The sequence below is a fragment of the Geodermatophilus sp. SYSU D01045 genome, assembly GCF_054050295.1.
Genome location: NZ_JBJGZB010000011.1, coordinates 56,285 through 110,389, shown reverse-complemented (window position 1 = coordinate 110,389; position 54,105 = coordinate 56,285). Strand labels below are relative to the sequence as shown.

The 54,105-nt window shown below is 75.4% G+C and carries 64 protein-coding genes and 1 pseudogene (2 of these 65 only partly in view); 13 read left to right on the top strand and 52 right to left on the bottom strand.

Features of this window, described 5'->3' with window-relative positions; genetic code table 11:
• The 3 genes in view from guaA to guaB are tightly spaced (at most 2 nt apart) and all read right to left on the bottom strand, a layout consistent with a single transcriptional unit that may run on beyond the window.
• Window positions 1-870: the 5' portion of a glutamine-hydrolyzing GMP synthase gene (guaA, locus tag ACI798_RS11090; protein ID WP_456940029.1), read on the bottom strand. Its footprint begins 693 nt before the window's first position; the window shows 870 of its 1,563 coding nt (coding positions 1-870); its start codon is at window positions 868-870; its stop codon lies off the left edge, out of view.
• Window positions 870-2,006 (bottom strand): GuaB3 family IMP dehydrogenase-related protein, encoded by a 1,137-nt coding sequence (locus tag ACI798_RS11085; protein WP_456940030.1) that lies wholly within the window; start codon window positions 2,004-2,006, stop codon window positions 870-872. The genes guaA and ACI798_RS11085 overlap by 1 nt, the downstream gene beginning before the upstream one ends.
• 2 nt (window positions 2,007-2,008) lie before the next feature.
• Complete coding sequence (gene guaB / locus ACI798_RS11080; RefSeq protein WP_456940031.1) at window positions 2,009-3,541, bottom strand: IMP dehydrogenase; 1,533 nt, start codon at window positions 3,539-3,541, stop codon at window positions 2,009-2,011.
• Window positions 3,542-3,750: 209 nt separating this feature from the next.
• Here guaB and ACI798_RS11075 point away from each other — a divergent pair, with 209 nt between their 5' ends.
• A complete protein-coding gene (locus tag ACI798_RS11075) occupies window positions 3,751-4,143 on the top strand; it encodes a DUF5319 family protein (RefSeq protein ID WP_456940032.1) in 393 nt (130 codons plus the stop codon).
• A 102-nt stretch (window positions 4,144-4,245) separates the two neighbouring features.
• Here the strand turns inward: ACI798_RS11075 and ACI798_RS11070 are convergent, their stop codons facing one another.
• Window positions 4,246-5,622: a S1 family peptidase gene (locus tag ACI798_RS11070; RefSeq protein WP_457047930.1), complete on the bottom strand. Its 1,377-nt coding sequence runs from the start codon at window positions 5,620-5,622 to the stop codon at window positions 4,246-4,248.
• A 172-nt stretch (window positions 5,623-5,794) separates the two neighbouring features.
• On the opposite strand from ACI798_RS11070, the gene ACI798_RS11065 reads away from it, so the two are divergent.
• Complete coding sequence (locus ACI798_RS11065; RefSeq protein ID WP_457047929.1) at window positions 5,795-6,421, top strand: FHA domain-containing protein; 627 nt, start codon at window positions 5,795-5,797, stop codon at window positions 6,419-6,421.
• 27 nt (window positions 6,422-6,448) lie between these two features.
• Here the strand turns inward: ACI798_RS11065 and ACI798_RS11060 are convergent, their stop codons facing one another.
• The 4 genes from ACI798_RS11060 to ACI798_RS11045 form a co-directional block, all read right to left on the bottom strand.
• Window positions 6,449-8,749 (bottom strand): ATP-binding cassette domain-containing protein, encoded by a 2,301-nt coding sequence (locus ACI798_RS11060; protein ID WP_457047928.1) that lies wholly within the window; start codon window positions 8,747-8,749, stop codon window positions 6,449-6,451.
• A 14-nt stretch (window positions 8,750-8,763) separates the two neighbouring features.
• The gene (locus tag ACI798_RS11055; RefSeq protein ID WP_457047927.1) at window positions 8,764-10,404 is read right to left on the bottom strand and encodes a serine/threonine-protein kinase; all 1,641 of its coding nucleotides are present in this window, start codon (window positions 10,402-10,404) and stop codon (window positions 8,764-8,766) included.
• Window position 10,405: 1 nt separating this feature from the next.
• Window positions 10,406-11,986: a zinc ribbon domain-containing protein gene (locus tag ACI798_RS11050; RefSeq protein ID WP_457047926.1), complete on the bottom strand. Its 1,581-nt coding sequence runs from the start codon at window positions 11,984-11,986 to the stop codon at window positions 10,406-10,408.
• 332 nt (window positions 11,987-12,318) lie between these two features.
• A complete protein-coding gene (locus tag ACI798_RS11045) occupies window positions 12,319-13,053 on the bottom strand; it encodes a response regulator transcription factor (RefSeq protein WP_456901378.1) in 735 nt (244 codons plus the stop codon).
• Between the two features lie 244 nt (window positions 13,054-13,297).
• Here ACI798_RS11045 and ACI798_RS11040 point away from each other — a divergent pair, with 244 nt between their 5' ends.
• On the top strand, window positions 13,298-13,597 hold the full coding sequence (locus ACI798_RS11040; protein WP_387987654.1) for a WhiB family transcriptional regulator: 300 nt from the start codon (window positions 13,298-13,300) through the stop codon (window positions 13,595-13,597).
• 125 nt (window positions 13,598-13,722) lie between these two features.
• Here the strand turns inward: ACI798_RS11040 and ACI798_RS11035 are convergent, their stop codons facing one another.
• The 3 genes from ACI798_RS11035 to groES form a co-directional block, all read right to left on the bottom strand.
• Window positions 13,723-14,232 carry a hypothetical protein gene (locus tag ACI798_RS11035; protein WP_456940039.1) on the bottom strand — a complete coding sequence of 170 codons (510 nt, stop codon included), beginning with the start codon at window positions 14,230-14,232 and terminating at the stop codon, window positions 13,723-13,725.
• Window positions 14,233-14,389: 157 nt separating this feature from the next.
• A complete protein-coding gene (groL, locus tag ACI798_RS11030) occupies window positions 14,390-16,033 on the bottom strand; it encodes a chaperonin GroEL (protein WP_457047925.1) in 1,644 nt (547 codons plus the stop codon).
• A 152-nt stretch (window positions 16,034-16,185) separates the two neighbouring features.
• Entirely contained in the window at window positions 16,186-16,494 is a 309-nt protein-coding gene (gene groES / locus ACI798_RS11025) for a co-chaperone GroES (RefSeq protein ID WP_110005357.1), read from the bottom strand.
• A gap of 183 nt (window positions 16,495-16,677) precedes the next feature.
• Here groES and ACI798_RS11020 point away from each other — a divergent pair, with 183 nt between their 5' ends.
• From ACI798_RS11020 to ACI798_RS11010, 3 genes are read left to right on the top strand one after another with little or no spacing between them, the layout of a single operon-like run.
• Complete coding sequence (locus tag ACI798_RS11020; protein WP_457047924.1) at window positions 16,678-17,895, top strand: THUMP-like domain-containing protein; 1,218 nt, start codon at window positions 16,678-16,680, stop codon at window positions 17,893-17,895.
• 32 nt (window positions 17,896-17,927) lie between these two features.
• Window positions 17,928-18,170, top strand: coding sequence for an RNA polymerase subunit sigma-70 (locus ACI798_RS11015; protein WP_456937858.1), 243 nt, complete (start codon window positions 17,928-17,930; stop codon window positions 18,168-18,170).
• A complete protein-coding gene (locus ACI798_RS11010; protein WP_457047923.1) occupies window positions 18,170-18,652 on the top strand; it encodes a Clp protease N-terminal domain-containing protein in 483 nt (160 codons plus the stop codon). The genes ACI798_RS11015 and ACI798_RS11010 overlap by 1 nt, the downstream gene beginning before the upstream one ends.
• Window positions 18,653-18,680: 28 nt before the next feature.
• Here the strand turns inward: ACI798_RS11010 and tsaD are convergent, their stop codons facing one another.
• The 6 genes and pseudogenes from tsaD to ACI798_RS10980 all read right to left on the bottom strand — a co-directional run bounded on the left by tsaD (window position 18,681) and on the right by ACI798_RS10980 (window position 22,380).
• Window positions 18,681-19,718: a tRNA (adenosine(37)-N6)-threonylcarbamoyltransferase complex transferase subunit TsaD gene (gene tsaD / locus ACI798_RS11005; RefSeq protein ID WP_456940044.1), complete on the bottom strand. Its 1,038-nt coding sequence runs from the start codon at window positions 19,716-19,718 to the stop codon at window positions 18,681-18,683.
• Window positions 19,711-20,163 (bottom strand): ribosomal protein S18-alanine N-acetyltransferase, encoded by a 453-nt coding sequence (gene rimI / locus ACI798_RS11000; protein ID WP_456940045.1) that lies wholly within the window; start codon window positions 20,161-20,163, stop codon window positions 19,711-19,713. The genes tsaD and rimI overlap by 8 nt, the downstream gene beginning before the upstream one ends.
• 73 nt (window positions 20,164-20,236) lie before the next feature.
• Window positions 20,237-20,872 (bottom strand): tRNA (adenosine(37)-N6)-threonylcarbamoyltransferase complex dimerization subunit type 1 TsaB, encoded by a 636-nt coding sequence (gene tsaB, locus ACI798_RS10995; protein ID WP_456940046.1) that lies wholly within the window; start codon window positions 20,870-20,872, stop codon window positions 20,237-20,239.
• A gap of 11 nt (window positions 20,873-20,883) precedes the next feature.
• Window positions 20,884-21,210 (bottom strand): annotated as a pseudogene (locus ACI798_RS10990) (GNAT family N-acetyltransferase); the annotation flags it as partial.
• Window positions 21,211-21,301: 91 nt separating this feature from the next.
• Window positions 21,302-21,751, bottom strand: a complete 450-nt coding sequence (gene tsaE / locus ACI798_RS10985) for a tRNA (adenosine(37)-N6)-threonylcarbamoyltransferase complex ATPase subunit type 1 TsaE (RefSeq protein ID WP_456940047.1) — start codon at window positions 21,749-21,751, stop codon at window positions 21,302-21,304.
• On the bottom strand, window positions 21,748-22,380 hold the full coding sequence (locus ACI798_RS10980; protein ID WP_457047922.1) for a uracil-DNA glycosylase: 633 nt from the start codon (window positions 22,378-22,380) through the stop codon (window positions 21,748-21,750). Before ACI798_RS10980 ends, tsaE begins: the two co-directional genes overlap by 4 nt.
• A 102-nt stretch (window positions 22,381-22,482) precedes the next feature.
• Between ACI798_RS10980 and ACI798_RS10975 the strand changes: the two genes are divergently transcribed.
• Entirely contained in the window at window positions 22,483-23,034 is a 552-nt protein-coding gene (locus ACI798_RS10975) for a TIGR04222 domain-containing membrane protein (RefSeq protein WP_456940049.1), read from the top strand.
• A gap of 4 nt (window positions 23,035-23,038) precedes the next feature.
• Here the strand turns inward: ACI798_RS10975 and ACI798_RS10970 are convergent, their stop codons facing one another.
• From ACI798_RS10970 to ACI798_RS10910, 13 genes are all read right to left on the bottom strand, one after another.
• Window positions 23,039-24,259 (bottom strand): alpha/beta fold hydrolase, encoded by a 1,221-nt coding sequence (locus ACI798_RS10970; RefSeq protein WP_457047921.1) that lies wholly within the window; start codon window positions 24,257-24,259, stop codon window positions 23,039-23,041.
• Window positions 24,259-25,389, bottom strand: a complete 1,131-nt coding sequence (gene alr / locus ACI798_RS10965; RefSeq protein WP_457047920.1) for an alanine racemase — start codon at window positions 25,387-25,389, stop codon at window positions 24,259-24,261. The genes ACI798_RS10970 and alr overlap by 1 nt, the downstream gene beginning before the upstream one ends.
• Window positions 25,386-26,840 carry an NAD(P)H-hydrate dehydratase gene (locus ACI798_RS10960; RefSeq protein WP_457047919.1) on the bottom strand — a complete coding sequence of 485 codons (1,455 nt, stop codon included), beginning with the start codon at window positions 26,838-26,840 and terminating at the stop codon, window positions 25,386-25,388. Before ACI798_RS10960 ends, alr begins: the two co-directional genes overlap by 4 nt.
• Window positions 26,837-27,229: a holo-ACP synthase gene (locus ACI798_RS10955; protein WP_456940053.1), complete on the bottom strand. Its 393-nt coding sequence runs from the start codon at window positions 27,227-27,229 to the stop codon at window positions 26,837-26,839. The genes ACI798_RS10960 and ACI798_RS10955 overlap by 4 nt, the downstream gene beginning before the upstream one ends.
• A gap of 114 nt (window positions 27,230-27,343) precedes the next feature.
• On the bottom strand, window positions 27,344-29,218 hold the full coding sequence (gene glmS, locus ACI798_RS10950; RefSeq protein WP_457047918.1) for a glutamine--fructose-6-phosphate transaminase (isomerizing): 1,875 nt from the start codon (window positions 29,216-29,218) through the stop codon (window positions 27,344-27,346).
• An 88-nt stretch (window positions 29,219-29,306) separates the two neighbouring features.
• On the bottom strand, window positions 29,307-30,152 hold the full coding sequence (locus ACI798_RS10945) for a DUF427 domain-containing protein (RefSeq protein WP_456940055.1): 846 nt from the start codon (window positions 30,150-30,152) through the stop codon (window positions 29,307-29,309).
• 70 nt (window positions 30,153-30,222) lie between these two features.
• Window positions 30,223-31,572 carry a phosphoglucosamine mutase gene (gene glmM, locus ACI798_RS10940; RefSeq protein ID WP_456940056.1) on the bottom strand — a complete coding sequence of 450 codons (1,350 nt, stop codon included), beginning with the start codon at window positions 31,570-31,572 and terminating at the stop codon, window positions 30,223-30,225.
• Window positions 31,573-31,583: 11 nt separating this feature from the next.
• Window positions 31,584-32,003 carry a 30S ribosomal protein S9 gene (gene rpsI, locus ACI798_RS10935; protein ID WP_456940057.1) on the bottom strand — a complete coding sequence of 140 codons (420 nt, stop codon included), beginning with the start codon at window positions 32,001-32,003 and terminating at the stop codon, window positions 31,584-31,586.
• Complete coding sequence (rplM, locus tag ACI798_RS10930) at window positions 32,000-32,443, bottom strand: 50S ribosomal protein L13 (protein WP_456940058.1); 444 nt, start codon at window positions 32,441-32,443, stop codon at window positions 32,000-32,002. The genes rpsI and rplM overlap by 4 nt, the downstream gene beginning before the upstream one ends.
• 213 nt (window positions 32,444-32,656) lie before the next feature.
• On the bottom strand, window positions 32,657-33,865 hold the full coding sequence (locus tag ACI798_RS10925; RefSeq protein ID WP_457047917.1) for a DUF7373 family lipoprotein: 1,209 nt from the start codon (window positions 33,863-33,865) through the stop codon (window positions 32,657-32,659).
• Window positions 33,866-33,954: 89 nt separating this feature from the next.
• On the bottom strand, window positions 33,955-35,553 hold the full coding sequence (locus ACI798_RS10920) for a S8 family peptidase (protein WP_457047916.1): 1,599 nt from the start codon (window positions 35,551-35,553) through the stop codon (window positions 33,955-33,957).
• A gap of 163 nt (window positions 35,554-35,716) precedes the next feature.
• Window positions 35,717-36,202, bottom strand: a complete 486-nt coding sequence (locus ACI798_RS10915) for a beta-class carbonic anhydrase (protein ID WP_456940061.1) — start codon at window positions 36,200-36,202, stop codon at window positions 35,717-35,719.
• Window positions 36,203-36,278: 76 nt separating this feature from the next.
• Complete coding sequence (locus ACI798_RS10910) at window positions 36,279-37,091, bottom strand: PfkB family carbohydrate kinase (RefSeq protein ID WP_457047915.1); 813 nt, start codon at window positions 37,089-37,091, stop codon at window positions 36,279-36,281.
• Between the two features lie 69 nt (window positions 37,092-37,160).
• Here ACI798_RS10910 and moeA point away from each other — a divergent pair, with 69 nt between their 5' ends.
• From moeA to ACI798_RS10890, 4 genes are read left to right on the top strand one after another with little or no spacing between them, the layout of a single operon-like run.
• On the top strand, window positions 37,161-38,354 hold the full coding sequence (gene moeA, locus ACI798_RS10905) for a molybdopterin molybdotransferase MoeA (RefSeq protein WP_456940063.1): 1,194 nt from the start codon (window positions 37,161-37,163) through the stop codon (window positions 38,352-38,354).
• The gene (gene moaC / locus ACI798_RS10900; protein ID WP_387987701.1) at window positions 38,351-38,818 is read left to right on the top strand and encodes a cyclic pyranopterin monophosphate synthase MoaC; all 468 of its coding nucleotides are present in this window, start codon (window positions 38,351-38,353) and stop codon (window positions 38,816-38,818) included. Before moeA ends, moaC begins: the two co-directional genes overlap by 4 nt.
• Window positions 38,815-39,303 (top strand): MogA/MoaB family molybdenum cofactor biosynthesis protein, encoded by a 489-nt coding sequence (locus ACI798_RS10895; RefSeq protein WP_457047914.1) that lies wholly within the window; start codon window positions 38,815-38,817, stop codon window positions 39,301-39,303. The genes moaC and ACI798_RS10895 overlap by 4 nt, the downstream gene beginning before the upstream one ends.
• A gap of 20 nt (window positions 39,304-39,323) precedes the next feature.
• Entirely contained in the window at window positions 39,324-39,806 is a 483-nt protein-coding gene (locus ACI798_RS10890; protein WP_457047913.1) for a DUF6578 domain-containing protein, read from the top strand.
• On the opposite strand, the gene fdhD is transcribed toward ACI798_RS10890, so the two are convergent.
• Complete coding sequence (gene fdhD, locus ACI798_RS10885; protein ID WP_457047912.1) at window positions 39,803-40,636, bottom strand: formate dehydrogenase accessory sulfurtransferase FdhD; 834 nt, start codon at window positions 40,634-40,636, stop codon at window positions 39,803-39,805. The two genes, ACI798_RS10890 and fdhD, sit on opposite strands and share 4 nt — an antisense overlap.
• A 41-nt stretch (window positions 40,637-40,677) precedes the next feature.
• On the opposite strand from fdhD, the gene mobA reads away from it, so the two are divergent.
• Both mobA and ACI798_RS10875 read left to right on the top strand, forming a co-directional pair.
• Entirely contained in the window at window positions 40,678-41,268 is a 591-nt protein-coding gene (gene mobA / locus ACI798_RS10880) for a molybdenum cofactor guanylyltransferase (protein ID WP_456940068.1), read from the top strand.
• A gap of 32 nt (window positions 41,269-41,300) precedes the next feature.
• Window positions 41,301-41,963: an NAD(P)H-binding protein gene (locus ACI798_RS10875; protein WP_456940069.1), complete on the top strand. Its 663-nt coding sequence runs from the start codon at window positions 41,301-41,303 to the stop codon at window positions 41,961-41,963.
• On the opposite strand, the gene truA is transcribed toward ACI798_RS10875, so the two are convergent.
• From truA to rplX, 21 genes are all read right to left on the bottom strand, one after another.
• Entirely contained in the window at window positions 41,960-42,742 is a 783-nt protein-coding gene (truA, locus tag ACI798_RS10870; RefSeq protein ID WP_457047952.1) for a tRNA pseudouridine(38-40) synthase TruA, read from the bottom strand. The genes ACI798_RS10875 and truA overlap by 4 nt on opposite strands.
• A 73-nt stretch (window positions 42,743-42,815) precedes the next feature.
• Window positions 42,816-43,193 (bottom strand): hypothetical protein, encoded by a 378-nt coding sequence (locus tag ACI798_RS10865; protein WP_456940070.1) that lies wholly within the window; start codon window positions 43,191-43,193, stop codon window positions 42,816-42,818.
• The gene (rplQ, locus tag ACI798_RS10860) at window positions 43,190-43,864 is read right to left on the bottom strand and encodes a 50S ribosomal protein L17 (protein WP_457047911.1); all 675 of its coding nucleotides are present in this window, start codon (window positions 43,862-43,864) and stop codon (window positions 43,190-43,192) included. The genes ACI798_RS10865 and rplQ overlap by 4 nt, the downstream gene beginning before the upstream one ends.
• Window positions 43,865-44,013: 149 nt before the next feature.
• Window positions 44,014-45,090, bottom strand: a complete 1,077-nt coding sequence (locus ACI798_RS10855; protein ID WP_387987713.1) for a DNA-directed RNA polymerase subunit alpha — start codon at window positions 45,088-45,090, stop codon at window positions 44,014-44,016.
• A gap of 119 nt (window positions 45,091-45,209) precedes the next feature.
• Window positions 45,210-45,836: a 30S ribosomal protein S4 gene (gene rpsD, locus ACI798_RS10850; RefSeq protein ID WP_456929490.1), complete on the bottom strand. Its 627-nt coding sequence runs from the start codon at window positions 45,834-45,836 to the stop codon at window positions 45,210-45,212.
• 35 nt (window positions 45,837-45,871) lie between these two features.
• Entirely contained in the window at window positions 45,872-46,279 is a 408-nt protein-coding gene (gene rpsK / locus ACI798_RS10845; protein ID WP_012950456.1) for a 30S ribosomal protein S11, read from the bottom strand.
• Between the two features lie 100 nt (window positions 46,280-46,379).
• The gene (rpsM, locus tag ACI798_RS10840) at window positions 46,380-46,760 is read right to left on the bottom strand and encodes a 30S ribosomal protein S13 (RefSeq protein WP_456548794.1); all 381 of its coding nucleotides are present in this window, start codon (window positions 46,758-46,760) and stop codon (window positions 46,380-46,382) included.
• Between the two features lie 15 nt (window positions 46,761-46,775).
• The gene (gene rpmJ, locus ACI798_RS10835) at window positions 46,776-46,889 is read right to left on the bottom strand and encodes a 50S ribosomal protein L36 (protein WP_012950458.1); all 114 of its coding nucleotides are present in this window, start codon (window positions 46,887-46,889) and stop codon (window positions 46,776-46,778) included.
• Window positions 46,890-46,962: 73 nt separating this feature from the next.
• Window positions 46,963-47,184, bottom strand: a complete 222-nt coding sequence (infA, locus tag ACI798_RS10830; protein ID WP_012950459.1) for a translation initiation factor IF-1 — start codon at window positions 47,182-47,184, stop codon at window positions 46,963-46,965.
• Window positions 47,185-47,482: 298 nt separating this feature from the next.
• A complete protein-coding gene (gene map, locus ACI798_RS10825; RefSeq protein WP_457047910.1) occupies window positions 47,483-48,286 on the bottom strand; it encodes a type I methionyl aminopeptidase in 804 nt (267 codons plus the stop codon).
• Window positions 48,287-48,356: 70 nt separating this feature from the next.
• Complete coding sequence (locus tag ACI798_RS10820) at window positions 48,357-48,956, bottom strand: adenylate kinase (protein WP_457047909.1); 600 nt, start codon at window positions 48,954-48,956, stop codon at window positions 48,357-48,359.
• An 8-nt stretch (window positions 48,957-48,964) separates the two neighbouring features.
• Window positions 48,965-50,275, bottom strand: a complete 1,311-nt coding sequence (gene secY / locus ACI798_RS10815; protein ID WP_456940074.1) for a preprotein translocase subunit SecY — start codon at window positions 50,273-50,275, stop codon at window positions 48,965-48,967.
• 181 nt (window positions 50,276-50,456) lie between these two features.
• Window positions 50,457-50,900 (bottom strand): 50S ribosomal protein L15, encoded by a 444-nt coding sequence (rplO, locus tag ACI798_RS10810; protein ID WP_456940075.1) that lies wholly within the window; start codon window positions 50,898-50,900, stop codon window positions 50,457-50,459.
• A gap of 13 nt (window positions 50,901-50,913) precedes the next feature.
• Complete coding sequence (gene rpmD / locus ACI798_RS10805; protein ID WP_387987725.1) at window positions 50,914-51,093, bottom strand: 50S ribosomal protein L30; 180 nt, start codon at window positions 51,091-51,093, stop codon at window positions 50,914-50,916.
• A gap of 1 nt (window position 51,094) precedes the next feature.
• Window positions 51,095-51,709 carry a 30S ribosomal protein S5 gene (gene rpsE, locus ACI798_RS10800; protein ID WP_387987727.1) on the bottom strand — a complete coding sequence of 205 codons (615 nt, stop codon included), beginning with the start codon at window positions 51,707-51,709 and terminating at the stop codon, window positions 51,095-51,097.
• 40 nt (window positions 51,710-51,749) lie between these two features.
• Window positions 51,750-52,157, bottom strand: coding sequence for a 50S ribosomal protein L18 (gene rplR / locus ACI798_RS10795; RefSeq protein ID WP_387987729.1), 408 nt, complete (start codon window positions 52,155-52,157; stop codon window positions 51,750-51,752).
• A complete protein-coding gene (gene rplF / locus ACI798_RS10790; protein WP_456940076.1) occupies window positions 52,157-52,696 on the bottom strand; it encodes a 50S ribosomal protein L6 in 540 nt (179 codons plus the stop codon). Before rplF ends, rplR begins: the two co-directional genes overlap by 1 nt.
• Window positions 52,697-52,710: 14 nt before the next feature.
• Window positions 52,711-53,115: a 30S ribosomal protein S8 gene (rpsH, locus tag ACI798_RS10785; RefSeq protein WP_456901390.1), complete on the bottom strand. Its 405-nt coding sequence runs from the start codon at window positions 53,113-53,115 to the stop codon at window positions 52,711-52,713.
• 122 nt (window positions 53,116-53,237) lie between these two features.
• A complete protein-coding gene (locus ACI798_RS10780; RefSeq protein WP_012950469.1) occupies window positions 53,238-53,423 on the bottom strand; it encodes a type Z 30S ribosomal protein S14 in 186 nt (61 codons plus the stop codon).
• Window positions 53,424-53,445: 22 nt separating this feature from the next.
• A complete protein-coding gene (rplE, locus tag ACI798_RS10775) occupies window positions 53,446-54,030 on the bottom strand; it encodes a 50S ribosomal protein L5 (RefSeq protein WP_456940077.1) in 585 nt (194 codons plus the stop codon).
• A gap of 2 nt (window positions 54,031-54,032) precedes the next feature.
• A protein-coding gene (gene rplX / locus ACI798_RS10770; protein WP_456940078.1) for a 50S ribosomal protein L24 crosses the window boundary here: on the bottom strand, window positions 54,033-54,105 show its 3' portion. 281 nt of this gene lie beyond the right edge of the window; the window shows 73 of its 354 coding nt (coding positions 282-354); its start codon lies beyond the right edge, outside the window — the gene reads right to left on this strand; its stop codon occupies window positions 54,033-54,035.

The following is a 54,105-nucleotide window of genomic DNA, read 5'->3' as shown; positions in this document are numbered from 1 at the left end:
GCTGACCCCGGCCAGCGCGGAGAGGAACTGCTCGCTCGCGTCGACCACCCGCAGGTCGGCGCCGGTGACCTCGGCGAAGTCGCGCTCGATCTGCTCGGTCTCGCCCTGCCGCATGAGCCCGTGGTCGACGTACACGCAGGTGAGCCGGTCGCCGATGGCCCGCTGCACGAGCGCGGCGGCCACGGCGGAGTCGACGCCGCCCGACAGCGCGCACAGCGCCCGCCGGTCACCGATCTGCTTGCGGATGGCGGCGACCTGCTCGTCGACGACGTTGCTCATCGTCCAGCTGCGCTCGAGCCCGGCGATGTCGAACAGGAAGTGCTCGAGCACCGTCTGCCCGTGCGCGGTGTGCCGCACCTCGGGGTGGAACTGCACCCCGGCCAGCCGCCGGTCGACGTCCTCGAACGCCGCCACCGGCGCGCCGGTGGACGTGGCGGTGACGGTGAACCCGGGCGGCGGGACGCTGACGGCGTCGCCGTGGCTCATCCACACCGACTGCTCCACCGGCAGGTCGCCGAACAGCCGGCCCTGCGTGGTGACCGTCAGCGGGGTGCCGCCGTACTCGCGGTCGCCGGTGTGCGCGACCGTGCCGCCGAGCGTCTGCGCCATCGCCTGGAAGCCATAGCAGATCCCGAAGGCGGGCACGCCGCCCCCGAACAGCGCCGGGTCGACCTGCGGCGCGTCCTGCGCGTAGACGCTGGAGGGACCGCCGGACAGCACCACCGCCGCCGGCTCCCGCGCGAGGATCTCCGCCGCGGGCACCGAGGACGGGACGATCTCGGAGTAGACGCCGGCCTCGCGGATGCGCCGGGCGATGAGCTGGGCGTACTGCGCGCCGAAGTCGACGACCAGGACGGTGGGGAAGTCCATCAGTCGGGTCGACCGCCGATCACCAGGTCCACGCGCTGGAACTCCTTGAGGTCGCGGTAGCCGGTCTTGGCCATCGTGCGGCGCAGCGCGCCGAACAGGTTGGTGCGACCGTCGGCGGTCTCGGCCGGCCCGAGCAGCAGCTGCTCGAGCGAGCCGGCCGCCGGGACCGGCGCCGAGGTGCCGCCGCGGGGCAGCCGCGGGTGGGCGGCCACCGAGTCCCACCAGACCCCGCCACCGGGGGCCTCCTTCGCCGCGCGCAGCGGCTCGCCGACCTGGACGGCGTCGGCGCCGCAGGCCAGCGCCCGCGCGATCGCGCCGCTGGTCTCGATCCGGCCGTTGGCGATGACGTGCACGTACCGGCCGCCGGTCTCGTCGAGGTAGTCGCGGCGGGCGGCCGCGGCGTCGGCGATCGCGCTGGCCAGCGGCACCCGGATGCCCATCACGGCGTCGCCGGTGGAGAAGCTGTCGGCGCCGACGCCGACGATCACCCCCGCCGCGCCGGTGCGCATGAGGTGCAGCGCCGTCGTGTAGTTCGCCGCACCGCCGACGATCACCGGCACGTCGAGGTCGGCGATGAACGACTTGAGGTTCAGCGCCGCGCCCTGGGTGGTCACGTGCTCGGCGGAGACGATCGTGCCCTGGATGACCAGCAGGTCGACCCCGGCGGCGAGCACCGCGGGCGCGAGCTGCTCGGTGTGCTGCGGCGAGACGCGCACCGCCGTCGTCACGCCGGCGTCGCGCATCTCCTTGATGCGGGCGGTGATCAGGTCCGGCTTGACCGGCTCGGCGTAGACCTGCTGCAGGATCGACACCGGCGGCGGCGCCTCGGCGGCGGCGTCGCGCAGCTGCCGGTAGACCGGCAGCGGGTCGTCGTACCGGGTCCACAACCCCTCGGCGTTGAGCACGCCGAGGCCGCCGTTCCGGCCGACGGCGATCGCCGTCGCCGGGCTGACGACGGCGTCGCTGGGGCTGGTGACCAGCGGGATGTCGAACCGGAAGGCGTCGATCTGCCAGGCCGTGGAGACGTCGTCGACGTCGCGGGTGCGGCGGGACGGGACGATCGAGACCTCGTCCAGGTCGTAGCCGCGGCGGGCGAAGCGGTTGAGGCCGATCTCGACGGTGTCGCGGGCGGGCATCGTCACCGCCCCCGGTAGTTCGGCGCCTCGACGGTCATCTGGATGTCGTGGGGGTGGCTCTCCACGAGACCGGCCGAGGTGATGCGGGTCAGCTGCCCGCGGTCCTGCAGGTCGGCGACGGTGCCCGCGCCGGCGTAGCCCATCGACGCGCGCAGGCCGCCGACGAGCTGGTGCGCCACGGTGGCCAGCAGGCCGCGGTAGGGCACCTGGCCCTCGATGCCCTCGGGGACGAGCTTGTCGTCGGAGAGGACGTCGTCGGCGAAGTAGCGGTCGCGGCTGTAGGACTGGTTGCCGCGCTTCTGCATGGCGCCGAGCGACCCCATGCCGCGGTAGGTCTTGAACTGCTTGCCGTTCATGAACACCAGCTCGCCCGGGGCCTCCTCGACCCCGGCGAACAGTCCGCCGATCATGACCGTGTCGGCGCCGGCGACCAGCGCCTTGGCGATGTCGCCGGAGTACTGCAGGCCGCCGTCGGCGATGACCGGGACGCCGGCCGGCTTGCACGCGAGGCTCGCCTCGTAGATGGCGGTGATCTGCGGGACGCCGACACCGGCGACCACGCGGGTGGTGCAGATCGAGCCCGGACCGACGCCGACCTTGACCGCGTCCGCGCCGGCGTCGACCAGCGCCTGCGCGCCGGCGCGGGTGGCGACGTTCCCGCCGACCACCTGCACGCCGCCGTCGCCGCCGAAGTCCTTCCGGACCCGGGCGACCATGTCGAGGACGGCGCGCTGGTGGCCGTGCGCGGTGTCGACGACGACCACGTCGACCCCGGCGTCGACCAGCAGGCCGGCCCGCTCGTAGGCGTCCTCGCCCACGCCCACCGCCGCGGCGACGACGAGCCGGCCGTCGGCGTCCTTGGTGGCGTTCGGGTACTGGTCGCGCTTGACGAAGTCCTTGACGGTGATCAGGCCGCGCAGCCGGCCGGAGTCGTCGACGATCGGCAGCTTCTCGATCTTGTGCTGGGACAGCAGCCGCAGCGCGGTGTCGGGGTCGACGCCGACCGGGGCGGTGACCAGCGGCATCTTCGTCATGACGTCGCGCACGAGCCGGTTCTGGTCGGTCTCGAAGCGCATGTCGCGGTTGGTGACGATGCCGACCAGCACGCCCTCGTCGTCGACGACGGGCGCACCGGAGATGCGGTAGCGGGCCGACAGGGCGTCGACCTCGGCGAGGGTGTTGTCCGGCGAGCAGGTGACCGGGTTGGTGACCATGCCGGCCTCGGAGCGCTTGACCAGGTCGACCTGGCCGGCCTGCTCCTCGGCGGCGAGGTTGCGGTGCAGCACGCCCACGCCGCCGACCCGCGCCATGGCGATCGCCATGCGGGCCTCGGTGACGGTGTCCATCGCGCTGGAGACCAGCGGCACCGCCAGCCGGACGCCCCGGGTGAGGCGGCTGCTGGTGTCGACCTCGGCGGGGACGACGTCGGACTCGCCGGGGATGAGCAGGACGTCGTCGTAGGTCAGGCCGAGCGGGGCGAACTTCGCCGGCAGCTCGGGGCGGTGCCCGTCAGGTGCGTGGTCGTCGGGCTGCATGGTGCCGCCACCCTCTCCGTCGGCTTCGCCCCCGGCCGGGCGCGCGGGAACCGCCCACGATCGTAGGCCGGGCGCTCCGGCGCCCGGGACGCCGCCGGGCGCAGGCGTGGGAACCGTCGGCGCGGGCGGCTACCGTGGTCCCCCGGACGGGCGAGCCCGCGCGTCCGGGCCGGGACGCCCGCGCCGCCAGCACGAGGGAGGAGGCACCCGTGAGTCCCTTCGACGACGCCCCGGGGCCCGACTTCGATTCGCCGTCGGACCCGCCACCGCTGTCGATGGAGGAACGGGCCGGCGTCCTCGACGACCTGGCCGAGCTCGAGGTGTTCCGCACCCTGCTCGAGCCCACGGGCATCAAGGGCATCGTCGTCGACTGCCCGGACTGCGACGAGGAGCACCACGTCGACTGGGCGCTGATGCAGGCCAACCTGCGCCAGTTGCTCGAGGAGGGGCAGACCGGCCGGCACGAGCCGCCGTTCGACCCCGATCCCGACGACTACGTCAGCTGGGACTACGCCAGCGGCTACGCCGACGGGGTGGCCGCGATGGCCGAGCGCGAGGAGCCCGGCTCCGGCCGCACGGGCCGGCACGCCCGCGACGAGTAGCCGAGAACGCGCCGAGGGCCCTCTCCGATCGTCGGAGAGGGCCCTCGGCGCGTTCTCGTCCCGTCCCGGAGGGCCGCCACGGCGTCCCCCACTGCCGGCACGTCACCGGGTGAGCGGGCTCCCGCAGTCGCCGCAGAACCGGGCGCCGGTGGCGTTGCGCTCGTGCCGGCAGGCCGTCGCGACCGGAGGCCGGGGGGCGGTCCGCTCGATCAGCCGGGTCCGTTCCGCCCCGGCGGACCGGGCCGGCGGGGCCGGCGCCGCGGGGGTGGCCACGGGGGCGGGGGGCACCGGACCGGCGGAGGCGGGCGCCGGCGCCGTCCGCCGTCCCCGACCGCGGGTCGTGACGAACGCTCCCCCGGCGACCAGCGCGAGCAGGAGGACCGCCCCTCCGGCGCCGTACGCCCAGCCGGGCGTGCCGGGACCGGCGGACACCGGGGCCGCGGTCGGGTCGACCGGCCGGGCCTCCCCGGCGGGCACGGTCTCCGGGCCGCCGGTGCCGGTCTGCGGCTCGACGCCCTGCCGCTCGAGGAAGCCGCGCAGCGCCGCACCGTCGGTGATGAAGTTGAAGCTCTGCTCCTCCCCCAGGATGCCGAAGCTGTTGACCCCGAGGACGCGGCCGTCGGCGTCGATGGTGGGGCCGCCGGACATGCCGGCGGAGACCTCGGCGTTGATCTCGGTGTTCGAGACACCGCTCTCGCTCACCTGCACGGAGCTGACCGTGCCGGTCTTGAACGACGCCCGGAGCCGGTGGACGTCCGAGACGCTGGCGACCGAGTCCGGGTAACCGATGGCGGTGAGCGGGTCACCGATCTGCGGGGCGTCGGTCGCGATGGACAGCGGCGGGGTCGGCTCCTGGAGGCCGTTGGCCTTGAGCAGGGCCAGGTCGCCGTCCTCGAACGGCTGGTGCTCGATCACCTGGACGGTCAGCGGGTCCTCGATCACCGCGCCCTCGACCGCCGACGGCTGGACCACCCAGACGTCGGTCCGGTCGGGAGGGGCGCCCTCCTCGTAGCCCTCGACCCGCCAGGTCTGGGCCTCCTCCTCCAGGTGGAGAGCGTCGTTCTGCGCCAGGAACTCGCGCAGGACGGCACCCTCGATCTCCGCCGGGTCCAGGCAGTGGCCGGCGGTCACGATGTGCCCCTCGTCGCTGGCGAACCAGCCGGTGCAGCCGCTGTACACCGCGACGGGGTCCGACCAGGTCCAGCCGCCGTCATCCGTCGGGTACTCCACGTACCCGGTCCAGTCGATGCCGACGTAGACGAGGGACTTCTCGGCGTCCCCCGGCCCGGCCTCGGCCGGCGCCGTCCCCGGCGTCGCCGGTGCGGCGGAGGCGGTGGCCGGTGCGGCGACCAGCAGGGTCAGACCGGCCGCCGTCCCGACGACCACGGAGGTGAGGGTGCGCCGGGCCGGGGACGTCCGGACGGCGGTGTGGTGCGTGCGGGCCGCGGAGCGGGGCAGCGGCCGGGCGGTGGGGGTCATCGGAGGTCTCCCTTCAGCGGGGTGGGGCGGGTGCCCCTGACGCAGATCAGCGTCGAGCGCCCGCGACGGCCCCTCCAGGACCCCTGGGGTGGGTGTCCACCCACCCTCGGCACCCCCGGCGGCCGTGCGCGACACCGTTGCCGCGGGGAGGGACGGGCAGGACCATGTGCGGGTGTCCGGCGGCACGGCGAGCTGCCCGTTGCTCCGCTACACCGACGCGAACGGGGAGTCCGCCGAGTTCCTCCTCACCGGCGCGGCCCCGCGGGTGACGGTGGGCCGGTCGCCGGAGAACGACCTCGCCCTCACCTGGGACGCGGAGGTCTCCCGCCTGCACGCCACCCTCGAGTGGATCGGCGGCGCCTGGACCATCACCGACGACGGGCTGTCGCGGAACGGGACCTACGTGAACGGGACCCGCATCGCCGGCCGGCGGCGGCTGCACGCCGGCGACGCCGTGCGGGTCGGCGGCACCCTGCTCGCCTACCGCGAGTACGTGCCCCGGCGGGACGAGTCGACGCGGGTGGCCGCCGACGTGCCGACGCTGGGCTCGTTGACGGAGTCGCAGCGGGGGGTCCTCGTCGCGCTCTGCCGGCCGTTCAAGCACGGCGGCGCCTACGCGGTGCCCACGCCCAACCAGCAGATCGCGGCCGAGCTCGTCCTCAGCCAGGACGCGGTGAAGACCCACCTCCGCGCCCTGTTCGCCAAGTTCGACGTCGAGGACCTGCCGCACAACCAGAAGCGGCTGCGCCTGGTCGAGCGCGCACTCCAGAGCGGAGTCGTCCGCGAGCGCGACCTGTGAGCTCCCGGGAGGCCGGGCGGGGAGAGCTCAGCGGACCCCTGAACGCGACACCGACCGCGCCAGTGCCCACGCCGTCAGCGCGAGCAGGACCACCGACTGCACGCCGAGCAGGCCGAGGTCGAGCGCCCACCGCCCCGTCGTCGGGGTGAACAGCGGATCCGGCTGCGGACCGGACCGCGGCTGCAGCTCGGCCGTCGAGGCCATCGCGGCGTAGCCCGCGCGCGCGGGGAGCACCAGCGAGAACTGCTCCAGCCCCGTCCGGCCGGCCAGCGGGAACAGCCCACCGCAGAACACCAACTGGCCCATGACCAGGGCGACCAGGGCCGGCATCGTCTGCTCCGTGGAACGGGCCAGCGCCGAGACGGCCAGCGCGGCGATGCTCATCGTCACCCCCACGGCGGCGGCCGCCACCGCGATCTCGCACCGGCCCCACGGCACCAGCCGCGGGTCGTCGGGGCCGGGGAGACCGGCCAGCGCGATCAGGGTGAAGAGCACGCACTGGACGGCGACCGCGCCGCCCACGACCACGACCTTGGCGGCGAGGTAGGCAGTCGGCGAGAGGCCCACCGCGTGCTCGCGCCGGTAGATCGGCCGCTCCCCGACGAACTCCCGGACCCCCAGGGCGGCGCCCATCAGCGCCGCCCCCACGACCAGCACGATGATCCGTTGCCGCGCCTCGGCGGGGTCTCCCTCCGCCGCGGCCGTCGACAGCCCGGCGTCCCCGGGGAAGGCGTGGGCCATGACCCCGAGGACGAGCGGCATCCCGACCAGCAGGGCCAGGAAGAGCCGGTCGGCGGCGACGACGGCGAGGTTGCGCCGGACCAGGGTGCCCAGCTGCCGCACCGGCGCCGGCCGCGGCGGCGTCGGAGCCCGCCGGGCGGGAGCCGGTGCCCGGCCCGACGACGTCGGCTCGACGTAGGCCCGGCGGACCGACGACTCGGCGAACCGGCTCACCCAGCCGGGGTCCTCCAGCGCCGCGAACACCGCCGGGTGGTCGGGCACCCCGAAGAAGGGCAGCAGCCGCTCGGGTGGGCCGAAGAACGCCACCCGTCCACCCGGCGCGAGCAGCAGCACGCGGTCGCACCGGTCGAGGGCCAGCACGCTGTGCGTCACCACCACCACCACGCGGCCCGCGTCGGCCAGGTCCCGCAGCCCGTCCATCACCTGCCGGTCCAGCCCGGCGTCCAGGCCCGACGTGGGCTCGTCGAGGAAGAGCAGCTGGGGGGCGGTGAGCAGTTCGAGCGCGATGGACGTCCGCTTGCGCTGGCCACCCGAGAGCGAGTCGATCCGCTGGTCGACCTGCGCCGACAGCCGTACCTCCTCGAGGACCCGGCGCACCCGCTGGTCGCGCTCGGCGGCGGTGGTGTCGGGGGGCAGCCGGAGGCGGGCGGCGAGGTCGAGGGCGCGGCGGACCGTGAGCTGGCGGTGCAGGACGTCCTCCTGGGGCACCAGGCCGATCAGGTGGCGCAGGTGGTCGTACTCCTCGGACAGGTCGCGTCCGTCCCAGGTCACCCGGCCCTCGCCGGCCGGCCGGAGGCCGGTCAGCGCCCCGAGCAGCGTCGACTTGCCCGCACCGGAGGGGCCGATGACCGCGACCAGCTGGCCGGCCCGGACGGTCAGCGAGACGTCGTCCAGCAGGCGCCGGCCGCTCCGCGTCGTCACACCGAGGTGCCGGGCGCTGAGGGCGGCGCCGGGACGACCGGGGACGGTCGCGGCGCGGCCGTCCCACGTCAGCGTCGTCCCGCCGACGCCGATGCCGTCGCCCGCCGTCAGGACGGCGGGCCCGCGCAGGCGGACCCCGTCGAGGTGCGTGCCGTTGGAGCTGCCCAGGTCGCGGAGCACGGCGGCCCCGGACCCCGCCGGTACGTCGATCGCGGCATGGCGGCGGGACACCAGCGGGTCGTCGGCGAGCACGACGTCGCACGCGGGGTCGCGGCCGATGACCACGGTCCGGCCGCGCTCCGCAGCAGCGTGCCCGTCGGGAGCCGTCACGACGCGGACCGTCAGCTCCGGACCGCCGCGGCCCCCGAGCCGGACGCGGTGCTCGGCGCCCGGGGCGAGGACCGTCCCCGCCGCGTCCGGTCCGGCCGCGAGCTCCGCGCCGTCGACCCAGGTGCCGTTGCGGCTGCCGAGGTCCCGCAGCACCCAGCCCCGGTCCTCGTGCCGCAGCCCCACGTGCGTCCGGGAGACCTGCTCGTGGTCGAGCGGGACGTCGCACCGGGGGTCCCGGCCCGCCACCACGGACAGCGACCGGTCGAAGGTCCACACGCGGTCCCCCGCGCGCACCCGCAGGGTGGACTCGGCGCGGGTCCGGGATCCGCGGGTCATCGACCGGCCCCGCCTCAGCCGCCGGAGTCCAGGGAGGCGGCCACCCGGTCGAAGGTCTCCGTCTGCCCGGCGAACACCGACGGCGGCGCGAAGAAGACCAGGAGCTGGCGCGGCGAGGAGTCCAGGGCCAGCACCCGCAGCTGCAGCGAGGCGTCGCCCTCGAGCCCGAGCGTGCCCCGCAGGTCGGCCGCCCCGAGGTCGCCGACGGTCACGCTCTCCCCCGGGCGGAGCTCGGCCGCCCGGCCGGGCAGCAGCGCCTGCGCCGCCGGCAACTGGTCCCCGGGGGTCCCGCCGTCCAGCCGCGGCCGGTGGTAGATCGCCAGCCCGACGACGGCCTCGGGATCCGACGCGACCGCGTCCGCAGCGGCCTGCACACCCGCCGGGTCGTCGGCGAAGAGCGCGGTGAGGTCCGTCGGCGACAGCACGGTGACCGTGCTGTCGCCCGCCTCGTGCGTGTGCGCGGACCAGTCCTGCGGCACGTCGAGGGTGTAGGGCACGTCGGGGTCGGCGAACGTCGTGAGCTCCTGGTCACCACCGAGGAGCAGGACCAGCCCGCCCGCCACGGCGACCGCCACCAGGGCCACCGCCGCCGCCACCAGCCGGCCGACCGGCCACCGTCGACCGCGACCGCGACCGCGACCGGGGACGGCGGGTGCGGGGCGGGGACCGTCCTCACCACTCACCGGCGGTCGCGCGGGCGGGGGCGGGCCCGCGGGAGGCGGCGACCGGTGCGGCGGCGGACCCGGGCGGGGCGCTCCGGTCGTCCCCGGCTCCGCCGGCGGAGGGCCGTGGTGCGGCCTCGTCGACGACCGGTCCTCCATGAGGGCCACCAGCGCCCCGCAGGTCTCCGGCCGCTCCTCCCGCGACTTGGCCATCCCGGCGGTCAGCGCCTCGTCCACGGAGGGCGTGAGCCCGGGCTGCAGCGCGCCGGCCCGTGGGGGCATGCGCGACAGGTGCGCCCACATCAGCGCGACGTCGTCCTCCTCGTCGAACGGAGGCCGCCCCACGAGCACGGCGTAGGCGACGCACGCGAAGGAGTAGACGTCCGCGCGCCCGTCGACCGGGTCGCCGCGGATCTGCTCGGGGGCGACGTAGTCGAGCGTGCCGAGGAAGTGGCCGGTCGTCGTCAGCCCGGAGATCGACGTCGAGCGACGGGTCAACCCGAAGTCGGTGAGGTAGGCGTGCCGGTGGCCCTTGCGGTTCGGGTCGGCGAGCAGGACGTTGCCCGGCTTGACGTCGCGGTGGACCAGCCCGGCGGCGTGCGCGGCGTCCAGCGCGTCGGCCAGCTGCTGCAGCACCGGCAGGGCCTCGGGCAGCGGCAGCCGGGTCCTCCGGTCGAGCTCGGCGCGCAGGTCGACGCCGGGGACGTAGCGCATGGCGATGAACAGCTGACCGCCGGCGTCCCCCGCCTCGTAGATCGGGATGATGTTCGGGTGGTCCACCGCGGCCGCCAGCCGCGACTCGCGCAGGAACCGGGTCCGGAAGTTCTGGTGCGCGGTGAACTCGGGCGCCAGCAGCTTCAGGGCCACCGTCCGTTCCAGACGGAGGTCCCGGGCCCGGTAGACGACGCCCATGCCACCGCGGCCCACGACCGACAGCACCTCGTAGTCGGCGAACGTCGTCCCCGGCTCCAGGAACGGCTGGTGGGAGCGCATCTCAGGTGACCGGCGACCCGCACCAGGCGCAGAAGCGGGCGTTCTCCCGCACCGTCCCGCCACAGTCCGAGCAGAAGGCCACGGACCGCCGCGACGGCGGCTGCGGGTCCCCCACCCCGGCCGGCGCCTCCCGCACGCGGACCCCGTCCCGCTCGGCCGGCTCGTCGTCCCCGGCCGGTGCCTCGGCGGGGGCGGTCGCCGGGAGCTGCCCCCAGGCCGCGGGCCTTCCGGTGGACGCCGGGACGGGCACCTGTTCCGGCCGCGGGGCGGCGGTCGTCGGCGCCGGCGGAGGTGGGGACGGCGCGCGCGGGGAGGGCGGGGGTGGGGACGGCGGGACGGCGGCGCCCGGACGGTCACCGCGCGCCCGCCGGCGCCGGAGGAACAGCGCCGCCGCGAGCAGCGCGAGCAGGACGAGCACGCCCAGCGCCACCCAGGTGACCGCGCTGCCGAACGGGCTCCCGTCGTCGTCCGCCGCGGAGGCGGTGTCCGCACCGGTCCCGCCGGCCGCCCGCGCCTCCTCGAGGTACCGGGCGGCGAGCGCGGAGTCGTAGTAGCTGAGCGCCTCCTGGAACGCGCTCGCGGCCGGCCCCTGCCCGTGTCCGCTGACGAGGTGGTCGACGCCCCGGCGGAACACCGCGTCGAACTCCGAGCCGCTGGGCTCCACGCCGGCCGCCGCGAACGCGTCGTGCAGCGCCTGCGCCGGGACCAGGGTCGCCGTCCCGTCCACGGTGGTGGCCAGCCCGACGACCGCACCGGTGGCCGGGTCGACCACCGGCCCCCCGGTCAACGCGGCCTCCGTCGTGCTCAGGTCGCCCTCGACCGACAGCGCCCCCGTCGCGGCGTCGGTGTGGACGCCCACCTCCGCGGCCGGCACGCCGGGCGCGGGGGGTTCGGTGAAGCCCAGGAGCAGACCGTGCTCGGCGACCTCCTGGCCGGGGTCCGCGACCTCCGCCGTGGGGGTCCCGCCACCGCCGCTGATCCGCAGCAGCCCGACGTCGGCCGGCCCGCCCGAGGTCGAGACCGGGTTCGCCGGCGTGCCGACGCCGTCCTGGGTGTAGGGGACGACCTGGAAGTGGGGTTCGAAGAACAGGATGCAGTGCTCCTGCTGCTCGTAGCAGTGCTGGAGGTGCGGAGCCCAGTAGGGGTCGACCGCCTGCGCCGGGCGCGAGGGATCACCGTCGTTGCCCACCAGGGCGGTCCCGATCTGCTCCTGGAACAGCGTGTTCGCCGCGTGGACGACGACCTGGTCGTCGGTGACGGTGAGGACGGGTGCGGCCGTCGCGATGACACCCTCGGAGGAGACGAGGACCCCGGTCGCCGTCCGGATCGGCACGGTGTACCTCCCCCGCGCCACCGCGACCTCGCCGGTCGTGTGGTCGACGTGGGCGATCTCGGCCAGCGCGGAGACCTCGATCCGGACCAGCGCCGCCTTCGACCCCTCGACGCCGCTGACCAGGTCGCCGTCGGCGGAGTGGACCGGGTCCTCCGCGGCCCCGGCGGGACCGCCGGCGGCCGACGGCACCAGCGCCAGGAGGAGGACGGCGGCGCACTTCCTGCACGTGTCATGACGGCGACCGGCCATGACGGAGCCTCCCTGCCCGTTCAGCCCCCCGTGTCCCCCAGGGCCGAGATGCCGCGGAGAGTCCCGCCCGGTCCGGCGACCGTCAACCGTTGCCCGACCGTTGCTGCGCCCGGGGAGCCGGGGCCTCTCCCCACCACCTGCACGCCGTCACCCTGCGCCTCGGTCGGGGCGCTGACCGTCGCACTCGACCGTGCCGGCCCGCGCCCCGGTCGGTACTCCGTCCGGAGACGGCGGCGGGGCCGCTCACCACCGGGTGGTGAGCGGCCCCGCCGACGATCTGGAGGTCGACCACGGCCGGAGGGGCTCCGCCGCGGCCGGGGGGACCGTCCCGGTCAGCTCATCATGCCGCGGCGGAAGCCGGTGGCCACGGCCTCGGCGCGGTCCTTGGCGCCGAGCTTGCGGAACAGCCGGCGGGCGTGGGTCTTGATGGTGTCCTCGGAGAGGTAGAGCTCCCGGCCGATCTGGGCGTTGCTCTTGCCCTGGCTCATCCCGGTGAGCACCTGCATCTCGCGCATCGACAGCGTGACCGCCGGCGCGGCCTCGCGGACCGGGGTGCTCACCACGCGCGGGCCGGCGCCGTTGAGCGGCGTCGCCCAGGCCGGCACCGGGGCGCCGACCGAGTTCAGCGGCACCGGGGCGGGCGCCGGCTGCGGCGGGCGGCCGTCGGCGCGCAGGCCCACGCGGGACAGGCCGAGGCCCATCTCCAGGGCGCTGGCGTCCCAGCGGAGGTACCCGCGGGCCCCGACGGCGACCGCGGCGCGGACCGTCTCGGCGTCGTCGGGTGCGCCGAGCACGAGCACCGGGACGGTGGGGTGGGTCCGGATGACCTGGGTGGCGACGGTCAGGCCGGTGTCCACCGCGCGCTGCGTGCCGACCAGCAGCACGTCGGGCTGGCGGGTGGCCAGGCGCTGCACGAGGGCGGCGGCGTCGCCGACGACCTCGACGCGGCCCACGAACGGCAGGGCCACCAGGCGGGCGGCGACGTCGTCGCGGACACGACGGCGCTCGTCGTACACCCAGACGGTCGTGGCCCCGTGGCCCGGGCCGCGCATCCTGTCGTCGATCACGCTGTGCTCCTCGTCTCCCCCGGCCGTGGAGGGTCCCCGGGTCCCCACGACCCGGAACGGCTACGGCCTGGAACGACCATGACCGGCGGTGACGGGGCACAACACCCGTGATCACCCTGCGGGGGGAGACGCGGACCGGGAAAATGTCCGATCGCCGTGTGTTTGACCGCGGGACCCCTCGGGCACCGGCTCCCGTGCGACCGGACCGCCCCCTCCGGCTCGCACCGAGCCGAGGAGGACCGTCATGGCCGACATCCGCCGTCTCCCGACGCCCGTTGCCGAGGTGTGGGACTGGCAGCTGCACGGCGCCTGCCGTGGTGAGAGCACCGCGCTGTTCTTCCACCCCGACGGCGAACGCGGTCCCGCCCGGGCCCGTCGCCAGGCCGCGGCCAAGGCCGTGTGCGCGAAGTGCCCCGTCGTCGAGGCCTGCCTGAAGCACGCCCTGAGCGTCCGTGAGCCCTACGGCGTCTGGGGCGGCATGAGCGAGGAGGAGCGGGCCCGGCTCATCGCCGCGGAGCCCGCCGCCGTCGCCGCCGGGGTCTGAGGAAGGCCGCTCCTCCCCACCACTCGCAGGCTCGCGGCGGGACCCCAGAGGGGGCCGCACCCGGCACTCGCGAACGAGAGGGCCGGTCCAGCGTCACGCTGGACCGGCCCTCTCGTCGTCTGCGCTCAGGCCGTGCGCTCGGCGGCCATCAGCTCGTCGTGCACCCAGGTGCTCCCCCGGTCGTGCGAGGTCTCGGCCGACCAGGTGAAGGAGTCGGGGCGGACGTCGGTGAACCGCCAGCGCAGCCACGGGTCCTCCTCGTCGGCGAGCAGGACCATCCCGCCGTCCCCGGTGGGCCGGCCCACGAAGCGCCGCACCCGGCCGTTGACGGGTTCCATCCAGGTCGAGCGCCACGTGCCCGGCGCGTGCGGGTCGGGGAAGCGGACCGTCGTCCCGTGGAACGCCCGCGGTGGGACGCCGGCGCCCGGCTGCCCCCGGCCGGGGACGATCCACACGTCCTGCACCGCGCGGCCGCCGAGCACGCGCCCGACGTGCAGCTCCCCGACCGCCGTCGACCAGGTGCCGTCCGGCTCGAGGCCCCGCCAGTGCAGCCGCCAGGCGCCCTCCAGCCGGCCGAAGAACCCGAGGTCGACGAGCTCCTCTGACGAGGAGTCGTGCAGGGCGTCCGGGAGCATCCGTTCCTCCTCCGCCGGTCGGTCGTCGGCGTGACCGTGCCCGGTCGGCGCGTCCGACGTCCAGGGGGCGGACGGCGGGAGGGCCGGCCCGGCAGACGCCGGACCGGCCCTCTCGTGCCGTGCGGGCCCCGGGACGTCGTCCCGGGGCCCGCATCACTCAGTGGCTGTGGCCGTGACCGTGCGAGTGGCCGTGGGTGTGGTGCCCGGCCCCCGCGTGCTCGTCCTCCTCCTCCGGCGCCTCGACGACGGCGGAGTCGGTGGTGAGCACCATCGCGGCGATCGACGCGGCGTTGCCCAGCGCGGCCTTGGTGACCTTGACCGGGTCGATGACGCCCTGGGCGGCCAGGTCGCCGTACTCGCCGGTGGCGGCGTTGAAGCCCTGGCCCACGCCGAGGTCGCGGACCCTGCTGACGACGACGCGGCCCTCGAAGCCGGCGTTGTCGGCGATGCGGGCCAGCGGGGCCTCCAGGGCGCGCTTCACGGCGCGGGCGCCGGTCAGCTCGTCACCGGAGAGGTCCAGCGCGTCGATCGCGGCGGTGGCGTGGACGAGTGCCGAGCCGCCACCGGGGACGACGCCCTCCTCGACCGCGGCCTTGGTGGCGGCGATGGCGTCCTCGATGCGGTGCTTGCGCTCCTTGAGCTCGACCTCGGTGGCCGCGCCGACCCGGATGACGCCGATGCCGCCGGCCAGCTTGGCCAGCCGCTCCTGCAGCTTCTCGCGGTCCCAGTCGGAGTCGGTGGCCTCGATCTCGCGGCGGACCTGGGCGACCCGGTCGGAGATCGCGCCGGCCGTGCCGCCGCCGTCGACGATCGTCGTCGTGTCCTTGGTGACGGTCACGCGGCGGGCGGTGCCGAGCACCTCGAGGCCGACCTGGTCGAGCTTGAGGCCGACGTCCTCGCTGACCACCTGACCGCCGGTGACGACGGCGAGGTCGGTCATGAACGCCTTGCGGCGGTCGCCGAAGTAGGGCGACTTCACCGCGACGACGCGGATCGTCCTGCGGATCGAGTTGACGACGAGGGTGGACAGCGCCTCGCCCTCGACGTCCTCGGCGACGATCAGCAGCGGGCGGGCGCCGTTGCCGAGCACCTTCTCCAGCAGCGGCAGCAGGTCGGCCAGCGCGCCGACCTTGCCCTGCACCAGCAGCACGAGGGCGTCGTCGAGGACGGCCTCCATCGCCTCCTGGTCGGTGACGAAGTAGGGCGAGAGGTAGCCCTTGTCGAACTGCACGCCCTCGGTGACGTCGAGGTCGGTGGAGAGGGTGTTGCTCTCCTCGACGGTGATGACGCCGTCCTTGCCGACCTTCTCCATCGCCTCGCCGATCAGGCGGCCGACCTCGGCGTCCTGCGCCGAGATGGTGGCGACGCCGGCGATGGCGTCCTGCTCCTCGACCGGGGTGGCGACCTCGTCGAGGGCGGCCCACACGGCGTCGACGGCGGCGCGCATGCCGCGGCCGAGCCCCATCGGGTTGGCACCGGCGGCGACGTTGCGCATGCCCTCCTTGACCAGGGCCTGCGCCAGCACGGTCGCGGTGGTGGTGCCGTCACCGGCGACGTCGTTGGTCTTGGTGGCGACGTTCTTGGCCAGCTGGGCGCCGAGGTTCTCGTACGGGTCCTCGAGCTCGACCTCGCGGGCGATGGTGACGCCGTCGTTGGTGATGGTCGGCGCGCCGAACTTCTTGTCGAGGACGACGTTGCGCCCGCGCGGGCCGAGGGTCACCTTGACGGCGTCGGCGAGCTTGTCCACGCCGCGCTCGAGCGCGCGGCGGGCGTCCTCGTTGAACTTGATGATCTTGGCCATGGGGCCCTTCCGATCAGATCGCTACGGGGTGAGACGGCGACCGCCCCGGGACCCGGTCAGTCGGGTCGCCGGGGCGGTCGCGTCGAGCTGTCGTGCGGCCCCCTGCAGGGGCCCGCGGCGAGCGGGCGAGCCGTGGGGGGCAGGGGGTCCTTCTACTTCTCCACGACGGCGAGCAGGTCGCGGGCGGAGAGCACCAGGTACTCCTCGCCGGCGTACTTGACCTCGGTGCCGCCGTACTTCGAGTAGATGACGACGTCGCCGACGTTCACGTCGAGCGGCACGCGGTTGCCGTTGTCGTCGATGCGGCCGGGGCCCACGGCGATGACCGTGCCCTCCTGCGGCTTCTCCTTGGCGGTGTCCGGGATGACCAGGCCGGAGGCGGTGGTGGTCTCGGCCTCGTTGGCCTGGACGACGACGCGGTCCTCGAGCGGCTTGATGTTGACCTTGGTAGCGGTCGTCACGAGGTGACGCCCCCTTCGGGATCGGACGGCGGGTGGTCTCTCATGCTGTGGCACGGGGGCCGGGCCTGCCGTCGCGGGGGTCAGGCGCCTGCCCGTGTCGATTGGCACTCTACCCATGAGAGTGCCAGCCCCTCAACCGGGTCGCCGGGTCGGGCGACGCCGCCCTGCGGGAGGCTGGTCGCCGTGCCCGACGACGCCGGACCGGTCGCCCTCCTGCGCACGCCGGAGGGGGCCGCGGCCACCGCGCGGGCGGTGTCGCTGCTGGCCGAGGGCGCCGACGTGCTCACCGGCGTGGCCCGGCTCCGGGCCGAGGTCGGCCCGGAGCTGGCCGGCCCCGCCTGGGAGCTGGCCCGGCTGCGCGCGCGGGCCCGCCCGGTGTTCGGCGCCGACGCCGACCGGCTGTTCCTCACCGCCGACACCCTGGAGCAGGCCGGCCGCCCCGAGCTCGCCGCCCGCCGCGCCGCCCGGCTGCTGGCCGACGGCACCGACTCCGCCGCCGACCTCGGCTGCGCCGCCGGGACCGACACGATCGCGCTGGCCCGGGCGGGCGCGCGGGTGCTCGCCGTCGACCGCGACCCGGTGGCCCGGGAGCTGACCGCCGCCAACGCCGCCGCGCTCGGGGTGGACGACGACGTGTGGGTGGTCGCCGGTGACGTCGTCGAGCTGGTGGACGCCGCGCGCGGCGGGGAGGTGGCCGGCTGCGGGGCCGCCGTCCTCGACCCCGCCCGGCGGGCCGGCGGGCGGCGGCAGCTGGACCCCGAGCGCTGGTCGCCGCCCTGGCCGACGGTGGCCGCGCTGCTCGACCGGGTGCCGCGCTCGGTGGTCAAGGTGGCGCCCGGCCTCGACCACGACCGGGTGCCCGACGGCGTCGAGGCCGAGTGGGTCTCGGTGCGCGGGTCGATCGTCGAGGCGCTGCTGTGGGGCCGTGCGGTGTCAGAGGTGTGGCGGCGGGCGACCGTCGTCCGCGACGGCGCCGTGCACGAGCTGACCGCGGACGCCGACCCCGGCCCCGCCGACGCCGGTCCGGTCCGCGGGTGGCTGCACGAGCCCGACCCCGCCGTGATCCGCTCCGGGCTGGTGTCCCTGGCGGCCGCGGACCTCGGCGCCACGCTGGTCGACCCGACGATCGCCTACCTGACCTCCGACGCCCCGGCCGGCTCCCCCTGGGTGCACTCCCACCGGGTCGACGAGGTGCTGCCGTTCCACCTCAAGAGGCTCCGTGCGCTGCTGCGGGCGCGCGGCGTCGGCCGGGTGGTGGTGAAGAAGCGCGGGTCGGCGATCGAGCCGGAGACGCTCGCCCGGCAGCTGCGCGGCCCGGGGACCGGCAGCGCGACCGTCGTCGTCACCCGGGTGGCGGGTGCCCCGACGGTCCTGGTGTGCGACGTCATCAACCGAGGTTGACGACACCTCTGCCATCAACCTAGGTTGATGGTGTGGCGGTCGAACCGGTGTCCGTGCCGGGGCCCGAGGACCCCGAGGCGGCCCTGGCCGCCGTCGTCGCCCTGCGCCGGCTGGCGAGCCGGCTGGAGGTCGAGGCGGTGGTCGAGGCGGTCGGCCGGGGCTGGACGTGGGCCCAGGTCGGCGAGGCGCTCGGCATCAGCGCGCAGGCCGCCCACAAGAGGTTCGCCCCCGAGGTCCGCGCGCGGCGCGGGCACCGACCAGGAGGAGAGAGCTGATGGGGATCGTCACCGCGGTGCGGGACCTGCGGACGGTGAAGGCGCTGCTCACCGGCGCCGAGGCGGAGGCACGCGGCAGCGGGGAGGCGGTCCCCGGGCCGGAGCACCTCCTGCTGGCGGCCACCGCGCTCCCCGACGGCACGGCCGCCGCCGCGCTCGCCCGGGTCGGGACCGACGCCGGCCGCCTGCGCGCGGCCGTCGAGGCCGCGCACGCCGCGGCGCTCGCGTCGGTCGGGGTCGGCGCCGCCGCCGGGGAGCCGGCGCTGCGCGGGCCCGCCACCGGCCCGATGCGCTCGACCCCGCAGGCGCAGCAGGTCTTCCGGGCGGCGGTCGCGGCGGCGAAGGCGGCGCGCTCCCCGCTGCGCGGCGCGCACGTCGTCGCCGCGGCGTGCGACCTCGAGCGCGGCACCGTCGTCCGTGCGCTGGCCGACCTCGGCGTCGACCGCGCCCGGCTGCGGGACGCGGCCCGCGCCGTCGGTTAGGCGGCAGGAACGGCCGTTCCTGCCGCCGTCAGCGGCTGACGACGTCGATCGGCAGCGAGCTGTCGGCGCCCAGCTCCGGCGCCGACGGCTCGACGCCGGCGGCGACCAGCCGCGAGCCGAGCGCGGCGACCATGGCGCCGTTGTCGGTGCACAGCCGCGGGCTGGGCACCCGCAGCACGATCCCGGCCGCGGCGCAGCGCTCCTCGGCCAGCGCGCGCAGCCGCGAGTTGGCCGCCACTCCCCCGCCCAGCACCAGGTGGTCGACGCCGTGCTCGCGGCAGGCCCGCACCGCCTTGGCGGTCAGCACGTCGGCGACCGCCTCCTGGAACGACGCCGCGACGTCGGCCACCGGCACCGGCTCCCCCGCCGTCCGCCGCGCCTCGACCCAGCGCGCGACGGCGGTCTTGAGCCCGGAGAAGCTGAAGTCGTAGGGCGCGTCGCGGGGGCCGGTGAGCCCGCGCGGGAAGTCGATCGCCGCCGGGTCGCCCTCGCGCGCGGCCCGGTCGATCGGCGGGCCGCCGGGGAAGGGCAGGCCCAGCACGCGGGCGACCTTGTCGAAGGCCTCGCCGGCGGCGTCGTCGATCGTGCGGCCCAGCGACTGCACCTCCTGGGCGAGGTCGGGCACCAGCAGCAGCGAGCTGTGCCCGCCGGAGACCAGCAGCGCCAGGGACGGCTCGGCCAGGCGACCGTGCTGCAGCTCGTCGACGGCGACGTGCGCGGCCAGGTGGTTGACCCCGTACAGCGGCTTGTCCAGCGCGAGCGCGTACGCCTTGGCGGCGGCCAGCCCGACCAGCAGCGCACCGGTGAGCCCGGGACCGGCGGTGACGGCGACGGCGTCGACGTCGGCCGCGGACACCCCGGCGTCGGCCAGCGCGCGGTGGACGGTCGGGACCATCGCCTCCAGGTGCGCCCGCGAGGCGATCTCGGGCACCACCCCGCCGAAGCGCTCGTGCTCGGCCATCGAGGTGGCCAGCGCGTCGGCGAGCAGGGTGTGCCCGCGGACGACGCCGACGCCGGTCTCGTCGCAGGAGGTCTCGAACCCGATGACCAGCGGCTCGTCAGCCACGGAGCCTCTCCCTCCTCATCACGACCGCGTCGGTGTTGCTCGGCTGGTAGTAGCCGCGCCGCCGGCCGATCTCGGTGAACCCGCGCCGCCGGTAGAGGCCCTGCGCCAGGTCGTTGTCCGCCCGCACCTCGAGCAGCACCACCGGGCTGCGCCGGTCGGCCTCGGTGAGCAGCGCGTCGAGCAGCCGCGCCCCGATCCCCTCGCCCTGCCGGTCCCGCGCGACGCCGATGGTCGCCACGTGCGCCTCGTCCTCGTAGGCGATGAGCCCGGCGTAGCCGACCACGGCCCCCTCGTCGTCGGCGACCAGGTAGTGGCGGGTGTCGGTGCGGGCGAGCTCGTCGCGGTACATCGCGCGGGTCCAGGTGTCGGGCGCGAAGAGCTCCTCCTCCAGCGCGAGGACCGCGTCGAGGTCGGCCAGTCGCATCGGCCGCAGCCGCACCGTCACCTCCCCTCCTCGCCGGCGCTCGTCGGTCCGGTGCCGGACCGTGCTCTGTCCCCGCGGGAGCTCGCGAGCTCGCTCACGAGGTCGTCACCGGCTTGAACGACGTCGGCGGGACGGCGTCGGGCCGGCGCAGGTAGAGCGGCACCAGCGGCCCCGCGGACGACGGGTCCTCGAGCAGGGACGCCGCCGCGCGCAGCAGCCCGGCGGTGGTCACCTCGGCGGGCTCGACCGGCGCGCCCAGCCGGTCGGCGAAGCGCGGGTCGCCGACCAGCGGCCCGGTCAGGCCGGCCTCCTCCGGCCGGACGACGCCGGGCCCGTCCACCCGCGCGCCGGCGTCGTCGTAGGCGGCCCAGTAGACCTCCTTGCGGCGGGCGTCGGTGACCACGGTGCGGCGCCCGGAGCCGACCGCGTCCAGGGAGCAGACCCCGACCGCGGGGACGCCGCGCGCGTCGGCGAGCGCCGCGGCGGTGACCACGCCCACCCGCAGGCCGGTGAACGGCCCGGGGCCGAGGCCCGCGACGACGGCGTCGACGTCGGCGAGGGCCAGCCCGGCCGCGCCCAGCGCCTCGCGGACGGCGGGGACGAGCAGCTCGGCGTGCCGGTTGCCCGAGGGCACCGCCCGCTCGGCGAGCACCTCGACGTCGCCGGCCGTGCGGCGGGCGACCCCGGCGACGAGGGTGGGGGTCGCGGTGTCGAGGGCGAGGACGAGCACGACTCGCCAGGTTAGACCGACAGCTCGTACACGAGCTCGGGGCCGTCGACCTCGTCGACCTGCTCCCCCACCTCGGCGAAGCCGAACGGCAGCGCGACCGCCCGCGACGCCGCGTTGCCCGGCGCGATGCACACCCGGGCCACCGCGACGCCCGGCGCGCGCCGGGCCCGGTCCAGCAGCACGGCCAGGGCCGCCCGCGCGTGGCCGCGGCGCCGGTGCCCCGCCAGCACGGCGTAGCCGATCTCGACCGTGCCGCGGGCGTCGGGCGGGCCGTGGAAGCCGGCGCGGCCGACGGCCAGCCGCCGGTCGGGGTCCCGGACGACGCCGGTGACCCACGCGGCGGCCGACGGGTCGGCGCGGGAGAGAGGTCGCCGTCGGCCAGGGCCGCGAGCACCGGGCCGGTCAGCGCCGGCACCTCGGCCTGTGGCGTCACCCGTCCAGCCGCTGCTCCCAGCCGGCGCCGTACGGGACGAGCACGGCGGTGCGGACGTCGTCGTCGCGGCGGTCCAGCCGGACCTCGAGGTGCTCGTCGGCCAGCCGCTCGACCAGTCCGGCGCCCCACTCGACCACGGTCACCGACTCCTCGGTGGAGGCGTCGAGGTCGAGGTCGTCGACGTCGGCCACGCTGCCGAGCCGGTAGGCGTCCACGTGCACCAGCGGCAGCCGCCCGCCGCGGTGCACGCGGGCGATGACGAACGTGGGCGAGGTGACCGGCTCGGTCACCCCGAGCGCGGCGCCGAGGCCCTGGGTGAGCGCGGTCTTGCCCGCCCCCAGCGGCCCGGTGAGGACGACGAGGTCGCCCGGCCGCACCACGGCGGCGAGCTCCGCGCCCAGCGCCCGGGTGTCCTCCGGCGTGGGCAGCTCGTGCTCGCGCCTCACGGGACCAGGCTCCGCGCCACCGAGGTGAGGTCCTCGAGCAGCCCGGCCCGCGGCGCTCCGCGCGGGCCGAAGCGGATCGCCGCCGACGGGTGGTAGGTCGCCCAGACCGCGCGGCCGCCGACGTCGTGCGGGCGGCCGCGGGCCTCGGCGAGCACGGTCCTCGGCCCGAGGAACCACTTGGCCGACGACAGCCCGAGCGCCACGACGACGGGCGGGTCGAGGAGCTCGAGCTGGCGGCGCAGCCAGCCGCTGCAGCGGGCCACCTCGGGGGTCTTCGGCGTCCGGTTGCCCGGCGGCCGGCACTTCACGATGTTGAGCACCGCGGCCTCGGCGCGGTCCAGCCCGGCCTCGGCGAGCAGCTGGTCCAGCAGCTGCCCCGACTTCCCGACGAAGGGCCGGCCGGTCTCGTCCTCGTTCGCGCCGGGCGCCTCCCCGACCAGCGCGAACCGGGCCCGGCCGCGCACCGGCGGGTCCCCGACGACGACGTGCTGCCGGGCCGTGGCCAGCTCGGGACAGGCGACGCAGGGCGTGGCGGCCGCGGCGAGCTCCGGCCAGCCGGCGGCCGCCGCGGCGGTGCGGGCGACCTCCTCGGCCGCGGCGTCGAACCGGGGCGGACGGGGGGCGGCCACGCGCCGACCCTACGGGGACCGCGGTCCAGCGGCCCGCGGGCTTCCCTGCACGGCCGCGGAGGCCCACCCTGTGCACGGGACCCCGCGTCGGGAGGAGCCGCCATGACGCCGCAGCCGGACGTGTACGACGTCGCCTGCCTCGCCGGCGGGACGCAGCGGGTGGTGGACACCGCACTGGTCGCCCTGGTGGTCACCGGCCGGGTCCGCGCCGTCGCCCCGGGCGAGCTGCAGGTGGTCCACCCCCGGCGCCGGCACCCGGTCGAGGCCGCGGTCCTCGACGCCGTCGGGGCGCGGGGCCGCCGCTCGGTCGAGACCGTGCGCTGGCGCGCCGCGGGCGACGACCGGGTGGCCGCCGTCGTCCGGCGGCTGCGCCACGAGGGGCTGCTCGGCCGGCTGCTCGGCCCGACCGCCGCGGGCCGCCGGCTGCTGCGGGAGGCGCGGGCCGGCGACGGCGACCCGGTGCGCCGGGTCGCGCTGGACGGCGTCGCGCGGCTGACCGACCCGGCGCTGCGGGCCGCGGTCGTGGACCCGCCGCGCCGGCCGGTCGTGCCCGGCGCCGGGACGCCGTGGGAGCTCACCTTCGCCGACGGCTGCGAGGTCGCCCGCCGGACCCGCGAGGAGCTGATGGCCCGGGCGTACGAGGTCCGCGGCTGAGGGGTCAGTCCCGGACGGGCGTCCCGGCGGCGACGCGGCGCAGCAGGCCGGACAGCGCGCGGGTGACCTCCTCGGGCCGCTCCAGCGGGACCAGGTGCCCGGCGTCCGGCACGACGACGTACTCGACCACCGGCCCCTCGCCGCCGAGCAGCTCCACGAGGGTGTCGCTGTGCGCCATCGGGATCATCTTGTCCTCGGCGCCGGTGAGCACCAGCGTCGGCACGGCGCGCAGGGGCTCGAGCGCACCGGTCTCGTCGAGGCCGGCCAGCGCCGGGTAGAACTCGGCGATCACGTCGACCGGGGTGCCGCCGATCATCGCGTCCACGTAGCGGCCCAGCCGCGGGTCGACGTCGGTGGAGGAGAACGACAGCGACCAGGTGGCCGCGGAGACGACGTCGGCGGCCAGCCGGCGGGTGCGCTCGGCGAACGCCGGCCGGCGGCGCATCGTCCAGGCCGCGACCGGCAGCACCGCGACGCGCACGCGGGTGAGGAACTCGGGCATGCCGAAGTCCAGCTCGGCCAGGTTGCCGCTCGACGTCGACACCAGGGCCGCGCCGACGACCTTCGTGCCGAACAGCCCCGGGTGCAGGTCGGCCAGGCCCATGACGGTCATGCCGCCCATCGAGTGCCCGACGAGGACGACCGGCCCCTCGGGCACCCGGGTCTCGATCACGGTCGCGAGGTCGCGGGCGAGCTGCTCGATCGTCGAGTTCTCGGCCGGGCCGCGGGTGGAGCCCCCGTGGCCGCGCTGGTCGTAGAACACGAGCCGCGCCGCGGGGCGGTGCCCGTTGGCCGTGGCCAGCTGCGCGCCCAGCGACCGCCGCTGGAACGTCCACGACGCCATCGACAGCGTGTAGCCGTGCACGAAGACGACCGTCAGCGGCGCGTCGAGCGGGCCGACCTCCTCCACCGCCAGCAGCGCGCCGTCGTCGGCGCGGACCAGGGCGGTGCGGTCGGCCCGGCGGGAGGCCGGGCCGAGCGGGTCGTCCTCGCGCAGCTCGGCGGCGGTGGCGCCCTCGGGCAGCGCCCCGGCGGGGCTCAGCCGCTCCGCGCGCACCCGCCGGGTGGCGATCCGGGCGACGGCGACGCCGACGGCGGTGGTCGCCGCCGCCAGGCCGACGACGGCCCCGGCGACCCCGGCGGCCGGGTGGCGCTCCAGCGCCCCGGCGACACCGGACCGCGCCGGGGCGGCCGCGCGCCGCACCGGTCCCCTGCTGCGTGCCATCAGACCGCCCCTGCAGACCCGACGTGCCGGCGGGTGAACCGCCCGCCGACCCGGGTGACCAGCTCGTAGTGGATGGTGTCGACCGCGTCGGCCCACTGCTGCGCGGTGGGCTCGCCGCGGTCGCCGGGACCCCAGAGGACCACCTCGTCGCCCGGCGCCACGGCGGCGTCGCCCACGTCGAGCACGAACTGGTCCATGCACACCCGCCCGGCGATGGTGCGCTGGGTGCCGCCGGCGAGCACCGGCGCCCGGTTGCCCGCCGCCCGCGGCACCCCGTCGGCGTACCCCACCGGCACCAGCGCGAGCGTGGTCTCGGTCACGGGCGAGTAGGTGTGGCCGTAGGAGACGCCGACGCCCGCGGGCACCCGCCGGGTGAGGGCCACCCGCGCGCGCACGGTCATCGCCGGCCGCAGGCCGTGGACCGCCGGGTCGCCGCCGAGCGGGTCCAGGCCGTAGAGGGCGATGCCGGGGCGGACCATGTCGTACCAGGTCTCCGGCAGCGCCACGGTGGCCGCGGAGTTGGCCAGGTGCCGCCGCCCGTCCAGCCCGGCGCCGCGGGCGACCTCCACGGCCTCGTCGAACACCCGCACCTGGGCGCCGATCGTCGGGTGGGTGGGCGCGTCGGCGTAGGCCATGTGGCTCCACAGGCCGACCACCTCGACGTCGCCGTCGGCCTGCGCGCGGGCGGCCGCGGCGACCAGGCCCGGCCAGTCGGCGGTCGTGGCGCCCTCGCGGGACAGGCCGGTGTCGACGGACAGGTGCAGCCGCGCGGTCCGGCCGGTGGCGCGGGCGGCGGCGACCACCTCGGCCAGCCCCCACTCCGCGTTCACCGACACCTCGACGTCGGCCTCCAGCGCCGGGGCGAAGTCGGTGCCGGGGGCGTGCAGCCAGGCGAGCAGCGGCGCGGTCACCCCCGCGGCGCGCAGCGCCAGCGCCTCCTCCAGCACGGCGACGCCGAGCGCGTCGGCACCGCCGGCCAGCACCGCCCGGGCGGCGGGCACCAGCCCGTGCCCGTATCCGTCGGCCTTGACCACCGCCATGAGCGGCCGGCCGACCCGCTCGCGCAGCACGGCGGTGTTCGCCGCGATCGCGTCGAGGTCGACGACCACCTCGGCCCGGGGTTCGCTCACACCCCCGAGTCTCGCAGGCCGCTGCCGCGCACCCGGCCCACCGTCCCGGGGAGCCGTCGCACCAGGTCGCCGGCGACCACCGGCCCGGTCTCGGCGGCGACCTGACCGGCGCGGCCGTGCAGGTGCGCGGCCGCCGCGGCGGTCTCCGCGGCCGGGGTGCCGGCGGCCAGCAGGGCGCCGAGGATCCCCGACAGCACGTCCCCCGTACCGGCGGTGGCCATCTCCGGGGTGCCGGTGCCGTTGACGTACGCCGTCCCGTCCGGGTCCGCGACGACGGTGGCACTGCCCTTGAGCAGCACGACCGCGCCCAGGTCGGCGGCGAGCCGGCGGGCGCTGCCGATCCGGTCGGCGCCGACCGCGACGCCGAAGCGCTCGAACTCGCGATCGTGGGGGGTGAGCACGGTGGGGGCGCTCCGGCGGCGGACGAGGTCCGGCTCGCGGGCGGCCATCGTCAGCGCGTCGGCGTCGACCACCACCGGCAGGTCGGTGTCCAGCACCTCGGCGAGCACGCTGCGGGCGTCGTCGTCGGTGCCCGCGCCGGGGCCGACCACCCAGGCCTGCACGCGGCCGGCGTCGCCGGGGCGGCCCGCGGTGACGATCGCCTCGGGCCAGGCGGCGCGCACGCCCTCGGCCGCGGTGCCCGCGTAGCGGACCAGTCCCGGCCGGGTGCGCAGCGCCGCCCCGGTGCACAGCACCCCGGCGCCAGGGTAGGTGGCGGAGCCGGCCACGATCCCGACGACGCCGCGGGAGTACTTGTCGTCGACGTCGCCGGGCGGCTGCAGGTGCGCGGCGACGTCGTCGTCGGTGAGCTGGTGGGCCCGCGCCGGGGCCAGGTGCGGGCCCAGGCCGATGTCGACCAGGTGCACCGTGCCGGCGTGCCCGCGCCCCTCGCCGACGACGAGGCCGGGCTTGACCGCGCCGAAGGTGACCGTGTGGACGGCGGCGAACGCGGCGCCCTCGACGGCGCCGGTGTCGGCGTCCACCCCGCTCGGCACGTCGACGGCGACCGTGATCCCGGGGCCGGTGGCCGCGCGCTCGGCCAGGCGGGCGGCGTCCGGCCGCAGCCCGCCGCGGCCGCCGATGCCGACGACGCCGTCGAGGACGAGGTCGGCGCGGTCCAGCCCGTCGGGCCCGTCCGGGCCGGTGACCCGCCCGCCGGCGCGGCGCAGCGCCGCCAGCCCGGCGGGGTGCACGCGGTCCGGGGAGAGCAGCACGGCGGTGACCCGGGCGCCGCGGGCGGCCAGCCGGGCGCCGGCGAACAGCGCGTCACCGCCGTTGTCGCCACCGCCGGCGAGGACGGTGACCCGGGCACCGTGCGCCCGGCCGAGCAGCCGCAGGCAGACGGTGGCCAGGCCGGTCGCCGCCCGCTGCATGAGCGCGCCCTCGCGGGTGCGGGCCAGCAGCACGTCCTCCGCGGCGCGGACCTCCGCGACGGTGGACAGCCCGATCACCGGGCCCTCCCCTGCGCGACGCCGCCCTCGGCGACCACCACCGCCGAGGCGATGCCGCCGTCGTGGCTCAGCGACAGGTGCCAGGAGGTGATGCCGAGCTCGGCGGCCCGCTGCGCGACGGTGCCGCGCACCTCCAGGTGCGGCCGACCGCGGTCGCCGACCATCACCTCGACGTCGTGCCAGCGCAGCGAGCCCGGCGCGCCCAGGGACTTGGCGACCGCCTCCTTGGCGGCGAACCGCGCGGCCAGCGACTCCGCGGTGCGGGGGCTGCCGGACGGCGTCGTCTGCTCCTCCGCGGTGAACAGCCGGTCCCGCAGCCCGGGGGTGCGCTCCAGCGACTCGGCGAAACGGGTCACGGGGACCACGTCGATCCCGACCCCGACGATCACCGGGCCAGTCTGCCGTGCGCCCGCGCCCGCCGCCGACCGGCCGGCCTCACCGTGCGGTGCCCGACCCCGCGCCGCGGGGTGAGGACGGGCACCACGCCGCGAGGACGGCGCGGCTCACTCGACGGTGACGCTCTTGGCCAGGTTGCGGGGCTGGTCCACGTCGAACCCGCGGGTGTCGGCGATCTCGCAGGCGAGGATCTGCAGCGGCACCGTGGTCACCACCGGGGCGAGCAGGGTCGGCGTGCGCGGCACCCGGATGAGGTGGTCGGCGTAGGGGACGACGTCCTCGTCACCCTCCTCGGCGATGACGATGGTGCGCGCCCCGCGGGCCCGGATCTCCTGGATGTTGGAGACGACCTTGCCGTGCAGCAGGCTGCGCCCGGCCGGCGACGGCGCGATGACCACCACCGGCGTGCCCTCGTCGACGACCGCGATCGGGCCGTGCTTGAGCTCGCCGGCCGCGAACCCCTCGGCGTGGATGTAGGCCAGCTCCTTGAGCTTGAGCGCGCCCTCCAGCGCCACCGGGAAGCCCACGTGGCGGCCGAGGAACAGCACCGTGTCCGCGTCGGCCAGCGACCGGCCGAGCTCCCGCACCGGCTCCATCTGGGTGAGCACCTGCTCCACCGCCTCGGGCAGCCGCTGCAGCTGCTGCACGATCGACCCGACCTCGTCGGCGTACTTGATGCCGCGCACCTGGGCGAGGAACAGCCCGACCAGGTAGCAGGCGACGATCTGCGCCAGGAACGCCTTGGTCGAGGCGACGGCGATCTCCGGGCCGGCGTGGGTGTAGAGGACGGCGTCGGACTCGCGCGGGATGGTCGAGCCGTTGACGTTGCAGATGGCCAGCACGCGGGCCTTCTGCTCCTTGGCGTGCCGCAGCGCCATGAGGGTGTCCATCGTCTCGCCGGACTGGCTGATGACGACGACCAGCGTGGAGCGGTCGAGCACCGGGTCGCGGTAGCGGAACTCGCTGGCCACCTCGACCTCGACCGGGATGCGGGTCCAGTGCTCGATGGCGTACTTGGCGATCAGCCCGGCGTGGTAGCTGGTGCCGCAGGAGACGACGAAGACCTTGTCGACGTCGCGCAGGTCCTGGTCGGACAGCCGCACCTCGTCGAGGACGAGCTCGCCGTCGTCGCCCAGGCGCCCGCGCAGGGTGTCGGCGACCGCCTGCGGCTGCTCGGCGATCTCCTTGAGCATGAACCAGTCGTGACCGCCCTTCTCGGCGGCCGCGGCGTCCCAGTCGACGGTGTAGGCGGTGGGCTCGGCGGGCGCGCCGTCGAAGCCGGTGACGGTCAGGCCGCGGGCGCGGTCGATCTCGACGACCTGGTCCTGGCCGAGCTCGCGCGCCTCGCGGGTGTGCGCGATGAACGCCGCGACGTCGGAACCGAGGAAGTACTCGCCGTCGCCGACGCCGACCACCAGCGGGCTGTTGCGGCGGGAGGCGACCAGGGTGTCAGGCTCGTCGGCGTGCGCGGCGACGAGGGTGAACGCGCCCTCCAGCCGCCGGCTGACCACGCGCATCGCCTCGGCGAACCGGCCCGGGCCCGCGGGCAGCTCCGCGTAGGCGGCGGCCAGCAGGTGCGCCACGACCTCGGTGTCGGTCTCCGAGCGCATCTCGACGCCGGCGGCCTCGCACTCGGCGCGCAGGTGCGCGAAGTTCTCGATGATCCCGTTGTGGATGACCGCGACCCGGCCGTCGGCCGACAGGTGCGGGTGGGCGTTGCGGTCGGTCGGGCCGCCGTGCGTGGCCCAGCGGGTGTGCCCGATGCCCAGCGTCGACTCCGGCAGCGGGGCGTCGGCCAGGACCTTCTCCAGGTTGGCCAGCTTGCCCGCCTTCTTGGCGGACGCCAGCTCCCCGGAGCCCCCGCCGTCCACCCGGACGGCGACGCCCGCGGAGTCGTACCCGCGGTACTCGAGCCGGCGCAGGCCCTCCACGACGACGTCCAGGGCGTTCTGGGGGCCGACGTAACCCACGATGCCGCACATGTGCACCGAGGCTACCGGGGCGGGCGGACCGATCCGTCCTCCCGCGGTGTGAGACGCGGGACCCGTCCCACCCGCCCCACCGTCCCGGTCAGGACCAGGGCGTCACCGGGCGCGGGCGGGGCACCCCGTCGACGGCGACGTCGAGGCGCTCGTCGAAGAAGCACAGCAGCCCCCGGAGCTGGGCCGCGTCGGGCAGCGGGTCCCGGTAGCTCCACACCGCGTCCGGGAGCAGCCCGTCGCCGGTCCGCACCGACCAGTACTCGGCCTGGCCCTTGTAGGCGCACCAGGTGCGCGTCGGGCTGGGCACCAGGTCCGCGACGACGTCCTCGGCCGGCAGGTACCAGCGCACCGGCAGCAGGGTCTCGAACACCAGCCGCGGCCGGGAGGAGGCCGCCAGGAGCTGCCCGCCGGCCGACACCCGCACCGACCGGGAGCCGGCCCGGACGTCGACCCGGTGGAACGGGTCGCGCGGGTGCCCGTGCAGCGGCTCGTCCTCCTCGTACCAGGCGTCGCAGCCGCCGAAGTCCAGGACGACGTACCCGGCCAGCGCCGGGTCGGCGGGGCAGAACCCCTCGACGACGCGGTCGCTGCCCGGCACCCGCAGCGCCACCGGCTCCCCCGGCGTGCTGCGCACGGAGAACGGGACCCGGGGGTCGAGGACCCGCAGCCGGGTGACGTCCGGGATGGCGAAGCCGGTGCCCGCCGGGACGTCCGGTGCCGGGACCGGCGCCGGGGCGGCGGTGAGGGTCCCGCGGAGGTCCTCGCGGGGGACGGCGTAGGCGGGCACGACCCGCCGGGGCTCCCAGACCAGCAGCGCCCGGTCGGTGAGGGCGACGACGACGCCGTCGACCTCGGCCCGCACCCGCTTGGCGGTGGGCTCGTACCGGAGCTGGTCGACGGCCCCGCCGACCAGGTCGCGCATCCGAACGGTCACGGTCGTCCTCCCGCCGGGCCGGTGGGCGCCATGCTCGTCCCGGGGCACCGCCCCGGTCCAGCCCCCGCGGTCAGTCGACGGCGGCGACGACCGCGGCCAGCCGGGAGGCGATCCCGTCGGCGAGCTCCTGGGTGGGCGCCTCGACCATCACCCGCACGAGCTGCTCGGTGCCGGAGGGCCGCAGCAGCACCCGGCCGTCGTCCCCGAGCTCGGCCTCGGCGGCGTTGACCGCGCCCGCCACCTCCTCGCTCTCGACGACGGCGATGCGGTCGCGGACCGGGACGTTGACCAGGGTCTGCGGGAGCCGGCGCACCACCGAGGCCAGCTCGGCGAGCGAGGCGCCGGTGGCGGCCATGCGGGACAGCAGCGACAGCCCGGTGAGCAGGCCGTCGCCGGTGGTCGCGTGGTCCAGGAAGACCAGGTGGCCGCTCTGCTCCCCGCCGAGGCTGAGCCCCTGCTCGCGCAGCGCCTCGAGGACGTAGCGGTCGCCGACGGCGGTGGTGTGCACCGCGATGCCGGCGTCGCGCATCGTGTGGTGGAAGCCGAGGTTGCTCATCACCGTGGCGACGACGGTGTCCCGGGCGAGCTCCCCTCGCTCCTTGAGCGCGAGCGCGCACACGGCGAGGATCGCGTCGCCGTCGACCACCCGGCCGTCGGCGGTGACGGCGAGGCAGCGGTCGGCGTCGCCGTCGTGAGCGATGCCCAGGTCCGCGCCGGTCCCGCGGACGGCGTCGGTCAGCGGGCCCAGGTGGGTGGAGCCGATGCCGTCGTTGATGTTCCAGCCGTCGGGCTCCCCGCCGATGACGGTGACCTCCGCGCCCGCGCGGCGGTAGACGTCCGGGGCGACGGTGGCGGCCGAGCCGTGCGCGCAGTCCACGACCAGGCGCAGGCCGGACACCGGCGACGGGAGCGTCGACAGCAGGTGCTTCGCGTAGTCCTCGACGGCGCCGGGCACGTCGCGGACCCGGCCGATGCCGGCGCCAGTCGGGCGGTGGTCGCCGGTCGTGCCGTGGGAGGCGGCGAGGGTGTGCTCGATCGCCGCCTCGACCGCGTCGGGCAGCTTGTGGCCGCCGCGGCTGAACAGCTTGATGCCGTTGTCGGGCATCGGGTTGTGACTGGCCGAGATCATGACGCCGAGGTCGGCGCCGGTCTCGGCGGTGAGGAAGGCGACGGCCGGGGTGGGCAGCACGCCCACGCGCAGCACCTCGGCGCCCGCGCTGGCGAGGCCCGCCACCACGGCGGCCTCGAGCATCTCCCCGCTGGCGCGGGGGTCACGGCCGACGACCGCGACGGGACGCGAGGTCCCGTCGCGGTCGGCGAGCACACCGGCGGCCGCACGGGCCACCGACAGGGCCAACTCCGGCGTGAGGTCGGCGTTGGCCCGACCCCGGACGCCGTCGGTCCCGAAGAGGCGACCCACGGCGGTGCCGGTCAGCGCTTCGAGTACTGAGGCGCCTTGCGGGCCTTCTTGAGGCCGTACTTCTTGCGCTCCTTGACCCGCGCGTCGCGGGTGAGGAAGCCGGCCTTCTTGAGGGCCGGGCGGTCCTCGGCCTCGACCTCGATGAGGGCGCGGGCGATGGCCAGGCGCAGCGCGCCGGCCTGGCCGGTGACGCCGCCGCCCTTGAGGATGCCGACGACGTCGTACTGCTCGGCCTTCTCGAGGGTCACGAACGGCTCGCGGATGAGCTGCTGGTGCACCTTGTTCGGGAAGTACTGCTCGAGGCTGCGGCCGTTGAGGCGGAACTGGCCGGTGCCGGGCACGAGCCGCACGCGGACGACGGCCTCCTTGCGCCGGCCGACGGTCTGGACGGGACGCCCCTCGGCGTCGGTCACGGTCAGGGCGGAGGTCACTGGGCCACCTGCTTGATCTCGAAGGTCTGGGGCTGCTGGGCGGCGTGCGGGTGCTCGGGGCCCGCGTACACCTTCAGCTTCTTGATCATCTGCCGGCCGAGGCTGTTGTGCGGCAGCATGCCCTTGACCGCGCGCTCGACGACGCGGTCGGGGTGGCTGCGCAGCTGCTCGCCGACGTTGATGGCGCGCAGGCCGCCCGGGTAGCCGGAGTGCCGGTAGGCGGTCTTCTGGTCGCGCTTGGAGCCGGTGAGGGCGATCTTGTTCGCGTTCACGACGACGACGAAGTCACCGACGTCGACGTGAGGGGCGAACTGGGGCTTGTGCTTGCCGCGCAGCAGGGTCGCGACCTGGCTGGCGAGTCGACCGAGCACCACGTCGGTGGCGTCGATGACGTGCCAGGCGCGGGTGACCTCGCCGGGCTTGGGTGAGTACGTGCGCACGGCGCTCGTGTCCTCCGTCGTCGTCGGGATGGCTGGTGGGATCGCCTCACCGAGGACGGGAGACGCCGACGGCGCGCGCGCACCAGCCGGCGGCCGCGCACCAGCCGACGACGATACCAGCCGGCCCGGAGGGCCGAGGTGACGTGCTGGAACGGCCCCGTCGCGGGGCCCGACGCGAGCGGAGCGAGGGGTGGGGGGCGACGGGGTCCTCCGTCAGCCGGTGATCAGGTCCCGCTGGGCGGGCAGCAGCCGGTCCATCGCCGCGACGTCGTCGGCGGCGTCCAGGCCGAGGACGTCGACGCTGGCGAGGTGGCTGCCGTAGCCGACGTAGCAGCGCTGGTAGTAGCTCTCCCCCGACTCGAACCAGAAGCAGGGCGCGTCGGGGATCGACGGCAGCTGGAACCGGGTGCCGCCGAACTCGGCGTCCTCGAGCTCGGCGAAGGCCGTGTAGACGGCGTTGGTCTGCATCGAGGTCGGGAAGGCGTACAGCGCGACGGCGTAGCTGAGGTCGGCCTCGTCGGACTGCTTGGAGTAGAAGCCGGTGAACCCGTTGGCGGTGAGCAGGTCGCGCTCGCGGGCCGGGTCGATGGCCAGCCGCAGGTAGCCCTCGAGGTCGTAGGGGCCGGAGAACTCGGTGAACTCACCCGGCGGGTCGAGGGTGAGCGACTGCAGCCCGGCCGGGTCGGTGGGCAGCGAGGGCACCTGGTCCTGCGGGGTGGGCGTGAAGCCCCGCAGCAGGCCCACCTGGTCGGTCATCAGCCGGCCGACGTCGTCGAGGCCCTGGCCGGGGCCGGTGCTGTGGTACGCGTAGGCCAGCATCCGGCCGACCGGCACGAACGCCTGGACGACGTCCTCCCCGCCGCCCTCCTGCAGCAGCACCTCGCCGTCGACGCCCGGGATCTCGGCCTGCCGGTAGCCGCTGGCCTGGTCGGCGGCGAGCTCCGCGGCCGCCCGCCGCGCGGACTCGGGGTCGGACAGCTCGGCGACCATGGTCAGGGTGCCCGCACCGTCGGCGGGGTCGCTGTTGCACTGGCCCCAGGCGGTGACGAAGCCCCAGCGGTCGAGGATCGGACCCGCCGTCCCGGTGCCGAAGTAGGCCGCGTCGAGGGCGCCGGAGTCGCTCCACGGCCCGGAGGGGAAGCAGGTGTCGGTCCGCCCCGGGAAGGTGGCCTGCACCAGCGAGGTCACCGACGCGATGCGGTGGGCCTCCAGCAGGGCGCCCACGGTCGGCTCGGGGGCCGGCGTGACGTCGACCGGCGGCCCGGACGGCGTCGCCGTGGCCGGCGGCTCGCTCATCGTCGGCGTGGCGCTCGCCGGCGGGGTCGCCGTCCCGCTCACCGTGCTCGTGCACCCCGTCAGCAGCGCCGCCGCGGCCACCGCGGCGCCCGCAGCGCCCAGCCGTCGTCCCCGTGTCCCCGTCACGGGCCGTGAGCCTAGGGACGGCATCCGTGCAGGTCACGCAGGAGGGGCCGGGTGCGGCGCGCACCCGGCCCCTCCGTCGTGCCGTCCGGTCAGCGGGCGGCGGTCACCGCGGCGAGCGCGTCGACCTCACCGGTGCCGTACCAGGAGGTGTGGCCGGAGCCGCCCTGGCACTGCTGCACCGCGCCGCTCTCCGACCCGGTGAACGCCGCGTACGGGCGGCCGGTGTGGGTGCCGCTGTTCGCGGCCGGCAGCGCCTCCGGGCACGGCTGCCCGTCCGCGGTCCGGCTGATCAGCGCCTCCACCTGCGTGGGCCGCATCGCCCCGTTCTGCGGGGTCCGCGCGTCGCCGTACCGGCTGATCACCAGGGCGGCGACGCCGGCCACGTGCGGGCCGGCCATCGAGGTGCCCTGGATGCCGCAGTAGACCGCCGTCGGGTAGGCCGGGTCCCCGGTCGCCTCCTGCCGCTTGCGGCTGCACGGGATGTCGGCCGGCCAGGTGGACAGGACCTGCCCCTGGATCGCCTGCGCCCCCGGGTCGCTGCCGCGGAAGTAGAAGTCGCCACCGGGCGCCGCCACGTCGGCGGTGCTCACGCCGTAGGACGAGTAGTAGGCCTTGAGGTGGTCGGGGTACGCGCCGGCCTGCGTCCCCTGCGCGAGGCTGCCGGTCGAGGTCACGCCGATGACGCCGGGGATCTCCACCGGGACGACGACGCAGGCGTTGGTGACCTCGCGCTCCTGCTCCGACCCCGCCGGGTGGTCGGGGCTGGTGGCGTCGGCGGTCGGGTGGGAGAGGTCCTCGCTGTTGTTGCCCTCGGAGGCCACGACCGTCGTCCCCTGGTTCATGGCGTACCGGACGGCGCGCTGCACGGCCTTCCAGATGGCCCGCTGCTCCTCCTCGTTCCGGCAGTTGAACAGCCAGGGGTCGACGAAGTAGCTGTTGTTGGTCACGTCGATGCCGCGGTCACCGGCCCACACGAACGCGCAGACGACGGCCTCGGGGAAGAAGTAGCCCTCGGCGGTCGCCGCCTTGATGCCGGCGATGCGCACGTTCGGCGCGACGCCGACGACGCCCTGGCCGTTGGCCGCCGCGGCGATGGTGCCGGCGGTGTGGGTGCCGTGGCCGTTGTCGTCGTCCGCGGCGGCCGCGCCGGGCACCGGGGCGCCGGTGACGCAGTTGGCGCTGTCGGCGTCGGAGATGTTGGCCCGCAGGTCCGGGTGGCGGAAGTCGACGCCGGTGTCGATCGTCCCGACGACCACCTCGCGGCTGCCGCCGGTGACCGCGTGGGCCTCGGGCGCCTGGATCTGGCGCATGTCCCACTGCATCCAGGAGAGGGAGTCGCCGTCCGTGGCGGGCGCGTTCGGCAGGTCGCCCGGGGGCGGGCCGGCCTCGGCGTCGACGGCCGCGCCGCCGTCCAGGCGGGTGGCGTAGGCGCCGGTCGCCGTCGCCCCCTCCACCTTCCCGTCGGCCCGCACGCGCTCGTCGAAGCCGCTGTCGCCGCGGGCGACCAGCACGCCGATGGCCGCGTAGTCGGCGACGACGGTGCCGCCGGCGGCGGTCACGATCCGGGCGGCGTCGGCGGGGCTGCGCGACCCCTTGAAGACGACGAGGTGGTTCTCCGTCGCACCGGTCGTCCCGGCCGGTGCGGCGGTGGCCGCGGTGGGGACGAGGACGCCGGTCGCGGCGATCACCGCGGCACCGACGAGGAGGCGACCCAGTCGCCTGCCGGACCTCTGCATGCTCTCTCCGTTCCGAGGGGACACGTGCCGTGAAGACGGCAGTGCGCACGGTAACCGTGATGGCGGTCACCCGCGAACGGAGGGGTTCCGGATCGCCCCCGGGCCGGTGGAGCGGTCAGCCGACGCGGCGCAGCAGCCCGGTCTCGACGTCGTAGACGGTGCCGCAGATCTCCTTGGAGAGCAGGAACGGGCTCTCCCGCAGCAGCCGGATCGACTCGCGGACGTCCTCGTCGACGTCGGTGAACGTGCGCGCGGGCCACGGCGGCCGGACGCCGGTGGCCTGCTCGACCAGGTCGGCGAACGAGGCGTCGTCGGTCTTCTGCAGGCCGCAGTCGGTGTGGTGCACCAGCACGATCTCGCGGGTGCCCAGCACGTGCTGGGAGATGGTCAGCGAGCGGATGGTGTCCTCGGTGACCACGCCGCCGGCGTTGCGGATGACGTGCGCGTCGCCCACGGCCAGGCCGAGCAGCGGGAACAGCGGCATGCGGGAGTCCATGCAGGCGACGACGGCGACCTTCCGGGCCGGGGCCACCGGCAGCCCGCCCGTGAAGTCGCGGGCCCAGTCCTCGTTGGCGGCCAGCATCCGCTCGTACTCGGCCACGCGGGCGCTCCTCTCGTGTGGTGGGGCAAAGGAAGCTCTCCGCACGTCTCGGGCGCGCGGACGTGGGGACAGCTTCCTATGCCCGTACCACGCGCTCGCGGGCGACCTGGCCGGCGAGCGCCGCCGGCGAGAGGTCCGGGCGGCCGCCGAGGCGCCGGACGGCCAGCGTGGCCACCGCCGAGGCGGTCCGGGCGGCCTCGGCCGGGCCGGCGCCGCCGAGCAGCGCGGCCACCAGCCCGGCGACGTAGGCGTCCCCGCCGCCGGCCGGGTCGACGGGGGCCGTGTCCGACAGCGGCACGCGGGCCACGCCGGCGGCCGGCCGGTCGGCGCCACCCGTGGCCCGCGACCGGCCGGCGCGCCAGGCGACCACCTCCCCGTCGGCGCCCGCGGACAGGACCACCAGCCGCGGTCCGACCGCCCGCAGCTCGAGCGCGGCCTCCCGGACGTCGTCGACGCCGTCGAGCTCCCGCCCCACCAGCAGGGCGGCCTCCACGGCGTCGGCGCGCAGCACGGCCGCGCGGGCGAGCACCGCGTCGCGGGTGGCGGCGTCGGCGGGGGCGCCGTCGGCGACGACGAGCGCGTCCGGGCGGACCAGGTCCAGCGCCGCGCGCACCGCCTCGCCCGGCTGCTGAAGCTGCAGGGACAGCGCCTGGCACCCGGCGACGAGGTCGGCGGCCGCGGCGAGCAGCGCGTCGCCGTCGTCGCCGACGACCCCGACCAGCGCGACGGGGACGCCCATCTGCGCCAGCGCCACCGCCTGGTCGGCGCCCTTGCCGCCGAGCACCTCGACCCGGCGGTCCACGTCCACCGAGCCGCCCGCGGCGGGCAGCCGCCCGACCCGCAGCACCAGGTCCCGCCCCACCTGCCCGAGCACGACGACGTCGGTCACGCCGCCCACGCTGCCCCGGGCCCCGGGCACCCGCCAGCCGGGCCGGGGCCCATCCGCCAGGATGACCGGGTGCGCACGGTCGAGGAACACCAGGCGGTGGTCGCCGCCCTGCTCGCCCCGCTCGGCGCGGAGGAGGTGCCGCTGGCCGCGGCGCACGGCCGGGTCCTGGCCCGCGACGTCGTCGCGGGGGTGCCGCTGCCCGGCTTCGACAACTCGGCGATGGACGGCTACGCCGCCCGCTCCGCCGAGCTCGGCGCGCTGCCCGCCCGGCTGCCGGTGGCCGACGACGTCCCGGCCGGCCGCACCGACGTCGTCCCCCTCGCGCCGGGCACCGTGCAGCGGATCATGACCGGCGCGCTGCTGCCGCCGGGCGCCGACGTCGTCGTCCCCGTCGAGCTCACCGACGCCGCCACCGACGTCGTGGAGGTCCGCGACGCCCCGGCCGCCGGCACCCACCTGCGCCGCGCCGGTGAGGACATCACCGCCGGCACCGTCGCGCTGGAGGCCGGCAGCCCGCTCGGCGCCGCCCAGCTCGGCCTGGCCGCCGCGGTGGGCGCCCGGACGCTGTGGGTGCGCCGCCGCCCGCGGGTGCTGGTGCTGTCCACCGGCAGCGAGCTGGTCGAGCCGGGCGAGCCGCTGCTGCCCGGGCAGGTGTACGAGTCGAACTCGCTGCTGCTGTGCGCTGCCGTCGAGGACGCCGGCGGCACCGCGCGGCGGCTGCACTTCGTGCCCGACGACGTCGGGCAGTTCCTCGCCACCGTGCGCGCCGAGCTGGCCGACGCCGACCTGCTGGTCACCAGCGGTGGCGTGAGCGCCGGCGCCTACGAGGTGGTCAAGGACGCCTTCGGCACGCTCGGCACCGTCGAGTTCGTCAAGGTGGCCATGCAGCCGGGCGGGCCGCAGGGCGCCGGCACCGTCGACGGCGTCCCCGTGGTCACCCTGCCGGGCAACCCGGTGAGCTCGTTCGTGTCCTTCGAGGTGTTCGTCCGCCCGGCCCTGCGGCAGGCGCTCGGGCACGCCGCGCCCGGCCGGCTGCGCGCGCCGGCGGTGCTCACCGCGCCGCTGCGCTCCCCCGCCGGGCGGCGCCAGTTCCTCCGCGGCCGCTACGACGCCGGCCGCGTCTCCCAGGTCGGCGGGCCCGGCTCGCACCTGGTCGCCCACCTGGCCCGGGCCAACTGCCTGGTCGTCGTGCCCGAGGACGTCACCGAGCTGCCCGCGGGCGCCGAGGTCGACGTCGTCCTGATCGAGGGAGCGCTGCAGTGAGCGAGCTGACGCACGTCGACGAGAAGGGCGCCGCCCGGATGGTCGACGTCTCCGCCAAGCCGGTGACCGCCCGCGAGGCCACCGCCGCCGGCCGGGTGCTGGTCAGCCCCGAGGTGGTCGCGCTGCTGCGCGGCGAGGGCGTGCCCAAGGGCGACGCGGTCGCCGTCGCGCGGATCGCCGGCATCGCCGGGGCCAAGCGGACGCCGGACCTGGTGCCGCTGTGCCACCCGATCGCGCTGCACGGCGTGACCGTCGACGTCGAGGTCACCGACGACGCCGTGGAGATCACCGCCACCGCGCGCACCGCCGACCGCACCGGCGTGGAGATGGAGGCACTGACCTCGGTCGCCGTCGCCGGGCTCACGGTGATCGACATGGTCAAGGCCGTGGACCCGCGGGCCTCGATCACCGACGTGCGGCTGCTCGCCAAGTCCGGCGGCAAGAGCGGCGAGTGGCGGCGGTGACCCTGCCGGAGGGCGCCCGCGCCGTCGTCGTCACCGCCTCCAACCGGGCCTCGGCCGGGGTCTACGAGGACCGCAGCGGGCAGGCCTTGGCCGAGGGGCTGCGGTCGCTGGGGTTCGCGGTCGAGGGGCCGCACGTGCGCCCCGACGACGTCGACGCGCTGGCCGCCGTCCTCCGCGAGGCGGTGGCCTCCGGCGCCGACGTCGTCCTCACCACCGGCGGCACCGGGCTCTCCCCCACCGACGTCACGCCCGAGGCGACCCGCGCGGTCGTCGAACGGGAGGCGCCCGGGCTGGCCGAGGCGGTGCGCCGGTACGGCGAGGGGAAGGTGCCGACGTCGGTGCTGTCCCGCGGGATCGCCGGCACCGCGGGGCGGACGCTGGTCGTGAACCTGCCCGGCTCCACCGGCGGCGTGCGCGACGCGCTCGCCGTCCTCGGCCCGCTCCTCCCCCACGTGGTCAGCCAGCTCCGCGGCGGCGACCACTGAGCGAGCACCCCCACGTCGACGTGTTCCTCGCCGACTGGGAGATCGAGTGCTGCCGGCCGCCGCCCGGGGAGGGCGACCGGGTGAGCTGGCGGCTGCAGTGGGTCGACGACCCCGTCGGTCCCGGTGCGCGGGACCTCCGCTGGCAGGTGCGGGCGCCGGCCGACGACGGGCTCGTCCTCCACCACGGCCTCCTCGCTGCGTGGTGGCCACAGCCGCGCGGGGACGTCCCGGCCCGCGGCGCCCTCGTGGCCGACGCGCACGGGCAGGTCCCGGATCGGGTGCCGCCGGTCACCGGCCGCGTCGTCCGCGTCCACGTCGTCGTCCAGACCTGGCGCCTGGTGCCCCCGCGGACGTACGTCCCGGTGGACGGCGGGTTCACCCTGCGGCCGGTCGACCGCAGCCCGCGGTGGTTCGACACCGACCGGGACGGGGAGATGCCCGCGGTTTCGGTGCGGGAGAGCGGCGTCCTCGTCGGACTCCGTCTCGAGTCCACTCCCCGCTAGTCGTCGGGCAGGACGATGCGCTCCTGCCGGGTGTAGACGTTGCAGCCGTCGCCGCGGAGGAAGCCGACCAGCGTGATGCCGACGTCGGCGGCCAGCTCCACCGCCAGCGACGACGGCGCCGACACCGCGGCGAGCACCGGGATGCCGGCCATCGCCGCCTTCTGCGTGAGCTCGAAGCTCGCCCGCCCGCTCACCATGAGCACGTGCCCGGCCAGCGGCATCCGGCCGGCGCGCAGCGCGTCGCCGACCACCTTGTCCACCGCGTTGTGCCGGCCGACGTCCTCGCGCAGCACCACCAGCTCACCGTCGGCGGTGAACAGGCCCGCCGCGTGCAGGCCGCCGGTCTTGGTGAACACCTCCTGCGCCGCGCGCAGCCGGTCGGGCAGCGCCAGCAGCGTGGCCAGCTCCAGCCGGGTGCCGTCGCCGGCGACGTCGTACCGCGTGCGGGTGCGGATCGCGTCGATGCTCGCCTTGCCGCAGACGCCGCACGAGCTCGACGTGAGGAAGTTGCGGTCCAGCGCGGTGTCCGGCGGGTCGACGCCGGGCGCCAGGTCGACGTCGACGACGTTGTAGGTGTTGCGGCCCTCGGCGTCCACCGAGTCGCAGTAGCGCAGCCCGGCGACGTCCTCGACGCCGCCGATGACGCCTTCGGTGGCCAGGAAGCCGTGCACCAGGTCGAAGTCCGCGCCGGGCGTGCGCATGGTGACCGCCAGCGGCGACCCGGCCAGCCGGATCTCCAGGGGCTCCTCGGCGGCCACCGTGTCGGGCCGGGTGGTGCGCACGGGGCCCCGGATGCGCAGCACGGGGGTGCGGCTGGTGACTCGTCCCACGGACGGGGACGGTACCCACGCCGGGCCCCTACGGTCGGACCGTGACCGCGCCGGACCCGCTCCCGCCGTACGCGGCGGTGGTCCTGGCCGGCGGCCGCGCGGCCCGGCTGGGCGGGCAGGCCAAGCCGCAGCTCGAGGTGGGCGGCCGCACGATGCTCGAGGCCGTCCTCGCCGCCGTCCGCGACGCGGACCCGCGGGTCGTCGTCGGGCCGCCCCAGCCGGTGCCCGGCGGCGTCCGCGTCGTCCGGGAGCGGCCGGCCGGCGGCGGGCCGGTCGCGGCGATCCGGGCGGGCCTCGCCGCCGTCGACACCGCGGTGGTCGCCGTCCTCGCCGGCGACCTGCCGTTCGTGACCCCCGCGCTGCTCCGCGACCTGCGGGCGCGGCTGACCGCCGACGGCGTCCTGGTCGTCGACGACGCCGGCCGCGACCAGTACCTGCTCGGCGTCTGGCGGACCGCGGCCCTGCGGGCGGCCGTGTCCGAGGTGGACGGCCCGGTGCCGGTCCGCCGGGTGGTCGGCCGGCTGGCGGTCACCCGGTGGTCCCCCGCGCGGGAGCCGGGCACCCCGCCGCCGTGGACCGACTGCGACACCCCCGCCGACCTCGCCCGGGCCCGCAGGGACGCCGGCGGGTGACCGCCCCGGCCGCCGGGTGGTAGGACGGCGGCATGCGCGTCGTCATCGCCGGTGCCCACGGTCAGGTCGCCCGCCGCCTCGGCCGGCTGCTCTCCGGACGCGGGGACACCGTCGTCGGCATAGTCCGCAACCCCGAGCACACCGCCGACCTCGAGGCCGACGGCGTCACGCCCGCGGTGCTGGACCTGGAGTCCGCCTCGGTCGACGACGTCGCGGAGGTCGTCCGCGGCGCCGACGCCGTCGTGTTCGCCGCGGGCGCCGGCCCGGGCAGCGGGGCGGAGCGCAAGCACACCGTCGACCACCGCGCCGCGGTCCTGCTGGCCGACGCCGCCGAGCGGGCCGGCGTCCGCCCCTACCTGCTGGTGTCCTCGATGGGCGTCGAGCAGGCCCGGCAGGGGACGCCGAAGGGCATGGACCCGGTGTTCGCCGTCTACCTGCAGGCCAAGCTGCGTGCCGAGGACGTCATCCTGCCGCGCACCGCGCTGGACACCGTGATCGTGCGGCCCGGGCGGCTGACCGACGAGCCCGGCACCGGCCGGGTGACTCTCGCCCACGGCGTCGGGTACGGCGAGGTCCCCCGCGACGACGTCGCCGCGGTCCTGCTGGCCTTCCTCGACTCGGGCAAGACGAACGAGGTCGTGGAGCTGGTGTCCGGCGAGACACCGGTCGCCGAGGCGGTCGCCGCGCTCCCCTAGTCGCGGCGGGCGCGGGTGACCAGCGCGCGGGCGGCGAGCTCGGGGTCGGCCGGGTAGTCGACCCGCACCAGCGTGAGCCCCCCGGGTGGGGCGACGACGACCTCGCCCGCCCGCTCCCGGCGGTCGAGCAGCCCGGCCGGCCACTCCGGCGCCCGGCGCCCCTCCCCGACCGCCACCAGCGAGCCCACGAGGCTGCGCACCATCGAGTGGCAGAAGGCGTCCGCGGAGGCCGTGACGGTCACCAGGTCGCCGTCGCGGGCCACCGCCAGCTCCAGCAGGGTGCGGACGGTCGTGGCGCCCTCGCGGCGGCGGCAGAAGGCGGCGAAGTCGTGCGCGCCCGTCATGAGGCGGGCGGCGGCGTCCATGGCGGCGGCGTCGAGCCGGCGGGGCCAGCCGACGGTGTCCGCCCGGCGCAGCGGCGGTGGCCCGGCGTCGCTGTCGGTGAGCCGGTAGACGTAGTGCCGCGCCAGGGCGCCGAAGCGGGCGTCGAAGCCCGGGGGCGCCTCGGCGACGGCGGGCACCGCCACGTCCGGCGGCAGCAGGCCGCGCAGCCGGCGGACGAGGCGCTCGCGCTGCTCCTCCCAGGCGACGCGCGGGACGTCGGCGTGCGCGACCTGCCCGGTGGCGTGCACGCCGGCGTCGGTGCGGCCGGCCACGGTCAGCTCGACCGGCGCGCGCAGCACGGTGGCCAGCGCGGACTCCAGCTCGCCCTGCACGGTGCGCCGCCCGGGCTGGCGGGCCCAGCCGGAGAAGTCCGTCCCGTCGTAGGCGACGGACAGCCGGAGACGGACGAGCCCGCCCCCGGGATCGGGAGCGGGCTCGTCGCGGTGGTGCTCGGTGGTCAGCGGCGGGTCACTTCGGGTCGGGCGCGGACTCGCCGCCGGGGGCGTGGGTGCCCGCGGTGGCGGCGTCGCCGATCTCGGCGGCCTCGACCTCGGCGGCCGCCGCGGCGGCCACGTCCGGGGACAGCGCCGGGTCCTCGACCACGGCCAGGTTCTCGGCCTTGGGCTCGGGCGTCACGTCGCCGTCGTCCTGGCGCTCGCCGTCCGGGTTGTAGAGGTCGGTCACGACCTCCTGGGCCTCGGCGTCGACCTCACCGGAGGTCACGGCCGGCGAGGTGTCGCCACCGGGACCGGTGGTCTCGCCCTCGAACGTCGCGCCCTGGTCGCCGCCGCCGGCGGAGACCCCGGCCGCGCCGGCGTCGCCGCGCTGGCCCGGCTGCTCGGTCACTTGGAGCCGTCCGCGTCCTCGGCCGGGGCCTCGGCGTCAGCGGCCACGGCGGTGTCGTCGGCGTCGGTCGCCTCGGTGACCTCGGCCTCGGTGACGTCGGCGTCCGTGGCCTCGGCCTCGGTGACCTCGCCCTCGGTGACGTCGGCGTCCGTGGCCTCGGAGGTCTCGTCGGCCGCGGTGGTGTCCTCGTCGGCCGCGGCGGTCTCGACGGCGTCCGCGGTGACCTCACCGGAGGCGGCGGCCGCGCCGGCGCCGGCGGCGAAGCGGGTGCCGCGGGCGCGCTCGGCCTCACCGACGGCCTGCTGGGCCACGGTCAGCGCCTCGACCAGCTCGATGACGGCCATGGGGGCGTTGTCGCCCTTGCGCGGGCCGACCTTGGTGATGCGGGTGTAGCCGCCGGGCCGGTTCTCGAAGCGCGGGCCGATCTCCGCGAACAGGTGGTGGACGACGTCCTTGTCCCGGATGACCGTCATCACCTGGCGGCGCGCATGCAGGTCACCGCGCTTGGCGAAGGTGACCAGCTTCTCGGCGAACGGGCGCAGCCGCTTCGCCTTCGCCTCGGTGGTGGTGATCCGCCCGTGCTCGAACAGCGACGTGGCCAGGTTCGCCAGCATCAGCCGCTCGTGGGAGGCGGACCCGCCGAGACGGGGGCCCTTGGTGGGGGTGGGCATGTCGGTCCTTCCTCAGGCGGCCGGGCGGGCGTGTGCCGGCTGCATCCAGGTGGTGCTGTCGTCGCTGTGTCAGTGTGGCGGACCCGCCTCGACCGGGCCCACGCGGTCCGGCCGGGCGGCGGTCGTCCCGCCGCCCGGCCGGTGCAGCGTCAGAGCTGCTCGGTCTCCTGGTAGGAGCCGTCGTCGTACTGGACCTGCCCGTACTCGGTGCCGTACTCGCCGTGGCCCTGGTAGGCGTCGGTCTCGTAGCCCTCGTCGTAGCTCTCGACCGAGGTCGGGATGAACCCGGGCGGGCTGTCCTTGAGCGCCAGGCCCATGGCCGCCAGCTTCATCTTGACCTCGTCGATCGACTTGGCCCCGAAGTTGCGGATGTCGAGCAGGTCGGCCTCCGAGCGGGTGACCAGCTCGCCGACGGTGTGCACGCCCTCGCGCTTGAGGCAGTTGTAGGACCGGACGGTGAGGTCCATGTCCTCGATCGGCATCGAGAAGTTCGCGATGTCGGCGGCCTCGGCCGGGCTGGGCCCGACCTCGATGCCCTCGGCGTCGACGTTCAGCTCGCGCAGCAGGCCGAACAGCTCGACCAGCGTGGAGCCGGCGGAGGCGATGGCGTCCCGCGGGGCGATCGAGGGCTTGGTCTCGACGTCGACCACGAGGCGGTCGAAGTCGGTGCGCTGCTCGACGCGGGTGGCCTCGACGGCGTAGGTGACCTTGAGGACCGGCGAGTAGATGGAATCGACCGGGATGCGGCCGATCTCCTGGCCGGGCTGCTTGTTCTGCGGCGCCGGGACGTACCCGCGGCCCCGCTCGACGACCAGCTCGATCTCCAGCCGGCCCTTGCCGTTGAGGGTGGCGATGTGCAGGTCGGGGTTGTGCACCTCGACACCGGCCGGGGGCGCGATGTCGGCGGCGGTGACCTCACCGGGGCCCTGCTTGCGCAGGTACATCGTCACCGGCTCGTCGGAGTCGGAGCTGACGACCAGGCCCTTGAGGTTGAGGATGATCTCGGTGACGTCCTCCTTGACCCCGGGCACGGTCGTGAACTCGTGCAGGGTGCCCTCGATCCGGATGCTGGTGACGGCAGCTCCGGGGATCGAGGACAGGAGGGTGCGGCGCAGCGAGTTGCCGAGGGTGTAGCCGAAGCCGGGCTCGAGCGGCTCGATGACGAACCGCGAGCGCTGCTCGGTGAGGGTCTCCTCGGTCAGCGTCGGACGCTGTGCGATGAGCATGGTGTTCTCCTCCGGTTCCTCCGGCGCCCGCCATATGACGCCGTGAGGGGGTGGTGCGGGCCCCGGCGGACATCGGTCCGCCCGCCGGGGCCGGTGGTGCTGTGTGGTGCTGCGAGCCCTTACTTGGAGTAGAGCTCGACGATCAGCTGCTCCTGCACCGGGGTGTCGATCACCTGGCGGGCCGGGACGCTGTGCACGACGGCGCGCAGCTGGCCGCTGATGACCTCCAGCCACGGCGGCACGGGGCGCTCGCCGGCGCGGGCCTGGGCGATCTCGAAGGGCACCATCCGCCGCGACTTCTCGGCGACCTCGATGATGTCGTTCGCGCTGACCCGGTAGGACGGGATGTCGACCTTGCGGCCGTTCACCCGGATGTGGCCGTGCTTGACCAGCTGGCGGGCCATGTCGCGGCTCTCGCCCCAGCCGGCCCGGTACACGACGTTGTCCAGGCGGGACTCGAGGATCTGCAGCAGGACCTCACCGGTCTTGCCGGTCTTGCGGTTGGCCTCCTCGTAGTAGCCGCGGAACTGCTTCTCGAGGACGCCGTAGATGCGGCGGGCCTTCTGCTTCTCGCGCAGCTGCAGGAGGTACTCGCTGTCCTTGCTGCGGCCCCGGCCGTGCTCGCCCGGCGGGTAGGGCCGGATCTCGATCGGGCACTTCGGGGACTCGCACTTGCTGCCCTTGAGGAACAGCTTCATCTTCTCGCGCCGGCAGAGGCGGCAGTCGGCTCCGGCGTAACGGGCCACGTCAGGTACTCCTCGTTCTTCTCGTCAGTGGCCGGTCAGACCCGGCGGCGCTTCTTGGGGCGGCAGCCGTTGTGCGGCTGCGGCGTCACGTCCTGGATCTGCCCCACCTCGAGGCCGGTGGCCTGCAGCGAGCGGATCGCGGTCTCGCGGCCCGAGCCCGGGCCCTTGACGAAGACGTCGACCTTGCGCATGCCGTGCTCCTGGGCCTTGCGCGCGGCGTTCTCGGCGGCCATCTGGGCGGCGAACGGCGTCGACTTGCGCGAGCCCTTGAAGCCGACGTGGCCGGCGGAGGCCCAGCTGATCACGTTGCCGGTCGGGTCGGTGATCGACACGATCGTGTTGTTGAACGTGCTCTTGATGTGCGCGGCGCCGTGGGCGACGTTCTTCTTCTCCTTGCGGCGGACCTTCTTGGCACCAGCCGCGGCGCGAGCCCTGGGAGGCATGTCTCTCCGGTTTCCTTCTGAGCGTTCAGTGGCCAGATGAGCACGAGGGGCGCACCGTCGCTCCCGCCCTCACGGGTCGTGCGACAGCGCGCCTCACGGCTTACTTCTTGCCGGCCTTCTTCTTGCCGGCGATGGTCTTGCGCGGGCCCTTGCTGGAGCGCGCGTTGGTGCGGGTGCGCTGGCCGTGCACGGGCAGGCCACGACGGTGGCGCAGGCCCTGGTAGCAGCCGATCTCCACCTTGCGGCGGATGTCGGCGGCCACCTCGCGGCGGAGGTCACCCTCGACGCGGAAGTGCTCGTCGATGTAGTCGCGCAGCTTGAGCAGGTCCTCGTCGGAGAGGTCCTTGGCCCGCAGGTCGGGGCTCACGCCGGTCGCCGCGAGGGTCTCCTTGGCGTGGGTCTTGCCGATCCCGTAGATGTAGGTGAGCGCGATCTCCATCCGCTTCTCGCGGGGCAGGTCGACGCCGGCCAGTCGTGCCATGTCTCAGGTACTCCCTCAGCCCTGCCGCTGCTTGTGGCGGGCGTTGTCGCAGATGACCATGACCCGGCCGTGCCGGCGGATCACCTTGCACTTGTCGCAGATCTTCTTCACCGACGGCTGGACCTTCACCGGTGCCGCCCCTCATTCCTGTCGATCGATGGCCGCCCGCGCGGCACCCGGAGGTGCCCCGCGCCGGCGGCGGTCACTTGTAGCGGTAGACGATGCGACCGCGAGTCAGGTCGTAGGGCGAGAGCTCCACGACGACGCGGTCCTCGGGCAGGATGCGGATGTAGTGCTGGCGCATCTTGCCGCTGATGTGGGCGAGCACCCGGTGCCCGTTCTGCAGCTCGACCCGGAACATCGCGTTGGGCAGCGGCTCGACGACGCGACCCTCGACCTCGATGGCCCCGTCCTTCTTCGCCATGCCCGACACGGCCTCCCTGACTCGGTGGTGCTGGTTGGTGTGGTGCTGGAGTCGCATGCGCCCGCGCCGGAGCCGGCCGGGTCGTACGCGGTGGTTGCAGACCAGGTGGTGCAGGCGCTCCCGCGAGGGCGTCCCGGGTCGTGCGGCCACAGCACGACGACAGGACGGCGCGAACGCCGTCGTTCACTGTACCCCGCTGCAGCGGGGCGCTCCAACCCGGCCTCCGTCACAACGGAACGCCCGGGGTGGCCCCCTCGCGGGGCCCGCCAGGAGCCTGCGAGCGGCGGGGGGTCCTCGCTCAGGTGCGCGGGGTGATCCCGAAGGGGGCCAGCCCCGCCACGCCGCCGTCCTCCGCCGTCAGGACCCAGGGCCCCTCGGGGGTGATGGCGACGGTGTGCTCGAAGTGGGCGGCCCGGGAGCCGTCCTTGGTGACCACGGTCCAGCCGTCCTCGAGCTCGGCGGTGGCGGGGTCGCCCACGGTGACCATGGGCTCGATCGCCAGCGCCAGGCCGGGGACCAGCCGCGGGCCGCGGCCGGGCCGGCCGTAGTTGAGGACGTGCGGGTCCTGGTGCATCTCGGTGCCGATGCCGTGCCCGCCGTAGTGGTCGACGATCCCGTACGGGTGCGACTCGGCGGTGATGGCCTGCTCGACCGCGGAGCTGATGTCGGTGAGCCGCCCGCCGGCGACGGCCCTCGCCAGCCCGGCCCACATCGACCGCTCGGTGACGTCGATGAGCGCCGCGTCCTCGGCCGACGGCGGACCCACGGTCACGGTGACGGCCGAGTCGCCGTGCCAGCCGTCGAGGATCGCGCCGCAGTCGATGGAGATGTTGTCGCCCTCGGCGAGGGTGCGCTCCGGGTTCGGGATGCCGTGCACGACCTCGTCGTTGATCGACGCGCAGATGCTGCCGGTGAAGCCGTGGTAGCCGAGGAACGACGGGATCGCCCCCGAGGACCGGATGACGTCCTCGGCGATCGCGTCGAGCTCCCCGGTGGTCACGCCGGGGCGGACCGCCGCGCGGACGGCGGCGATCGCCTTCGCGACGACGAGGCCGGCACCGCGCATGAGCTCGATCTCGTGCGGTGTCTTGATCTGGATCATGCGTCCACTCCACTTCGCCAGCAGCGGGAGGCGGGCCAGGATCCCGGCCGACATCGGCGGCGCCGTCCCCTCAGCTGTCGCTCGACTGCCCGGGCTGCACGGGCCGGCCCAGTGCGGTCATCACCCGGGCGGTGACCTCCTCGATGGTGCCGATCGCGTCGATGCGCGACAGCAACCCCTCGCCGTCGTAGAACCCGGACAGCGGGGCGGTCTGTTCCCGGTAGACCTCGAGGCGGTGCCGCACCGTCTCGGGCCGGTCGTCGTCGCGCTGCACCCACTCGCCGTCGACGAGCATCCGGCGCCCGGAGAGCCGGCGCACCAGCTCCTCCTCCTCGACGACGAGCTCGACGACGCGGTCGAGTCCGTGCCCGAGCTCCTCCAGGGAGCCGCGCAGCTGCTCGGCCTGGGCGATGGTGCGGGGGAAGCCGTCCAGCAGGAAGCCGGCCTTGGCGTCGGGCTCGGCGAGCCGGTCCTTGACCATCGCGACGGTGATCTCGTCGGGGACGAGGTCGCCGGCGTCCATGTAGACCTTGGCCTTGCGGCCGAGCTCGGTCTGGCCACTGACGTTGGCGCGGAAGATGTCGCCGGTCGAGATGGCGGGCACGCCCAGCTGGCCGGCGATGATCTGGGCCTGGGTCCCCTTGCCGGCTCCCGGCGGACCCAGCAGCACGATGCGCACTACTTCAGGAACCCTTCGTAGTTGCGCTGGTTGAGCTGCGTCTCGATCTGCTTCACGGTCTCCAAGCCCACTCCCACCATGATCAGCACTGCGGTCCCGCCGAACGGGAAGTTCTGGTTCGCCCCCTGCTGCGTGATCGACAGGAAGAAGTTCGGGAGCACCGCGACGATCCCCAGGTAGATCGACCCGGGGAGGGTGATCCGGGACAGCACGTACTGGAGGTACTCCGCCGTCGGCCGGCCCGGGCGGATGCCGGGGATGAAGCCGCCGTAGCGCTTCATGTCGTCGGCCCGCTCCTCCGGGTTGAAGGTGATCGACACGTAGAAGTACGTGAAGAACACGATCAGGCCGAAGTACAGCGCGACGTGCACCGGACTGCTCTGGTCGATGACGTAGTTCTCGAAGAACTGCCGGACCGGGCCGGTCTCGTCACCCTGGAGCTGGGTGATCAGCTGCGGGAGGTACAGCAGCGACGAGGCGAAGATGACCGGGATGACGCCGGCCTGGTTCACCTTGAGCGGGAGGTAGGTCGAGGTGCCGCCGTACATGCGGCGGCCGACCATGCGCTTGGCGTACTGGACCGGGATGCGTCGCTGCGCCTGCTCGACGTAGACGACGGCCCCGATGATCAGCAGGGCGAAGGCGCAGACGACGGCGAAGACGACACCGCCGCGGGTCTGCAGGATCGAGCCGCCCTCGGCCGGGATGCGGGCCGCGATCGAGGTGAAGATCAGCACGGACATGCCGTTGCCGATCCCCTTCTCGGTGAGCAGCTCGCCGAGCCACATGATCACCGCGGTGCCGGCGGTCAGCGCGACCACGAGGACGATCGTCGTCCAGATGCTGTCCGACGGGATGATGTCCTGCTGGCAGCCGGGGAACAGCTGGCCGCTGCGGGCCAGGGCGATGATGCCGGTGCTCTGCAGGATCGCCAGGGCGATCGTCAGGTAGCGGGTGTACTGGGTCAGCTTCTGCTGGCCCGACTGCCCTTCCTTCTTCAGCTGCTCGAACCGCGGGATCACCACGACCAGCAACTGCACGATGATGCTGGCGGTGATGTACGGCATGATCCCCAGCGCGAAGACCGACAGCCGGAGCAGCGCCCCGCCGGAGAACAGGTTCACCAGCGAGTAGACGTCGCGCTGGCTGCCCGCCTGCGCCTGCTCGAGACAGCTGTTGATCGCCTCGACGGAGACCCCCGGGCCGGGCACCGAGGCGCCCAGCCGGTACACGGCGATGATCGCCAGGGAGAACAGCAACTTGCGCCGGAGGTCTGGCGTCCGGAACGCCGCGGCGAACGCCTGCAGCACGTGCCCTCCCCTGCTCGGTCGGATGAGGTTAGCAACGACGGGGGTCGCACCGGTCACACCCTCCCTCACCGGTGGCAGACCGGCGGGGACGGATCGGCTCCCCGGGGCTCGGGCGCGCGGGCGCCCGGGCCGGACAGCAGACGACCCCCGGGGCGATGGGGCACCCGGGGGTCGTCGGCGGTCAGATGCGGGTGGTGCTTCCCCCGGCCGCGGCGATCTTCTCGGCGGCGGAGGCCGAGAAGGCGTGCGCGTGCACGGTGACCTGGACGCCGCCCAGGTCACCGGTGCCGAGGACCTTCACCGGCTGGCCGCGGCGGACCGCGCCGGCGTCGGCGAGCGTGTCGGGGTCGACGTGCCCGCCCTGCGGGAACAGGGACGCGATCCGGTCGAGGTTGACGACCTGGAACACGACCTTGTTGCGGTTCTTGAAGCCGGACATCTTGGGCAGCCGCATGTGCAGCGGCGTCTGGCCGCCCTCGAAGCGCGCGGACGTGGTGCCGCGCGCCCCGGTGCCCTTGGTGCCGCGACCGGCGGTCTTGCCCTTGGAGCCCTCACCCCGGCCGACGCGCGTCTTGGGGGTGTGGGCGCCCGGGGCCGGACGCAGGTGGTGGACCTTGAGAGTCATGACGAGTCCCTGCTCAGATCTCTTCGACGGCGACGAGGTGCGTCACCGTGGCGACCATCCCGCGGATCTCGGGACGGTCCTCCTGCACGACCGTGTCGTTGATCCGCTTGAGGCCCAGGGACCGCAGCGTCTGCCGCTGGTTGGGCTTCGTGCCGATCGCCGACCGGACCTGGGTCACCTTCAGCTGCGCCATGTCAGACCCCCTGGCCCGCACGCGCCCGCAGCATGGCGGCCGGGGCGACGTCCTCGAGGGGCAGCCCGCGGCGGGCGGCGATCTCCTCGGGGCGGACGAGCTCCTTCAGCGCCTGCATGGTGGCGTGCACGATGTTGATCGGGTTCGACGAGCCGAGGCTCTTCGAGAGCACGTCGTGGATGCCGGCGCACTCGAGGACGGCACGCACCGGGCCACCGGCGATGACACCGGTACCGGGGCTGGCCGGCTTGAGCAGCACGACACCGGCAGCGGCCTCACCCTGCACCGGGTGCGGGATGGTGCTGGCGATGCGCGGCACCTTGTAGAAGTGCTTCTTGGCCTCCTCGACGCCCTTGGCGATCGCCGCGGGCACCTCCTTGGCCTTGCCGTAGCCGACGCCCACGGTGCCGTCACCGTCGCCGACGATCACCAGGGCGGTGAAGCTGAAGCGCCGACCACCCTTGACGACCTTCGACACGCGGTTGATGGCCACCACGCGCTCGATGTAGTTGCTCTTCTCGGCAGGCGCGCCGCCGGGCCCCCGCCCGCCGTCACGACGGTCGCGGCGGTCGTTGCCGCCGCCGGCGCCGCCGCCGCGTCGCTGTGGTCCTGGCATCAGACGTCCCTCTCGATCTGCTGGTTGGCGGTGCTGCTCATCAGAAGTCCAGCCCGCCCTCACGCGCGCCGTCGGCCAGCGCGGCGATGCGGCCCTGGTAGCGGTTGCCCCCGCGGTCGAACACGACCTTGGTGATGCCGGCGGCCTGGGCGCGCTCGGCGACCAGGGCGCCGACCCGGCGGGCCAGGGCGGACTTGTCGCCCTCGGCCCCGCGCAGGCTGGCGTCGAGCGTCGAGGCGCTCACCAGCGTACGGCCGGCGGTGTCGTCCACGACCTGCACGTGGATGTGCCGCGTGCTGCGGTTGACCACCATGCGCGGGCGGTCCGGCGTGCCGGAGACCCGCTTGCGGAGCCGGTTGTGCCGGCGCAGCCGCGAGACGCGGCGCGCGGTGCTGATGTCGGTGCCGACGGGCGTGTGCACCCGAGCGGCCTTCTCGGTCTGTGCCATCACTTACCCGTCTTCCCGACCTTGCGCTTGACGACCTCGCCCTGGTAGCGCACGCCCTTGCCCTTGTACGGGTCGGGCTTGCGGAGGCCGCGGATGTTGGCGGCCACCTGGCCGACCTGCTGCTTGTCGATGCCGGTCACCCGCAGGCGGGTGGGCGACTCGACGGTGAAGGTGATGCCCTCGGGGGCACGCACCGGCACCGGGTGGCTGTAGCCGAGCGCGAACTCCAGGTCCGAGCCGCGGGCCTGGACGCGGTAGCCGACGCCGACGATCTCGAGGGTCTTGGTGTAGCCCTCGGTGACGCCGGTGATCATGTTGGCGATCAGGGTGCGGGACAGGCCGTGCAGGGCCCGGCTCTCGCGCTGGTCGTCGGGCCGCTGGACGCTCAGCGTGCCGTCCTCGCCCCGGGCGACCGTGATGGGCGCCGCGACGGTGTGGGACAGGGTGCCCTTGGGGCCCTTCACGCTGACCGTCTGGCCGTCGATGGTGACGTCCACGCCACCGGGCACGGGAACCGGCAGTCGTCCGATCCGTGACATCTCGCTCGCTCCTCTTACCAGACGTAGGCGAGGACTTCCCCGCCCACGCCCTTCTTGGTCGCCTGCCGGTCGGTCAGCAGCCCGGTCGAGGTGGAGATGATGGCCACCCCCAGGCCGCCCAGGACCTTCGGCAGGGCGTTCGACTTCGCGTAGACCCGCAGGCCCGGCTTGGACACCCGGCGCACCCCGGCGATGCTGCGCTCGCGGTTGGGGCCGAACTTCAGGTCGATCACCAGCTCCTTGCGGGTGGCGCCGTCCTTCTCGACGTCCTCGACGCGCCAGCCGGCGATGTAGCCCTCCTGCTGGAGGATCTCGGCGATGTGCGTCTTGAGCTTCGACGACGGCATGCGCGTCGAGTCGTGGTAGGCCGTGTTCGCGTTGCGCAGCCGCGTGAGCATGTCCGCGATCGGGTCGGTCATCGTCATGGGTGTCGTGCCTCTCTCGCCGCGGTTCCTCACGCGTCCCTCGCGTGGGCCTCTCGGCGACCGGTGGAGCTGGGGGCCCGCCCCGCGCGGTCAGCGCGCGGGGCGGGGACTGCGGACTACCAGCTGGACTTGCTCACGCCCGGCAGCTCGCCGGCGTGCGCCATCTCCCGCAGGCAGATCCGGCAGAGGCCGAACTTGCGGAAGACCGAGTGCGGACGACCGCACCGCTGGCAGCGGGTGTAGCCGCGGACCGCGAACTTGGGCTTGCGGGCCGCCTTGTTGATCAGCGCCTTCTTGGCCATCTCGGTGTCTCCTCGGCCCGGCTCAGCGGATGGTGGTGACGACGGGCTGGCCGGCGAACGGGAAGCCCAGCAGGCGGAGCAGCTCGCGACCCTCCTCGTCGTTCGTGGCGGTGGTGACCAGCGTGATGTCCATGCCGCGCGGACGGTCGATCTTGTCGACGTCGATCTCGCGGAACATCGACTGCTCGGTCAGCCCGAACGTGTAGTTGCCGTGCCCGTCGAACTGCTTGGCGTTCAGGCCGCGGAAGTCGCGGATGCGGGGCAGGGCCAGCGCCAGGAGCCGGTCGAGGAACTCCCACATGCGGTCGCCGCGGAGGGTGACCTTGGCGCCGATGGGCATGCCCTCGCGCAGCTTGAACTGGGCGATGGACTTGCGGGCCCGGACGACGGCCGGGCGCTGGCCGGTGATGGCGGTGAGGTCGCGGACCGCGCCGTCCATCAGCTTCGCGTCGCGGGTGGCCTCGCCGACGCCCATGTTGACGACGATCTTCGTCAGCCGCGGGATCTGCATGACGTTCTCGTAGCCGAACTCCTCCTGGAGCGCCGGCACGATCGACTCGCGGTAGTGCGCCAGCAGGCGCGGGAGCTCACGGGTGGGTGCAGTCATCGTCAGAGGTCCTTACCGGTCCGCCGCGACACCCGGATGTTGCGGCCTTCCTCGTCCTTGCGGTAGCCGACCCGG

Coding starts and splice junctions, on each gene's coding strand:
- ACI798_RS11085 (WP_456940030.1), bottom strand. CDS start 2,006: ATGCCCGCCCGCGACACCGTCGAGATCGGCCTCAACCGCTTCGCCCGC.
- guaB (WP_456940031.1), bottom strand. CDS start 3,541: ATGCAGCCCGACGACCACGCACCTGACGGGCACCGCCCCGAGCTGCCG.
- ACI798_RS11070 (WP_457047930.1), bottom strand. CDS start 5,622: ATGACCCCCACCGCCCGGCCGCTGCCCCGCTCCGCGGCCCGCACGCAC.
- ACI798_RS11060 (WP_457047928.1), bottom strand. CDS start 8,749: ATGACCCGCGGATCCCGGACCCGCGCCGAGTCCACCCTGCGGGTGCGC.
- ACI798_RS11055 (WP_457047927.1), bottom strand. CDS start 10,404: ATGCGCTCCCACCAGCCGTTCCTGGAGCCGGGGACGACGTTCGCCGAC.
- ACI798_RS11050 (WP_457047926.1), bottom strand. CDS start 11,986: ATGGCCGGTCGCCGTCATGACACGTGCAGGAAGTGCGCCGCCGTCCTC.
- ACI798_RS11040 (WP_387987654.1), top strand. CDS start 13,298: ATGGCCGACATCCGCCGTCTCCCGACGCCCGTTGCCGAGGTGTGGGAC.
- ACI798_RS11035 (WP_456940039.1), bottom strand. CDS start 14,232: ATGCTCCCGGACGCCCTGCACGACTCCTCGTCAGAGGAGCTCGTCGAC.
- groL (WP_457047925.1), bottom strand. CDS start 16,033: ATGGCCAAGATCATCAAGTTCAACGAGGACGCCCGCCGCGCGCTCGAG.
- ACI798_RS11010 (WP_457047923.1), top strand. CDS start 18,170: ATGGGGATCGTCACCGCGGTGCGGGACCTGCGGACGGTGAAGGCGCTG.
- ACI798_RS10975 (WP_456940049.1), top strand. CDS start 22,483: ATGACGCCGCAGCCGGACGTGTACGACGTCGCCTGCCTCGCCGGCGGG.
- ACI798_RS10970 (WP_457047921.1), bottom strand. CDS start 24,259: ATGGCACGCAGCAGGGGACCGGTGCGGCGCGCGGCCGCCCCGGCGCGG.
- glmS (WP_457047918.1), bottom strand. CDS start 29,218: ATGTGCGGCATCGTGGGTTACGTCGGCCCCCAGAACGCCCTGGACGTC.
- ACI798_RS10875 (WP_456940069.1), top strand. CDS start 41,301: ATGCGCGTCGTCATCGCCGGTGCCCACGGTCAGGTCGCCCGCCGCCTC.
- rplQ (WP_457047911.1), bottom strand. CDS start 43,864: ATGCCCACCCCCACCAAGGGCCCCCGTCTCGGCGGGTCCGCCTCCCAC.
- ACI798_RS10855 (WP_387987713.1), bottom strand. CDS start 45,090: ATGCTCATCGCACAGCGTCCGACGCTGACCGAGGAGACCCTCACCGAG.
- rpsK (WP_012950456.1), bottom strand. CDS start 46,279: ATGCCTCCCAGGGCTCGCGCCGCGGCTGGTGCCAAGAAGGTCCGCCGC.
- rpsM (WP_456548794.1), bottom strand. CDS start 46,760: ATGGCACGACTGGCCGGCGTCGACCTGCCCCGCGAGAAGCGGATGGAG.
- infA (WP_012950459.1), bottom strand. CDS start 47,184: ATGGCGAAGAAGGACGGGGCCATCGAGGTCGAGGGTCGCGTCGTCGAG.
- map (WP_457047910.1), bottom strand. CDS start 48,286: ATGATCCAGATCAAGACACCGCACGAGATCGAGCTCATGCGCGGTGCC.
- rplO (WP_456940075.1), bottom strand. CDS start 50,900: ATGACTCTCAAGGTCCACCACCTGCGTCCGGCCCCGGGCGCCCACACC.
- rpmD (WP_387987725.1), bottom strand. CDS start 51,093: ATGGCGCAGCTGAAGGTGACCCAGGTCCGGTCGGCGATCGGCACGAAG.
- rpsE (WP_387987727.1), bottom strand. CDS start 51,709: ATGCCAGGACCACAGCGACGCGGCGGCGGCGCCGGCGGCGGCAACGAC.
- rplR (WP_387987729.1), bottom strand. CDS start 52,157: ATGGCACAGACCGAGAAGGCCGCTCGGGTGCACACGCCCGTCGGCACC.
- rplF (WP_456940076.1), bottom strand. CDS start 52,696: ATGTCACGGATCGGACGACTGCCGGTTCCCGTGCCCGGTGGCGTGGAC.
- rpsH (WP_456901390.1), bottom strand. CDS start 53,115: ATGACCGACCCGATCGCGGACATGCTCACGCGGCTGCGCAACGCGAAC.
- ACI798_RS10780 (WP_012950469.1), bottom strand. CDS start 53,423: ATGGCCAAGAAGGCGCTGATCAACAAGGCGGCCCGCAAGCCCAAGTTC.
- rplE (WP_456940077.1), bottom strand. CDS start 54,030: ATGACTGCACCCACCCGTGAGCTCCCGCGCCTGCTGGCGCACTACCGC.